Annotated in this window: 49 protein-coding genes, 1 tRNA gene and 1 riboswitch (1 of these 51 running past the window's edge); of the genes, 33 read left to right on the forward strand and 17 right to left on the reverse strand. The window is 50.1% G+C overall.

What is annotated here, in order from left to right; genetic code table 11:
* Positions 1-134: 134 nt before the first annotated feature.
* The 3 genes from ACP7IZ_RS12170 to ACP7IZ_RS12180 all read right to left on the reverse strand — a co-directional run bounded on the left by ACP7IZ_RS12170 (position 135) and on the right by ACP7IZ_RS12180 (position 1652).
* Complete coding sequence (locus ACP7IZ_RS12170; RefSeq protein ID WP_426849436.1) at positions 135-1073, reverse strand: polyprenyl synthetase family protein; 939 nt, start codon at positions 1071-1073, stop codon at positions 135-137.
* Position 1074: 1 nt separating this feature from the next.
* A complete protein-coding gene (locus tag ACP7IZ_RS12175) occupies positions 1075-1329 on the reverse strand; it encodes an exodeoxyribonuclease VII small subunit (RefSeq protein WP_003630879.1) in 255 nt (84 codons plus the stop codon).
* Between the two features lie 71 nt (positions 1330-1400).
* Positions 1401-1652, reverse strand: coding sequence for a sulfurtransferase TusA family protein (locus ACP7IZ_RS12180; RefSeq protein ID WP_003625422.1), 252 nt, complete (start codon positions 1650-1652; stop codon positions 1401-1403).
* 115 nt (positions 1653-1767) lie between these two features.
* Between ACP7IZ_RS12180 and ACP7IZ_RS12185 the strand changes: the two genes are divergently transcribed.
* Positions 1768-2661 carry an ROK family protein gene (locus ACP7IZ_RS12185; RefSeq protein WP_426849438.1) on the forward strand — a complete coding sequence of 298 codons (894 nt, stop codon included), beginning with the start codon at positions 1768-1770 and terminating at the stop codon, positions 2659-2661.
* Between the two features lie 23 nt (positions 2662-2684).
* Here the strand turns inward: ACP7IZ_RS12185 and ACP7IZ_RS12190 are convergent, their stop codons facing one another.
* Both ACP7IZ_RS12190 and ACP7IZ_RS12195 read right to left on the reverse strand, forming a co-directional pair.
* A complete protein-coding gene (locus ACP7IZ_RS12190) occupies positions 2685-3476 on the reverse strand; it encodes an RlmE family RNA methyltransferase (protein ID WP_426849440.1) in 792 nt (263 codons plus the stop codon).
* Positions 3473-4597 (reverse strand): Ppx/GppA phosphatase family protein, encoded by a 1125-nt coding sequence (locus ACP7IZ_RS12195; RefSeq protein WP_426849442.1) that lies wholly within the window; start codon positions 4595-4597, stop codon positions 3473-3475. The genes ACP7IZ_RS12190 and ACP7IZ_RS12195 overlap by 4 nt, the downstream gene beginning before the upstream one ends.
* Positions 4598-4790: 193 nt before the next feature.
* Between ACP7IZ_RS12195 and ACP7IZ_RS12200 the strand changes: the two genes are divergently transcribed.
* From ACP7IZ_RS12200 to ACP7IZ_RS12225, 6 genes are all read left to right on the forward strand, one after another.
* A tRNA-Gln gene (locus ACP7IZ_RS12200) sits at positions 4791-4864 on the forward strand.
* A 371-nt stretch (positions 4865-5235) separates the two neighbouring features.
* On the forward strand, positions 5236-8289 hold the full coding sequence (fdnG, locus tag ACP7IZ_RS12205) for a formate dehydrogenase-N subunit alpha (protein ID WP_426849443.1): 3054 nt from the start codon (positions 5236-5238) through the stop codon (positions 8287-8289).
* A 9-nt stretch (positions 8290-8298) separates the two neighbouring features.
* Entirely contained in the window at positions 8299-9234 is a 936-nt protein-coding gene (fdxH, locus tag ACP7IZ_RS12210; RefSeq protein ID WP_426849445.1) for a formate dehydrogenase subunit beta, read from the forward strand.
* A complete protein-coding gene (locus ACP7IZ_RS12215) occupies positions 9234-9887 on the forward strand; it encodes a formate dehydrogenase subunit gamma (protein ID WP_426849447.1) in 654 nt (217 codons plus the stop codon). Before fdxH ends, ACP7IZ_RS12215 begins: the two co-directional genes overlap by 1 nt.
* A complete protein-coding gene (gene fdhE / locus ACP7IZ_RS12220; RefSeq protein WP_426849448.1) occupies positions 9887-10810 on the forward strand; it encodes a formate dehydrogenase accessory protein FdhE in 924 nt (307 codons plus the stop codon). Before ACP7IZ_RS12215 ends, fdhE begins: the two co-directional genes overlap by 1 nt.
* Positions 10811-10817: 7 nt before the next feature.
* Entirely contained in the window at positions 10818-12077 is a 1260-nt protein-coding gene (locus ACP7IZ_RS12225; protein WP_426849449.1) for a molybdopterin molybdotransferase MoeA, read from the forward strand.
* On the opposite strand, the gene mobB is transcribed toward ACP7IZ_RS12225, so the two are convergent.
* The gene (mobB, locus tag ACP7IZ_RS12230) at positions 12074-12604 is read right to left on the reverse strand and encodes a molybdopterin-guanine dinucleotide biosynthesis protein B (RefSeq protein WP_426849451.1); all 531 of its coding nucleotides are present in this window, start codon (positions 12602-12604) and stop codon (positions 12074-12076) included. The genes ACP7IZ_RS12225 and mobB overlap by 4 nt on opposite strands.
* Before the next feature lie 107 nt (positions 12605-12711).
* On the opposite strand from mobB, the gene mobA reads away from it, so the two are divergent.
* Positions 12712-13341, forward strand: a complete 630-nt coding sequence (mobA, locus tag ACP7IZ_RS12235) for a molybdenum cofactor guanylyltransferase (RefSeq protein WP_426849453.1) — start codon at positions 12712-12714, stop codon at positions 13339-13341.
* A complete protein-coding gene (gene fdhD, locus ACP7IZ_RS12240) occupies positions 13341-14183 on the forward strand; it encodes a formate dehydrogenase accessory sulfurtransferase FdhD (protein WP_426849455.1) in 843 nt (280 codons plus the stop codon). The genes mobA and fdhD overlap by 1 nt, the downstream gene beginning before the upstream one ends.
* A 21-nt stretch (positions 14184-14204) precedes the next feature.
* Here fdhD and ACP7IZ_RS12245 read toward each other — a convergent pair whose 3' ends face one another.
* Entirely contained in the window at positions 14205-14816 is a 612-nt protein-coding gene (locus ACP7IZ_RS12245) for a glutathione S-transferase family protein (protein ID WP_426849457.1), read from the reverse strand.
* A gap of 178 nt (positions 14817-14994) precedes the next feature.
* A riboswitch (yybP-ykoY riboswitch) is annotated at positions 14995-15174 on the forward strand.
* A 6-nt stretch (positions 15175-15180) separates the two neighbouring features.
* On the opposite strand from ACP7IZ_RS12245, the gene ACP7IZ_RS12250 reads away from it, so the two are divergent.
* On the forward strand, positions 15181-15771 hold the full coding sequence (locus tag ACP7IZ_RS12250; protein ID WP_426849458.1) for a manganese efflux pump MntP family protein: 591 nt from the start codon (positions 15181-15183) through the stop codon (positions 15769-15771).
* Between the two features lie 9 nt (positions 15772-15780).
* Here the strand turns inward: ACP7IZ_RS12250 and ACP7IZ_RS12255 are convergent, their stop codons facing one another.
* Positions 15781-16455 carry a TetR/AcrR family transcriptional regulator gene (locus tag ACP7IZ_RS12255; protein WP_426849459.1) on the reverse strand — a complete coding sequence of 225 codons (675 nt, stop codon included), beginning with the start codon at positions 16453-16455 and terminating at the stop codon, positions 15781-15783.
* 682 nt (positions 16456-17137) lie between these two features.
* Between ACP7IZ_RS12255 and ACP7IZ_RS12260 the strand changes: the two genes are divergently transcribed.
* From ACP7IZ_RS12260 to ACP7IZ_RS12290, 7 genes are all read left to right on the forward strand, one after another.
* On the forward strand, positions 17138-18835 hold the full coding sequence (locus ACP7IZ_RS12260; RefSeq protein WP_426849460.1) for an NAD(P)-binding protein: 1698 nt from the start codon (positions 17138-17140) through the stop codon (positions 18833-18835).
* Between the two features lies 1 nt (position 18836).
* Positions 18837-22424, forward strand: a complete 3588-nt coding sequence (gene nifJ / locus ACP7IZ_RS12265) for a pyruvate:ferredoxin (flavodoxin) oxidoreductase (protein ID WP_426849462.1) — start codon at positions 18837-18839, stop codon at positions 22422-22424.
* A gap of 17 nt (positions 22425-22441) precedes the next feature.
* Positions 22442-23452 carry a dihydroorotate dehydrogenase-like protein gene (locus ACP7IZ_RS12270; RefSeq protein WP_426849464.1) on the forward strand — a complete coding sequence of 337 codons (1011 nt, stop codon included), beginning with the start codon at positions 22442-22444 and terminating at the stop codon, positions 23450-23452.
* Between the two features lie 8 nt (positions 23453-23460).
* Complete coding sequence (locus tag ACP7IZ_RS12275; protein ID WP_426849466.1) at positions 23461-24477, forward strand: bifunctional enoyl-CoA hydratase/phosphate acetyltransferase; 1017 nt, start codon at positions 23461-23463, stop codon at positions 24475-24477.
* 29 nt (positions 24478-24506) lie between these two features.
* Positions 24507-25709, forward strand: coding sequence for an acetate/propionate family kinase (locus tag ACP7IZ_RS12280; RefSeq protein WP_426849468.1), 1203 nt, complete (start codon positions 24507-24509; stop codon positions 25707-25709).
* A gap of 100 nt (positions 25710-25809) precedes the next feature.
* The gene (locus ACP7IZ_RS12285; RefSeq protein ID WP_426849470.1) at positions 25810-27684 is read left to right on the forward strand and encodes an AsmA family protein; all 1875 of its coding nucleotides are present in this window, start codon (positions 25810-25812) and stop codon (positions 27682-27684) included.
* Positions 27684-28766, forward strand: a complete 1083-nt coding sequence (locus ACP7IZ_RS12290; RefSeq protein ID WP_426849471.1) for an AI-2E family transporter — start codon at positions 27684-27686, stop codon at positions 28764-28766. Before ACP7IZ_RS12285 ends, ACP7IZ_RS12290 begins: the two co-directional genes overlap by 1 nt.
* Before the next feature lie 65 nt (positions 28767-28831).
* Here the strand turns inward: ACP7IZ_RS12290 and ACP7IZ_RS12295 are convergent, their stop codons facing one another.
* Both ACP7IZ_RS12295 and ACP7IZ_RS12300 read right to left on the reverse strand, forming a co-directional pair.
* Positions 28832-29209 (reverse strand): hypothetical protein, encoded by a 378-nt coding sequence (locus ACP7IZ_RS12295; RefSeq protein ID WP_170315338.1) that lies wholly within the window; start codon positions 29207-29209, stop codon positions 28832-28834.
* Between the two features lie 404 nt (positions 29210-29613).
* Positions 29614-29925, reverse strand: a complete 312-nt coding sequence (locus ACP7IZ_RS12300) for a hypothetical protein (protein ID WP_426849473.1) — start codon at positions 29923-29925, stop codon at positions 29614-29616.
* Between the two features lie 179 nt (positions 29926-30104).
* Between ACP7IZ_RS12300 and ACP7IZ_RS12305 the strand changes: the two genes are divergently transcribed.
* A complete protein-coding gene (locus ACP7IZ_RS12305) occupies positions 30105-31556 on the forward strand; it encodes a PepSY-associated TM helix domain-containing protein (protein ID WP_426849475.1) in 1452 nt (483 codons plus the stop codon).
* A 75-nt stretch (positions 31557-31631) separates the two neighbouring features.
* Here the strand turns inward: ACP7IZ_RS12305 and ACP7IZ_RS12310 are convergent, their stop codons facing one another.
* Positions 31632-32903, reverse strand: coding sequence for a cation:proton antiporter (locus ACP7IZ_RS12310; protein WP_426849476.1), 1272 nt, complete (start codon positions 32901-32903; stop codon positions 31632-31634).
* Between the two features lie 523 nt (positions 32904-33426).
* Between ACP7IZ_RS12310 and ACP7IZ_RS12315 the strand changes: the two genes are divergently transcribed.
* The 4 genes from ACP7IZ_RS12315 to ACP7IZ_RS12330 all read left to right on the forward strand — a co-directional run bounded on the left by ACP7IZ_RS12315 (position 33427) and on the right by ACP7IZ_RS12330 (position 39793).
* Positions 33427-34923, forward strand: coding sequence for an outer membrane beta-barrel protein (locus ACP7IZ_RS12315; protein WP_426849478.1), 1497 nt, complete (start codon positions 33427-33429; stop codon positions 34921-34923).
* A 339-nt stretch (positions 34924-35262) separates the two neighbouring features.
* Positions 35263-37719 carry a membrane-bound PQQ-dependent dehydrogenase, glucose/quinate/shikimate family gene (locus ACP7IZ_RS12320; protein ID WP_426849479.1) on the forward strand — a complete coding sequence of 819 codons (2457 nt, stop codon included), beginning with the start codon at positions 35263-35265 and terminating at the stop codon, positions 37717-37719.
* 87 nt (positions 37720-37806) lie between these two features.
* Positions 37807-38700 carry a transporter gene (locus tag ACP7IZ_RS12325; RefSeq protein ID WP_003630995.1) on the forward strand — a complete coding sequence of 298 codons (894 nt, stop codon included), beginning with the start codon at positions 37807-37809 and terminating at the stop codon, positions 38698-38700.
* 157 nt (positions 38701-38857) lie between these two features.
* Entirely contained in the window at positions 38858-39793 is a 936-nt protein-coding gene (locus ACP7IZ_RS12330) for a helix-turn-helix domain-containing protein (RefSeq protein ID WP_426849481.1), read from the forward strand.
* Between the two features lie 6 nt (positions 39794-39799).
* Here ACP7IZ_RS12330 and ACP7IZ_RS12335 read toward each other — a convergent pair whose 3' ends face one another.
* Complete coding sequence (locus ACP7IZ_RS12335) at positions 39800-41734, reverse strand: hypothetical protein (RefSeq protein WP_426849483.1); 1935 nt, start codon at positions 41732-41734, stop codon at positions 39800-39802.
* A 328-nt stretch (positions 41735-42062) separates the two neighbouring features.
* On the opposite strand from ACP7IZ_RS12335, the gene fumC reads away from it, so the two are divergent.
* Positions 42063-43511, forward strand: a complete 1449-nt coding sequence (fumC, locus tag ACP7IZ_RS12340) for a class II fumarate hydratase (protein WP_426849485.1) — start codon at positions 42063-42065, stop codon at positions 43509-43511.
* Between the two features lie 51 nt (positions 43512-43562).
* Here the strand turns inward: fumC and ACP7IZ_RS12345 are convergent, their stop codons facing one another.
* Positions 43563-44102 (reverse strand): Dabb family protein, encoded by a 540-nt coding sequence (locus tag ACP7IZ_RS12345; RefSeq protein ID WP_426849487.1) that lies wholly within the window; start codon positions 44100-44102, stop codon positions 43563-43565.
* A gap of 168 nt (positions 44103-44270) precedes the next feature.
* Between ACP7IZ_RS12345 and cobG the strand changes: the two genes are divergently transcribed.
* From cobG to cobJ, 4 genes are read left to right on the forward strand one after another with little or no spacing between them, the layout of a single operon-like run.
* Positions 44271-45503 (forward strand): precorrin-3B synthase, encoded by a 1233-nt coding sequence (gene cobG, locus ACP7IZ_RS12350; RefSeq protein ID WP_426849489.1) that lies wholly within the window; start codon positions 44271-44273, stop codon positions 45501-45503.
* Entirely contained in the window at positions 45490-46119 is a 630-nt protein-coding gene (locus ACP7IZ_RS12355; RefSeq protein WP_426849491.1) for a precorrin-8X methylmutase, read from the forward strand. The genes cobG and ACP7IZ_RS12355 overlap by 14 nt, the downstream gene beginning before the upstream one ends.
* Complete coding sequence (locus tag ACP7IZ_RS12360) at positions 46120-46845, forward strand: precorrin-2 C(20)-methyltransferase (protein WP_426849492.1); 726 nt, start codon at positions 46120-46122, stop codon at positions 46843-46845. It begins immediately after the preceding gene.
* Positions 46842-47600, forward strand: coding sequence for a precorrin-3B C(17)-methyltransferase (gene cobJ, locus ACP7IZ_RS12365; RefSeq protein ID WP_426849494.1), 759 nt, complete (start codon positions 46842-46844; stop codon positions 47598-47600). Before ACP7IZ_RS12360 ends, cobJ begins: the two co-directional genes overlap by 4 nt.
* Here cobJ and ACP7IZ_RS12370 read toward each other — a convergent pair.
* The gene (locus ACP7IZ_RS12370; RefSeq protein ID WP_426849496.1) at positions 47570-48373 is read right to left on the reverse strand and encodes a cobalt-precorrin-6A reductase; all 804 of its coding nucleotides are present in this window, start codon (positions 48371-48373) and stop codon (positions 47570-47572) included. The genes cobJ and ACP7IZ_RS12370 overlap by 31 nt on opposite strands.
* An 89-nt stretch (positions 48374-48462) precedes the next feature.
* Between ACP7IZ_RS12370 and cbiE the strand changes: the two genes are divergently transcribed.
* From cbiE to cobM, 3 genes are read left to right on the forward strand one after another with little or no spacing between them, the layout of a single operon-like run.
* Positions 48463-49707, forward strand: coding sequence for a precorrin-6y C5,15-methyltransferase (decarboxylating) subunit CbiE (gene cbiE / locus ACP7IZ_RS12375; protein WP_426849498.1), 1245 nt, complete (start codon positions 48463-48465; stop codon positions 49705-49707).
* Complete coding sequence (locus tag ACP7IZ_RS12380; RefSeq protein ID WP_426849500.1) at positions 49704-50078, forward strand: cobalamin biosynthesis protein; 375 nt, start codon at positions 49704-49706, stop codon at positions 50076-50078. Before cbiE ends, ACP7IZ_RS12380 begins: the two co-directional genes overlap by 4 nt.
* Positions 50079-50837 carry a precorrin-4 C(11)-methyltransferase gene (cobM, locus tag ACP7IZ_RS12385; protein WP_426849501.1) on the forward strand — a complete coding sequence of 253 codons (759 nt, stop codon included), beginning with the start codon at positions 50079-50081 and terminating at the stop codon, positions 50835-50837. It abuts the gene before it with no gap.
* 4 nt (positions 50838-50841) lie between these two features.
* Here the strand turns inward: cobM and ACP7IZ_RS12390 are convergent, their stop codons facing one another.
* The 3 genes from ACP7IZ_RS12390 to grxB form a co-directional block, all read right to left on the reverse strand.
* Positions 50842-51915 (reverse strand): cobalt-precorrin-5B (C(1))-methyltransferase, encoded by a 1074-nt coding sequence (locus ACP7IZ_RS12390; RefSeq protein WP_426849503.1) that lies wholly within the window; start codon positions 51913-51915, stop codon positions 50842-50844.
* Positions 51916-52017: 102 nt separating this feature from the next.
* A complete protein-coding gene (locus ACP7IZ_RS12395; RefSeq protein ID WP_035350741.1) occupies positions 52018-53373 on the reverse strand; it encodes an MFS transporter in 1356 nt (451 codons plus the stop codon).
* 692 nt (positions 53374-54065) lie between these two features.
* Positions 54066-54710 carry a glutaredoxin 2 gene (grxB, locus tag ACP7IZ_RS12400; RefSeq protein WP_426849505.1) on the reverse strand — a complete coding sequence of 215 codons (645 nt, stop codon included), beginning with the start codon at positions 54708-54710 and terminating at the stop codon, positions 54066-54068.
* A 125-nt stretch (positions 54711-54835) separates the two neighbouring features.
* Here grxB and tmpT point away from each other — a divergent pair, with 125 nt between their 5' ends.
* The 3 genes from tmpT to ACP7IZ_RS12415 form a co-directional block, all read left to right on the forward strand.
* Complete coding sequence (gene tmpT / locus ACP7IZ_RS12405; RefSeq protein ID WP_426849506.1) at positions 54836-55477, forward strand: thiopurine S-methyltransferase; 642 nt, start codon at positions 54836-54838, stop codon at positions 55475-55477.
* Between the two features lie 172 nt (positions 55478-55649).
* Entirely contained in the window at positions 55650-56906 is a 1257-nt protein-coding gene (locus ACP7IZ_RS12410) for a dicarboxylate/amino acid:cation symporter (protein ID WP_426849508.1), read from the forward strand.
* Between the two features lie 110 nt (positions 56907-57016).
* A protein-coding gene (locus ACP7IZ_RS12415; RefSeq protein WP_426849510.1) for an excinuclease ABC subunit A crosses the window boundary here: on the forward strand, positions 57017-57671 show its 5' end (the start). The gene runs 1859 nt beyond the window's last position; the window shows 655 of its 2514 coding nt (coding positions 1-655); the start codon lies at positions 57017-57019; the stop codon falls past the right edge of the window.

Here is a 57671-nt window from a genome sequence, read left to right on the forward strand (position 1 = left end):
GCAGTTCATCCGCAACCTGCTTAAGCTGCTCAACCGAGAGATTGCGCAGGTCCGCCGGATACTCAACCCGGTCCAGCGCAGGAAAACGCCCTAACGTCGGAATCGGTGAAGTGTGGGGCTGATTGGTCATGAGTTCAGTTTTTCCGTTCGATCACATAATAGGCCAGATCACGCAGACGATCTGCCTGTGCGCCAAAGGGTTCCAGATCGGCAATGGCTTCTTCTGTTACGCGCAGCGCTTCTGCTTTAGCACCTTCAATACCGAGCAGGGCCACGAAGGTGGACTTGCCAGAGGCTTCATCCTTACCTGCGGTCTTGCCCAATTCTTCTGCCGTGGCTGTTGCGTCCAGAACGTCATCTGCAATCTGGAAGGCTGCGCCAATATTTGCGCCATAGGAGCGCAGGCGGCGGCGCAGATCAGGAGATGCCTGCCCCAAAATAGCGCCAGATTCTGCAGAATAACGGATTAGGCAGCCGGTTTTAAGTGCGTGGAGATGGCGGACTTCTGCAAGAGGGAGTGCGCGGCCTTCACCTTCCATATCGATCATCTGGCCGCCCACCATGCCAGCAGCGCCAGACGCTTCGGCAAAAGCGGAAATCAGATCAATACGCACGTTTGCATCCGCATGGGTCTGGCTGGCGGCCAGAATTTCGAATGCTTTGGTCTGAAGGGCATCTCCAGCCAGAATGGCTGTGGCTTCATCAAACTTGCGGTGTGTCGAAGGCTGGCCCCGCCGCATATCATCATCATCCATGGCTGGAAGATCATCATGTACGAGGGAGTAAGCGTGCAGCATTTCAACAGAGGCAGCGACGCGTGCGGACTGGCTTTCTGGAACGCCAAAAAGGCTGGCCGTTACAATGGCAAGATAACCACGTAACCGCTTGCCTCCCCCAAGTGTCGCGTAGCGCATGGCTTCGATCAGCCGCGCATCGCCTCCTGTCGTAGGGGGAAGCAAAGTATCAATCGTGTGTTCAATGACACGGGCGCGCGCACCCATATCCTGCTTAAGCAGGGCGCCATTATCTGATGCACGATTGATAGAAGGGTGTGTCGGGTTTGTCATCGACATCTCAGTCCATAGGTTTCATGTTCAGCGTTCCATCAGAACGCTGCACGATCGCCTGCACGCGGGCTTCAGCCTCGCTAAGCTTGGCCTCACAATGTTGCCGTAGGGCAGCCCCGCGTTCATAGGCCGTTATTGCATCTTCCAGCTTTAGCTGCCCACCTTCCAAGCCGCGCACAATTTTTTCCAGCTCGGAAAGCGCATCTTCGAAAGACAGTGATTTGATGTTGTCCGACATGGCGCGGGGGTTCCTATCCGTCATGAGGGGCAGGCAATAGCCCGATATGCAGGGGTCTGCCAAGTCTTGGGTGGTGTGTGGCAGGCAGGATTTTTTTAGTTTGGCTTGTTTGCAGGCGCGCTGGCGCGGCATTTTACGGTAAAACAGAATACGCTGTTTTCATCCGTAAAAGCGATAAGGGCATGGCCGGTCTCACGGCAGAATACCTGAAAATCGGTTATGGAAGCGCGGTCTGTTGCTAATATTCGAAGCCGCTCTCCTGGTTGCATGGTTCGGAGAACACGGTTGGCCTTGAGCACGGGAAGTGGACAATTAAGCCCGCGTGCGTCAAGAACAGTTTCATTCATCTTGGCTGGTTCCTGCCGTAAGGGGTTGGTGGCATGTTGTTTGCAAAGTGTGCCACTTTCTTTTGCAACAGGAAACATTCTGTTAAAAGTTTAATAAAAACAGCAGGTTAAAAGTATGTCGGACTACCGTCTGGGAATCGATATTGGGGGCACCAAGATCGAAATCGTCGCTCTTGATGCCGAAGGGCAGGTGGTTTTGCGGCATCGTGTTAGCAACCCTGGCACGTATCAGGGCTTGCTAAATGACGTGAAAAAATTGGTTGATGATGCGCATAGCCGCACAAATCCGTATGCCACTGTTGGGGTTGGCATTCCCGGTGCTGTAGATGCGCATACCCGCCTTGTAAAAAATGCGAATGCGACATGGCTGAACGGTCAACCTTTTGCAGATGATTTGCAGGATGTTTTAGGGTTTCCCGTTCGTGTTGAAAATGATGCCAACTGCTTTGCTTTATCGGAAGCAACAGATGGAGCCGCAGCCGGACGCCATGTGGTGTTTGGTGTGATTCTTGGTTCCGGCATGGGCGGCGGTATTATTGTTGATGGCAAGCCCTTAAAAGGCTTGCATGATATTGCCGGAGAATGGGGGCACACACCTTTGCCGTGGGTGAGGGAAGATGAGTTCCCCATGCCAAAATGTTTTTGTGGCAATTCGGGTTGTCTGGAGCGTTTTCTATGCGGGCCAGCTTTGGCCGAAGCTTGGAAAGGGCCGGGGAACCGCAGCGTGCAGGGTATTGAGGATGCGGCCGCCGCTGGTGATGTTGCAGCCCAACGCGCCTTGGATTTGTATGTAGATAGGCTGGGCCGCGCCTGCGCTCTTATCGTGAATATTATTGATCCGGATGCAATTGTTCTGGGCGGCGGGGTTTCAAACCTGAACTGCCTGTATGAACGTGTGCCGGATGTTATGAAGCGCTATGTGATTACGCCTGAGTGCAAGACAGAGTTGTTGAAAAACAAGCACGGTGACAGCTCAGGCGTAAGAGGTGCTGCTTGGCTTTGGGGTTAAAAAGGCCGCAGACCGTGTAGAAACTATGCGGTCTGCGTATTGATGCGGTCTGGACGAAACCCGGTTGCAACCACGTAAAGTTCGCTGGAATCTTTACGGCTTGCAGGCGGTTTGGCGTGCCGAACCTGCGTAAAGGCCTGTTTCATGGTGTTGAGCATGGCTTTTTCGGAGCCTCCCTGAAACACCTTAGCAACAAATCCACCGCCTTCTGCCAGAATATCAAAAGCAAAGTGTAAGGCTTCTTCTGCTAACCCAATAATCCGCACATGGTCTGTTGGGGCGTGGCCCGTTGTATTGGGGGCCATGTCAGAGACAACCAGATCAGCTTTGCCGCCCAGCATGGAAATAAGGCGTGCATCCATTTCTGGGTCTGTAAAATCGCCTTCAATAATTTCTGCACCGGTTACGGGTTCCACGGGCAGAAGATCTACCCCTACAACTTGCGCCGCGCCGCGTTTAACCAGAACCTGAGTCCATCCACCGGGGGCTGCGCCAAGGTCTACAATGCGCATGCCAGGGCGAATAAGGTGGAAGCGATCATCAAGTTCAATCAGCTTGAACGCCGCGCGCGAACGCCAGCCCTGTTTATGTGCGGCTTGCACGTAAGGATCATTCAATTGCCGAGAGAGCCAGCGTTGCTGGGCTGTCGTGCGGCCTCGTGCTGTGCGTAATGAAACCGATTGCGCACGCATTTTTTGCGGAGCATCAGAATCGTTTTGCACTAAACGGCTGCCGGGTGTTGCGCTGCTCTTGCGGGCACGGCCAGGCACGCGCAACGTTGAGCTGCCAGTGGGGAGGTTTTTCTTTTCAGTCATAAGCCTGTTGCCTGCATGGAGTGGCGAAGGTGAGGGGGAATAGATAAAGACGCACGATTGCGGCGAGAAGCCATACCCGATTTGCCGCGGATCATACGCAAAACCATGCCATCGCGCAGCCCTCTGTCTGCAACAATAATATCTTCTACTGGCCAGACATCATGAATGGCCTCAAAGATGGCACAGCCGGGCAAAACAAAAGGTGCACGATCCGGGCCAATGCATGGGTGGCGGGCAATGCCATCAGCACCCATTTTTTGCAAAGTACGCACAGCCAATCTGGCGCTGGATGCCGGGAGAAGGGAGCCATCTACAGCTGCACGTGCATAGCGCGGCAAATTTAAGATAAGGCTGGCAAGTGTTGTGACTGTACCGCTGGTACCTATCAGGCGTGTTTGTTTGCGTCTGATTTCCGGTTTGATTCGATAGACGTTCTCAAATTCACGCAGATGGTGGCGCGTATGCTCCACCATTTTACGGTAAGCCCGATCATCCGTGCTGTATGCGTGGCCAAACTGCTCGGAAAGTGTGATGACGCCAACCGGCAAGCTGAGATAGCCGATGAGTTCTTCTGTCTGACGCGTGGAATCTGTGCGCACCCATGCAATTTCGGTTGAACCGCCGCCAATATCAAACAGTAAAGCCCGATTGCGGGGTGGCCCAAAGCGTGGGTTGTGTAGCAGATTGGCGCAGCTTTCTACCGCAAGGCAGGCTTCTTCCCGCCCGGAAATGATCTTGATATCAAATCCCGTTTGCTGGTGAACCTGCTGAAGAAAGGTTTGTCCGTTTTCTGCGCGTCGGCATGCTTCTGTCGCCACAGCGCGAATTTCTCGAACAGGCCATCTGCTTAAACGTTCTGCGCATGTTTGCAGTGCTTCCATAGTGCGTTCCATGGCAGCTTTATGCAGTTTTCCGGTGTGATGCAGGCCTTCTCCAAGCCGCACCATACGGCTATAACTATCTACAACCCTAAATCCACCTGCTGTTTGGGTTGCAACCATTAAGCGGCAGTTATTTGTTCCCAGATCGAGCGCGGCAAAAAGATCTTCCTCTCCACTATAGGGTGGAGAGGCCGACACAAATCTGCCAGACCGGCCGGTCCAGGAGGGGGGACGATCCATCTGTCCGGTCCTTAAACAAGAGGTTAAACCATATTGTTTCTTATTTTGGGCTCTCACGCGCAGGGAGCAAGACAAATATGTGACAAAATGAAAATTCTTTTGGAAAAAGGGGTTGCGCGCTCTGAAGTGGAATGCTAGATGAGCCTCACCGAACGGGAACGCTCTTTAAGAGCTTCTGTAAGGCCCAGTTTGCTGGGGGATAGTTTAGCGGTAGAACTACCGGCTCTGACCCGGTCAGCCCTGGTTCGAATCCAGGTCCCCCAGCCAATCTCTCCTGAAAAAATAAGTATTTATATCAAGTAATAGTTCTCAATACCAATATCCGTTGGTGTTGCGATCCTACTTGTTTTCTAAGTAATGTTTGAGAACAGACAGAAATTTCATCCAGAAAAACAAAATAACTCTCTTGTTTTTCTGTGCATGATGCTGTGTTTGGATATGCAGTATTCATTGGTTTTTGTGCAGTTTTAAATTAAATATTTAATAAACATAAGATGTATAATTAAGCTGTTAGATATCTATATAATTATAAATATAGTTAAAAGATAAAATAATGTGATCCGGATCAAAGACGCTTCAGTGAGGGAAATGTAGATAACCTTCATTCGGTTTTTTAATAAAACATCAGGGTGGTTTACATGGCCTTGGGGCGCAGAGAGTTTTTGCGGAATACTGGCGCATGTGTGGCGGGTGCCAGTGCTGTTGCGCTTGGTTTTGTGTCGCCAGTTAAAGCTTTGGCGCAAGAAACGCGCCAGTACAAGCTGCTGCGTGCCAAGGAAACCCGCAACAACTGCACTTATTGTTCGGTTGGGTGCGGGTTGCTTATGTATTCATTGGGGGATGGCGCTAAAAATGCCAAGCCCAGCATCTTTCATATTGAAGGTGATCCAGACCATCCCGTCAGCCGTGGTTCTTTGTGCCCAAAAGGTGCGGGGTTGGTGGATTTCATTCACAGTGAAACACGCCTGCAATATCCTTCTTACCGTGCCCCCGGAAGCCGAGAGTGGAAGCGCATAAGCTGGCAAGAAGCGACTGACCGCATTGCCCGCCTTTTAAAGGATGATCGGGATAAGAATTTTATTCAGCGGAATGAAAAAGGTGAATTGGTTAACCGCTGGCTGAGCACAGGTATGCTGGCATCTTCTGCCGCCAGTAATGAAACCGGACTGCTGGATTTTAAGTTTGCGCGGGCGTTGGGTATTCTGGGGCTGGATTGTCAGGCACGGCTTTGTCATGCGCCTACGGTTTCTGCATTGGGTGCCAGCTTTGGCCGTGGCGCAATGACCAACAATTGGGTGGATATCAAAAACGCCAATGTTGTTCTGATTATGGGCGGCAACCCAGCAGAGGCGCATCCTGTTGGTTTTAAATGGGTTATGGAAGCCAAAACCCGTAATGGTGCCCAGGTTATGGTGGTTGATCCACGGTTTAACCGAAGTGCAGCCGTTGCAGATTTTTATGCGCCAATTCGTGCGGGTTCTGATGCCGCTTTTATGTTGGGTGTTATCAATTATCTGCTGACGCACGATAAAATTCAGCATGAATATGTAAAAGCCTACACAAACGCCGCGTTGATAGTGCGTGAAGACTTTCAGTTTCATGAAGGTCTGTTCACGGGGTATGATGCTGCTACGCGCAGCTACAATACAACTTCGTGGGATTACGAGCGCGATGAACAAGGGTTTGTCAAGCAGGACCCAACATTCCAGAATCCACGTTGTGTTCTAAATCTTTTACGCAACTATACTAGCCGCTATACGCCAGAGCTTGTTTCCCAGATTACGGGCACGCCGGAAAAAGATTTTCTGCATGTATGTGAAACACTGGCATCTACGAGTGTGCCAGATCGTACGTCTACGTTCCTGTTCGCTCTGGGTTGGACCCATCACACCAACGGATCTCAGATCATTCGTGCGGCATCTATGGTGCAAATGCTGTTGGGTAACGTGGGGATGCCCGGTGGCGGCCTGAATGCTCTGCGTGGGCATTCCAACATTCAGGGTTATACGGACCTTGGGCTGCTTTCAACGCGTCTGCCTGGGTATATGAATCTGCCTAAAGACAACCAGCAAACATTGGATGCCTACCTGCTGGCGGTTACTCCAAAAGCGGATGAGCCCAAGGAGGTTAATTATTGGCATAATGCGCCCAAGTTTTTTGTAAGCCTGATGAAAACCCTATGGGGGGATCACGCTACAGCTTCCAATAACTGGGGGTATGATTGGCTGCCAAAGTGGGACCGCAGTTACGATATGCTGGCCTATTTTGAACGTATGCAGCAAGGCAAGGTCAACGGTTACATTGCGCAGGGCTTTAACCCGCTTGCTGCCATGCCGGATAAAAACCGTATGCGTGATGGCTTAGCTAAATTGCGTTTCCTTGTAACAATTGATCCGCTGGATACAGAAACATCCAATTTCTGGCAGAACGAGGGTGTTTACAATGATGTAAGGCCTGAAGATATCCAGACAGAAGTTTTCCGCCTGCCTTCTTCCTGTTTTGCAGAAGAAAATGGTTCGGTGGTGAATTCTGCACGTTGGCTGCAGTGGCATTACGCAGGCACGCTCCCACCGGGAGAGGCGTGGAATGATGGACGCATTCTGGGCACCATCTTTACCAAGTTGCGCGCTTTGTACGCGAAGGAAGGGGGGATATGCCCAGAACCCGTTCTAAATATGCAGTGGAACTACAAAGACCCGGAAGATCCTACGCCAGAGGAAGTGGCGCAGGAAGCTAATGGTTATGCGTTGGCAGATATTCAGGATGCCACAGGCAAGGTGGTTGTCAGAAAAGGGGAACTGCTGCCTGATTTTTCTGTGCTGAAAGATGATGGCACAACAGCCAGCTATTGCTGGGTATTTGCTGGTTCATGGACAGAGGCTGGCAACCAGATGGCGCGGCGCGATAATACGGATACAGGCCTGGGCAATACACCGGGTTGGGCATGGGCTTGGCCTGCAAACAGGCGCTTGCTTTACAACCGTGCATCGTTGGACCCACAGGGCCGCCCGTGGGACCCGCGCCGCAAGATTATTGAATGGAATGGCCAGCGTTGGGGCGGGGCAGATGTGCCTGATTATCCGCTTACATCTCCGCCGGGTAGCGGTGTTGGGCCATTTATTATGCAAAGTGAAGGTGTAAGCCGTCTGTTTGCGGGGGCATCGTTGGTAGATGGGCCTTTCCCCGAACATTATGAGCCAACAGAAAGCCCGGTACTGGCGCCAGCGTTGGGGAGCAAAGTGCGGCACAACCCAGTGGCCCGACAATTTGCAGATGAAATACCGCGTATGGGCAACCCTTCAGAGTTTCCGTATGTGGCCACAACTTATTCCATTACAGAGCTGTTTCGGCATTGGACAAAGCATTCACATCTAAACGCCATTATGCAGCCAGAGCAGTTTGTGGAAATAGGGGAACGTCTTGCTGGCAAACTTGGCATTGCTGCGGGTGATACGGTGCGCGTGTCTTCTCGCCGTGGGTATATCGAGGCCAAGGCAGTAGTCACCAAGCGGCTTAAACGCCTGAATGTGATGGGGCAGGAAGTCGATCAGGTTGGGGTGCCCTGCCATTGGGGCTTTAAGGGCGCCACACGTAAAGGCTTTTTAGCCAATACGCTGACACCAGCCATGGGCGATGCAAACTCTCAAACCCCAGAGTTCAAGGCCTTCCTTGTTAATGTTGAAAAAGTCTGAGGTGCGCTGATGAGCATGCAGTCACAGGACATCATTCGCCGTTCCGCCACCAATGGGCTTACACCATCACCTCAGGCGCGACGGCATGAGCAGGAAGTTGCCAAACTAATTGACGTTTCTCTCTGCACGGGGTGCAAGGGGTGCCAGGTTGCCTGTTCGGAATGGAATGATCTGAGGGACGAGGTTGGTCACAACGTAGGGGTGTATGACAACCCCGCCGACCTAACAGCAGAAACATGGACCGTCATTCGCTTTGATGAAGTGGAGGATGAGGGGGGCAAGCTGGAATGGTTGCTGCGCAAGGAAGGATGTATGCACTGTGAGGACCCGGGCTGCCTGAAGGCCTGCCCAAGCCCGGGTGCTATTTTGCAGTTTGCCAACGGCATTGTGGATTTTCAGTCTGAACAATGCATTGGTTGTGGGTATTGTATTGCGGGGTGCCCGTTTGATATTCCGCGTATCAATACAAAAGATAACAAGGCTTATAAATGCACTTTATGCGCAGATAGGGTTGCTGTAGGGCAGGAACCTGCTTGCGTAAAAACCTGCCCGACCGGCGCTATATCTTTTGGTTCCAAGGCAGACATGAAAGATCTGGCCGCAACGCGTGTGGAAGATCTTAAAAGTCGTGGGCATGAAGGTGCAGGATTGTATGATCCGCCGGGCGTAGGCGGTACACACGTTATGTACGTGCTGACCCATGCCGATAATCCAACCCTTTATCACAGGCTGCCAGCCGAACCTCATATCAGCCCGGTTGTGCGTGGCTGGAAGGAATGGCTGAAACCGGTTGGTGCGCTTGGCTTTGTTGCCACGTTGGCAGGTGCTTTTGCGCATTACATGGCCGTTGGCCCCAATACCACGGATGAAACATTGCCGAAGGTTTCTGAACAGGAACGGGTGGCGGCAGATGAAAAGCCGGACCAGAACGGGAGTGATGCGTAATGGATACCAAAAATCTTATTCTGCGCACAAAGTTTATGGATCGGCTTTGCCATTGGACAATGGTTGCCTGTTTTTTTCTGGTCGCGCTTTCTGGAATCTCGTGGTTTTTTCCTAGCCTGAACTGGCTTGGGTATGTGCTTGGGCCACCACAGATGGCGCGGTTGCTACACCCGTTTCTTGGTATAACAGTATTTGTATTGCTGATGTGTATGTGCGTGCGCTTTGTGCACCACAACCTGTTTGTGCGCACAGATATCACGTGGTTTCGCCATATTGTTGATGTGCTGATGAACAAGCATGGTGAGAAATTACAGATCGGCAAATACAATGCAGGCCAGAAGATATTGTTCTGGGGCATTATGTCACTTATCAGCCTGCTTCTGGTAAGTGGGTTAATAATCTGGCGCGCCTATTTTGCTATGTATTTTCCCATCCCTGTAGTGCGGCTGGCTTTGCTGGCGCATTCTGTTGCAGGGCTTGGGCTTATTCTGTTGGTGTTGGGGCATATCTATATGGGCATATGGGTGCGGGGTTCTATTGGCGGTATGATTACAGGCTACGTATCGCGTGCGTGGGCACGGCAGCATCATGATAGGTGGTATGAAGATGAAGTATTGCCCGCTGAAACATCTTCTGCAAAGCGGCCACATTGATGCGTGCTGAAACCGATATTGTTCCGCTGGATAAACGCACGCCGGGCGTGCAGGCTATTGAGCCACTGATTTTTCCGGTGCTGGAAGCCGTATATACCCGCAGGGAAAAACGGCTACGTCTGCTGGCAGAGCAACTGGGTGAGGCAGAGGGAGGATATTTTAAATTTCTTTCTCATCTTGTTGTGGCACAGCAGCAGATTTTGAAACATATGCCGCTGAGTGTGGCAGATGTTTCTGTTATTCGTGCTTTGCCAAAACAGGGATATGATCAAGATCAGCTTGAAAAGTTGTTGCTGGCAATACCATACTGGCAACAGGCGTTTTTATTTTTGGTACAGCAAGTAAAGTCTGTTGTTCCAGAAGAAACACGCATAATGTTGGAAAGCTACAGGCAGGATATACCGGCTTTAAAAAAGTCCGCCGTCCACCTGTTGCGCGGGAATTATACGCAGGTTGATGCCGGGTTGGCCGTTATACTATGGGCCGCTTTATCTGTTTCTTGGGCGCAGGCTGTTGGGCAGGACCAGAGATATATTCAGCAGACACAACCTGTTGGAGAGGCCAGATTATGCCCTTGTTGTGGTGCCCAGCCGGTAGCCAGCCTTGTATTGGGCGGAGACCGTGAGGGGTTACGTTACCTTCAGTGCAGTTTGTGTGAGACACGTTGGCACAGAGTGCGTGGCATCTGCGTGGAATGTGGTGCATCTGCTCATGTTGAACACTGGACATTTGAAGATTTAAAAGCCCCGGTTCAAATCGAAAGCTGTGGAGATTGCAAAACATATCTGAAGGTTTTTCGGTTGGATTATAAGCCGGATCTGGATGCCGTTGCAGATGATCTGGATAGCTTTGCTTTGGATACAGCCGTAGAACAGCAGGGGTTTTCGCGCGCAGGTTTGAATCCGTTCTCATTTCCGGGATAATGGCTGTATGGTTGGTTCTTTATTAGCCTCAGCTACTCCAGAACAAAAATGCACAGCACCAGATATGGTGGGGTATGATGAGGCACAAGCACTTCTTGCCGCTTGCATGCAAAACATACCATTACTTCCAATAGAGTTTGTATCTATTGCGCAGGCAGATGGGCGTATTCTTGCAGAGGATGTAAGGGCCGTGATGCCTCGCCCAGAAGCTGATATTTCAGCAATGGATGGGTATGCCTTCCGTTGTGCTGATATGGAAAAAGCGGGGAACACAGGCCTGCCTCTTGCTGGGCAAATAGCGGCGGGGGATACTCCACCCCCCTTGGGTCAAGATGTTGCGTGCAGCATTCTTACGGGGGCACGCCTTCCTGTAGGGGCTGATTGTGTTGTGGCGCAGGAACGCGCATCCATAACGGATGGACGTGTACATCTGCGGGAACAGAACGCCCGAAGTGGTTTGAACATTCGGCGGAAGGGGGAGGAGTTCTGTAAAGGTGATATGCTGCTCGAACACGGCCAAAAACTGGATTGGCGGCATTTACCTATATTGGCGCACCAAGGTAAGGAACAGGTAGCTGTATATAAACGCCCCAAAATGTGTGTTGTGGCCAACGGAGCAGAATTTGGCGCAACAGCAACAGATTACCGAACGGAGCTGAATACACAGTTATTAGCAGCAATGCTGCAAAGTAAAGGTGCATTGGTGACGCGTTATGTATGTGGCTCAGACAGTGCGAAAGATTTACATAAACTCCTTTATCAGTGCGTGCAGGAAGCTGATATTCTTATCACCACAGGCGGTATTTCTGTTGGGCAGACTGATCATGTTTTGTCTGTCCTTAAACAGATGGGGGCTAAATGTCTTTTTCGACGTGTTAAAATACGTCCCGGCAAGCCCATGACAGTCATGCAGTTCGGCCAGAAAATGGTATTCTGTCTGCCCGGCAATCCAGGGGCGGCAGCTATATGTGCGCAACTGTTTGTTGTGCCATTTTTGCGTTGTCTGGCGGGTGAAAAACAGGAGGAAAATGCAAGTATAGCAACAGAAGGCCAAAGCCGTTTTTCTTATGCTGCGGCAACAGATACAACCTGTTTTCTGCCAGTGCATTTTACAGAAAATAAAGGAGAAAACCTTATTAGCCTTGTGCCGTCTGTTGGGGCCTCTGATATTCTTTGTCTCACACGGGCTACCGGTTTTGTGAAAGTCTCGGCTGGTGAAACTCTACAGGTGGGGGATATGTGTCAGATGATACGTTTTACAGATTAGTTTGGTAATTTAAACGCATAAGCGTGCGCACGAATATATGCTGTAATAGCCATCGTATCATTCAGATCTAGAACAGTAAGATTGTTTGGAATATTTGGTATGTTGGAATTGTCAGATGCCACAGCAATAACTCCCGGCGTTTGCGGGAATAAAGGGGTTTTCCCTATGGCGGGTCTCCATACTTCCATGCATGTAGGTATCGTTGCATGAAAGCCTTCTATCAGTACCAGATCTACCGGTTCCATACGCTGGAGCAAATCAGCTATAGTGGGGAGGGTATTGCATTCATGCTGAAGCACCCATCGTTCAGGGGTAGCTAGCATTACTTCCGTAGCGCCATTTTGCCTGTGTACAAACGTATCTTTACCGGGTTTGTCCATATCTACACCATGATGCGTGTGCTTGATTGTTGAGACGCGCAAACCAAGATGACAAAAAGCAGGAAGCAACCGTGATATTAAATGCGTTTTACCGGCCCCACTGCGGCCGATAATGCCAAAAATAAGCTGCGTACGTTGAGAAGCCATGTTTGCAAAACCAGTAAGACATATAAAAATCCTTTAGATTTTAGAATGTGTAAAAAGTAAAAACTAGAATCAACAAGAAAGATATTTTCCAAAAGGGTGGAATGGGCATGAAAATAGCCGGACTGGTGTTGGCAGGCGGACAGGCGCGCCGAATGCATGGGCAGGATAAGGCATTTTTGGATACAGGGAATGGCTTTTCTCTAGATCGTGTTTTTGCACGGTTGCTGCAGGAATGCAGCGCCGTAGCTATTAGCGCTAATGGTGATTTTGCACGCTTTAGTGCCTGGCAATGCCCTGTTTTGCCAGACAGCATACATAATGTAGGGCCATTAGCTGGGGTGTTAAGCGGGTTGGAATGGGCAGAAAAGTGCGGTTACGATACGCTCATAACAATACCGGTGGATACGCCGTTTATTCCTGTAGGGCTTGTGGCTGCACTTGTGCCAGCCCCTTCGTATGCCTGTTGTGGAGAGCAATCTCATCCATTGGTGGCTGCATGGCCTGTTTCTGCCAAGCCAGTGTTGGCAGCACAGTTATCTTTTCTAACGGCGGAGAATAAAAAGCATCAAACACGTGTGCGTACACTTGCCCATGTTTTGAAGGCACGCGCTGTAGATTTTCCTCTGATAGAGGGAATGGATCCTTTTATGAATATCAACACGCCTGAAGATCTTATGCATGCGCAAAAATCTTACGCTTCTGTGCGTAACGTTGATACCGCAGGAGGGCATGGGTAATGGCAGAAGATATATCCTTTCCTGTAGCGCTTCCGTATGAAGCAGAGCGAATAAGCTGGCCGCAAGGGCATGAAAGCGCAGTTGTGACACGAGAGCACAACACGCTTATGGTTGCAGAGGAAACACCTCTCGCGTTGATATATAATGGTATTGATTATGCGGTAATGATGATAACACCGCATGATGTATATGATTTTATTGTAGGGTTTTCTTTTACAGAAGATGTTATTTCTTCCGATGCAGATTTACGACAAATAAAAATAACAGCACAGTCTGATAGCTTGCGGGCTGATGTGCGCGTAAATGCAGAATCCTTGCGCAGGGTGTTGGCACGCACGCGCCGCCCGATAGCAGGGCGGACAGGATGCGGGATTTGTGGTGCCGATATGGAAAGCATAACAAACCGTAAAAGATGTGGTGTAATAGGGCAGGAGCCGGATGCAAACGCAATCCATAAAGCATTGGAAAACTTACGAAACCATCAGGTTTTGAATAAAGGCGTTGGTATGCTGCATGCTGCCGCGTGGTGTTTGCCTAATGGGCATATTGTGCATATGCGAGAGGACGTTGGCCGCCATAATGCCTTGGATAAGCTGATAGGGTATGGGCTCAGGCATCAACTAGATTTCACGCAGGGATTTTGTTTTTTAACGAGCCGCTGTTCTTATGAGATGGCAGCAAAAGCTGTTGCTGCTGGCATGTCCGCCGTGGTGTCTCTTTCTGCACCTACCGCGCTTGCTGTGCGTACCGCGCGTGCCGCAGGATTGGTGTTGATTTCTCCAGCACGTGCAACCGGCATGTATATGGTTTCTCCTGCCCCACAGGATCAAGAAAGTATCTAGCGGGGCAGGAGAGTTGCAGGCTTACACTAAACCTTCTGCTTTAAGGGCAGCCTGTGTGGCTGGGCGGTTGAACACTTTATCTCGTAATGCGCGTGCTTTGGGGTAAGCGGCAAGATCAATATCCAAAGGGGCGGCCCAGCTTAAAATCACGGCCATAAGGGCATCTGGCTGGCTAAACCCAGCAGGAAGTAAATAGTCTGTGCCATTGCTTTCCAACAATTGTTCAAGTTGTTCCAACCGCCGGGTTACTGTTTTTTGGCAAAGTGCGCGTGTGGTATCAGGCAGATCAGGGGTGAAAAGCATACCAAAAGCACTATGCACATCTTCACAAAAACCCAGAGCTTCCAGCAGACGTGAGCGATCTAATGAGCCTTCTGCTGGCCGGAAGGCGGCAATATCAGAAAGGTTGCCAATATAGGGTAGAATAGCCACGTTTTGAGTAAGCACTACGCCGGGTGAAATTTCGATGGCAGGAACAGCACCACGTGGGTTGATCTTAAGATAATCTCGGCCATCTTCCAATGTCTTGGTTTTCAGGTTTACTTTTTCCAGACCGAAGGGCAGGCGTGTTTCATTTAAAATAATATGCGATGCTAAAGAGCAGGCACCCGGAGTGTAATATAATTTTATCATAGTGTTTTTGTCCTTTTTATCGAGTTTATGTCACGCGGAATTTGGCTTCAGCATATTAACGGCTGTTTTTGCTCAGCGTTCACCTTCTTATTTCGAATTATCATGAACGCCTCATATGTTGCGTGAAAGCCTTCGGTTTTTCAGGCTCTTGCGGAACACCAGCGATATTGATACAGAGGCTCCGTTCATTGGGGAGTAGCCACCCTCTGTTGTAGAGGGGTCTTCGTCAACACACTTGGCCAGCAGGCCATGGCGGAGACAGCGTTTTAGAAAAAACGCCCAGCAAGACCAACGGCATCATTGCCTCAACTGTGGCCGGGGGCGGTGCGTGCTGTTTTGCGTTTTGCGGCCCTTGGACAAGCTCATGACTGGTATTTTCACACTTGGCGTTTTGGGGCTTTCCCTTTCTGTGGATGCTTTTGCTGCTGCGGTTGGCAAGGGGGCCAGTGCTAAACACGCACGTTGGAATGATGCCCTGCGTATTGGTGCCGTGTTCGGGTTTTTTGAGGCCATTACCCCTGTTGTAGGTTGGGTGCTGGGGTTAGCTTTAAGCACGTGGATTGCCGCAGTAGACCATTGGATAGCTTTTGCACTGCTCTGCGGTATTGGTGGCAACATGATCCGCTTGGCAATGAAAGATACATCAGAAGAAGCGACTGAAGTTGAACAGCCCAAAGCTGTAAGCCGTGGCGTGTTGGGGTTGGTTGGAACGGCTTTGGCAACCAGCATAGATGCAACAGCGGTAGGGGTGAGCTTGGGCGTTATGCAGGTGAATATTTTATCGGCCTGCTTGGTTATTGGTGCCGTTACCACGGTTATGGCAACGGCAGGGGTTATGCTAGGGCGGCATGCCAGCGTGTGGATTGGCCGCTATGCAGAAATCTGTGGTGGGATAGCGCTTATGCTTATTGGCTGCTCTATCCTATACACACATCTTACCTCTGCTGCTGGGTAAGATAAAAAATTAGCCGACAGCAGCCGCAGCGGCACGGATACCTGCCGCTGCCATACCCGCTGTAAGCCGGGAGGTTTGATCAATATCAACCAAAGGGTTGCGCGCAATATACAGCAACCCTTCCAGAGCTGTTGTTAAAACAGCGGCTGCAATAAAATCCATGCGTTCGGGAGATGTGTTTTTCATGGGGACCAGCCTGAGCAGGTTCTGCTTCAGGTCATCCAGCATTTCCCGTGTTTCACTCATATTAAAGAGCTTGGCTCTGATATGGTGCTGATTCAGCTCCAGAAAATGCGGAGCACCATGAATGCTGAGAAGTTCCCGAAAAGCTGCACACTGACTTTTCTGGAGCATTGCATCCAGATCATCTTCCTCGCTTCGTGCCTGGCGTGCTGCGCCTCTTACGCGCTGCGCAACTTTTACGAGGATAATATCAAAAATGGCTTCTTTGGTTTTGTAATAATTATAGAAACTGCCGGGAGAGACATTGCTAAGAGCAACAATATCTCTAACCGTCGCTGCATCTAAGCCAATGCCAGAAAAAACTTTCCATGCCGCGCTTTCAAAGGCGTCTTGCTTGAATGCGCGTGTCATTTCGCGTTTTTGAGAAGCGCGATAGGACTTTTTGGGTCTGGTTGTTGTTGGTTTAGCCTTGGTAACGGGCTTTTGCGGGTGTTCCGTCAATTTTTTACAAACTCCAGTGTCCTTCTCGCTCTTTGTTTACAGTAAAATTCCTCCGTCTGAAAGCGGCAATAAAATAAGATTAAAAAAAGAGATATTTTTTAATACATCGTATGGGGGAGTGTAATATTTCCATCAATCAAAAAACCAACATGAAAAGAAATAAAAAAACAAAAAACATTACAAATTAAGCATTAAATTGATATATTATTTTCATTAATTATTTTAATTCTTACAATTGGTTTGTATTTAAATAACTGTTTCCAGTCATGATCCATTTTATGGTGTTCATCAAAAAAGAGGCGGTCGTTAGGGTTTGGTGCCTGCATCGTTGCAGCCTTCTTGTCCGGAATTGAGTGTTGAAAATGCGTTTTGTGGAAAACCATAAAAAATGAATAATATGTCAAATTATCATTTTTAAAATACAGCACTATTTTGGTTCTTATTTTCTTTATGAATAGGAACTATTTCCGAAAAATAATTTTTAATGAAAATTATTTGCAAGAAAAATAATTTAAATAAGAAGATGTTTTCATCAATTTAAAGTTGACGGATTATTCGATTTTTGTCTTCCTGCACAAAGCGCATTACGGTTCACGCATGTGTTTCAGAAATCTGTTCCGTAAATGTGCGTTGCATGCGCATGGCCACTTTAAAATGGCCACGGGGTCGGGAGAGAACCTACATGACTATAAAGCTGCACGACATGACACAGGTCATGCAGGATACAACACGTAGAGGTGTTGGGAGTTCTCGATGGCAAAGACCTGTTTACAAACACTTTTTGCCGCCTTGTAACCACGCCTGTCCTGCGGGGGAGGATATTCAAGGTTGGTTGGCGCATGCACAGGCTGGAGATTACGAAAAAGCATGGCACGCACTTACAGAAAATAACCCGATGCCAGCAGTACACGGCAGAGCCTGCTACCATCCGTGCGAAGGTGGCTGTAACCGGGGAAATTTGGATGATGCGGTTTCCATTCATGCTGTAGAGCGCTTTTTAGGTGATTTAGCAGTGCAGCATGGTTGGCGTTTTCAGTCTGCTCCATCCACGGGCAAAAAGGTGCTGATTATAGGCAGTGGGCCAGCAGGGCTTTCCTGCGCTTATCATCTTGCCAGATTGGGGCATCAGGTTGAAATACGTGAAGCCGCAGCAGAGCCGGGTGGGATGATGATGCACGGCATCCCGGCCTACAGATTGCCGAGGCAACCTCTGAAAGATGAAATTGCCAGAATAACGTCTATGCCGGGTGTTACGCTGCGATGTGGTGTGCGGGTTGATGATATTTCTCAAGCGCGTCAGCAAGGCGGGTTTGATGCCGTGTTTGTGGCCGTAGGGGCCCAGTTAGCCAACCATCTGAATATTCCCGCAACGGATGGTAAAAAACTGGTGGATGCCGTGAGCTTGCTGGATGATGTGAGCAAAGGTGAAAAGCCCCAGTTGGGCCGCAGCGTTGCTATTGTTGGCGGAGGTAACGTGGCAATGGATGCCGCCCGTACAGCAGAACGTTTGGGCGCCAAAGATGCGGTTCTAATTTTCCGTTATGACCCCAAGCACATGGAAGCCCTGCCGAGCGAAGCAGATGCAGCCTTTGCAGAAGGGGTTAAAATTGAATGGTTAAGCGTTGCAGACCATTTTGGTGCAGATGGGGTCACGGTTGAAAAAGTGACCATGAACCCAGATGGCAGCATCACCCCAACGGGGCAGACAACACATTTGCCAGCGGATGCAGTGGTTATGGCCGTTGGAGAGCATAGTGATCTGGCTTTGCTTAAAACAGCCCCAGCTATCACCATAAGTAAAAATGATACGGTTGCTGTAGATGCCTCAACGCTCATGACTGGGCAGGATGGCATTTTTGCCGGCGGAGATTGCATAGGTGGCGCACGCACCATGACAACCGCAACAGGCCACGGCAAGCTTGCAGCACGTGCCATAGATGCTTATTTGGCCGGGCGTCATTATGTGCACCCTGCGGCACACCCGCTTGTCTCATTCGATATGCTGCACCTGCCAGATTACGCGCAGGCAGACCGAAGCAAGCAGCCCGAGCGCCCCTTAACGGAACGGGCCGGGTTTGACGAAATATTCGCCGGGTTGGATGAAAAAACAGCACGTTATGAAGCCGGTAGATGCCTTTCCTGTGGCAATTGTTTTGAATGCGACAATTGTTATGCCTCTTGCCCCGAACAAGCCATTACGCGGCTAGGAGTGGGGAAGGGATATGCGGTTGCCATGGACCTGTGTACCGGCTGCGCAGTTTGTGCAGAACAGTGCCCCTGCCATGCCATTGAGATGGACCCTGAACCAGTAGAGGCCACGCCAACAAAGGGAAGTTTAGGTGAGCTAATTATGCCTACACGCTTCAAGGTGCGTGCATAAAATGGAGAATGTCATGGCCGAACAACTCCAGACAATGGATGGCAATACATCTGTTGCGCATATTGCTTATCGTGTGAACGAAGTTTGCGCGATTTACCCCATTACGCCGTCTTCCCCTATGGCAGAACTAGCAGATACGTGGTCTGACCAAGGCGTGCAGAATATCTGGGGAGAAGTGCCCGTTGTGCAGGAAATGCAGGCAGAAGGCGGCGCTGCCGGGTGTGTGCATGGTGCTTTGCAAACCGGGGCACTCACCACAACCTTTACGGCCTCTCAGGGCCTTATGCTCATGCTGCCCAACATGTTCAAAATTGCAGGTGAGCTCACATCAACTGTGTTCTATGTGGCAGCGCGTGCATTAGCTGCGGGTGCTTCTTCTATTTTTGGTGATCATCAGGATATCATGGCAGCCCGTACAACAGGGTTTGCTATGCTGGGTGCGGGGTCTGTGCAGGAATCTCACGATCTGGCGCTGGTTGCACAGGCAGCCACTTTGGCTGCACGTATTCCTTTTATCCATTTTGCAGATGGCTTCCGCACTTCGCACGAATACAACAGCCTTTCTGTGGTGTCGGATAATGTTATCCGCCAGATGATAGATGATCGGCTGGTGCATGCGCATCGGCAAAGGGCGCTTAACCCGGAACATCCGTTTATCCGCGGGACGTGGCAAAACCCAGATACCTATTTCCAAACCAGAGAAGCGGTTAATCCATTTTACGAACGTGTGCCTGCCATTGTGCAGGAAGCCATGGATAAGTTTGCATCGCTAACAGGCCGCCAATACGATCTGTTTTATTACACAGGTGCGCCAGATGCAGAACGTGTGGTTATTTCCATGGGGTCTGGTTCGGAAGTGGTGCGGGAAACTGCAAAATGGCTGAACGCGCATGGCGAAAAAGTGGGGGCGTTGCAGGTGCGCCTGTTCCGGCCATTTTCTGCGGAGCATTTTTTAAAAGCCTTGCCAGCAAGTGTAAAATTCATTGCTGTGCTGGATCGGACAAAAGAGCCCGGCGCCCCTATGGAGCCTTTGCATGCAGATATTGTGAGCGTGCTGGCAGAAGGGGTAGGGAATGGCCAGTTCTCGCATATGCCGCGCGTAATTGGTGGGCGCTATGGGCTTTCCTCGCGTGATTTCAGCCCGGGCATGGCGCGAGCCGTTTTTGATGAATTGAAGAAGCCCACACCCAAAAACCATTTTACGGTGGGGATTATTGATGACGTTTCCCATACTCATCTGGAATATGATGAAACTTTTGACATAGAACCAGAAAGCACAGTGCGCTGCCTGTTTTATGGCCTTGGTGCGGATGGCACAGTTGGGGCTAATAAGAACAGTGTTAAAATTCTAAGCGAAAAACCGGGCTGGTATGCTCAGGCTTATTTTGATTATGATTCCCACAAGTCTGGGGCAGAAACAGCATCTCATCTGCGCTTTGGCAAATCTCCCATTCAGGCACCTTACCTTATCCGGCATGCTGACTTTGTAGCCTGCCATAAGTTCGATTTTCTGTTTCGGCGCGATATTTTGGGCGCGGCTAATAATGGAGCTACTTTTCTGCTGAACAGCCCCTACGCGGCAGATAAGGTTTGGGAGCAGCTGCCGCGTAAAGTGCAGGATCAGATCGTTCATAAAAAGCTGCGGTTTTTTGTGATTGATGCCTCAGACGTTGCGCTTAAGCTTGGCTTGGGGCCACGCGTTAATACTATTTTGCAAACATGCTTCTTCCATCTCTCCAACGTTTTGCCATCTGATGAAGCCATTACAGAAATTAAAAAGTCTATTCAGAAAACATATGGCGCAAAGGGTGATAGCATTGTGCAGCTTAACTTCCGTGCAGTAGATGCCGCTGTAGCGGCGCTGCATGAAGTTGCTGTGCCAGCCAAGGCCGATGGCACATTGCCCATGCCGCCGGTTGTGCCTCCATCAGCGCCATTGTTTGTGCAGCAGGTGACCGCAGAAATTATGGCGGGCAGGGGCGAGAGTATTCCTGTAAGTCATATTCCGGCAGATGGCACTTTCCCCGGTGGGACAACGCAGTACGAAAAGCGAAATATTGCCGTAGAAGTGCCAATCTGGAACCCGGATACATGTATCCAGTGCGGCCAGTGTAGTATTGTATGCCCTCATAGTGTCATTCGTGCCAAAACTTACGAAGACAAGGATCTGACAGGCGCTCCAGCAAGATTCAAATCAGCTCCGGTGAATGCCCGTGGTTACCCAGATGCCCGCTTTACACTCCAGTTTTATGTGGAGGACTGCACAGGCTGTGGTGTGTGTGTTGAAAACTGCCCGGAAATCAGCCCAGATGGTAAAACGCGTGCCATCAACATGGGAGAAAAATTGCCTATTCTGGAACAGGAACGTGGGAATATTGCGTTTTTTGAACATCTTCCAGAAGTAAACCGGGCAGCCATTAACGAAGCCAACGTACGCGGCGTGCAGTTTTTGGAACCTCTATTCGAATTCAGTGGAGCATGCGCAGGATGTGGTGAAACACCTTACCTGAAACTGATCTCCCAACTGTTTGGAGATAGGTTGCAGATTGCCAATGCCACAGGTTGTTCATCCATTTATGCGGGCAATACACCCGCACATGCATGGAAAGCCAATGCACAGGGGCGCGGGGTTGCGTGGTCGAACTCGTTGTTTGAAGACAATGCAGAATTTGGCCTTGGCTTTCGTCTGGCCGCAGATAAGCAGGAATCTTTGGCTCGGCAGTTGTTGCAAAAACAGGCTCAGGTAGTGGGGCAGGATCTGGCAACGGCTATCCTGAATGCGCCCCAGATAACAGAAAGTGAATTTGCGCTGCAGCGTGAGCGTGTAGGCGCGCTGCGTAGCAAGTTAGAGGGTGTAAACACACCTGATGCCGCCATGTTACTTTCTGTGGCAGATTTTCTGATCCGACGTTCTATCTGGATTGTTGGAGGCGATGGCTGGGCGTACGATATTGATTACGGCGGCCTAGACCATGTGTTGGCTCAAGGGCGTAATGTAAACGTGATTGTGCTGGATACGGAGGTGTACTCCAACACGGGCGGGCAATCCTCCAAGGCAACGCCTTTGGGGGCTGCAGCTAAATTTGCTGCTGCCGGCAAACGTGTGCCGCGGAAGGATCTGGCCTTGCAGACCATTGCTTACGGCAATGTGTATGTGGCCCAGATTGCACTAGGGGCTAATCCAGAGCAGGCTATTATCGCAATGCGAGAAGCAGAAGCGTATGAAGGGCCATCTCTTATTCTGGCGTATTCGCAGTGTATTGCTCATGGCATAGATATGCGCACGGGTATGAAGCAACAGGCTCGTGCCGTGGCATCAGGGTATTGGCCGTTGTTCCGGTTTGACCCCACCATGCGCAAAAGTGGGCTTAATCCGTTCCGGCTTGATTCAACCCGCCCACGTATTCCATTGGAAGATTATGCGTATCGGGAACTGCGCTACAAAACGCTTACTCGTACGCACCCACAAAGTGCCGCGCATTTGTTGCATCAGGCGCAGGCGGCAGCCAGCGAGCGTTACCGGATTTACGAAGATATGGCCGCCCGTGATGGCAGCCGCTTCCTTCCGCATTGGGAAGATGTGAACTGAGGCGATACGGGAGCATTATGGTCATGGATATTCGTACACACTATCTTGGGCTGGAATTGGCTCATCCCGTTGTGGCTTCTGCATCTCCGTTAACGGCAGATTTGGAAGGTATTTTGCGAGTGGCAGATGCCGGGGCTTCTGCCATTGTTATGGCCTCTGTGTTTGAGGAGGACATTCGGGCGCAGGAACTGGCAGAAGCTGCTCTGTGGGAAACGGGAGAAAACTCTCACCCAGAAGCGGCAGGGTATTTTCCTGTCATGCCTCATGCTTCTCCGCTGGATGGAAGGCTGGCTGTGTTGCGCAGTGCGTCAGAAAGGGCGGGCGTGCCTATTATTGCCAGCCTGAATGGTTGCACACCAGCGGGCTGGCTGCGTTTTGCCAAGGATATGGAGCAGGCGGGGGCTGCTGCAATAGAGCTGAACTTCTGGCATGTTCCAACCAATCCGGATGAAACAGGCGCGCAGGTGGAAGAACGTTGCATACAGATATTACGGGATGTACGAGCGCAGGTTAAGGTTCCGGTCAGCGTTAAGCTTTCTCCCTTTTTCAGCTCACTAGGCAATATGGTGAAGCGACTATCGGAAAACGGAGCGGAAGGTATTGTTCTGTTCAACAGTTTTTATGAGCCGGGGTTGCGTTCCTTAACAGATAGCGCAGAGGTGGATTTTATTCCCAGTTCTGCTTACGAATTACGGCTTCCGCTGATGTGGGCCGCGCTGCTTTCAGAACATTGTCAGGCTGATTTGGCCATTTCTGGTGGCGTGCATTCCGGCACGGATGTTGCCAAATGCCTGCTGGCTGGGGCTGATGTAGCACTGGTGACATCCGTGCTGTTGCAGCAGGGGCCAAGCTATATCTCAACCCTTCTGGAAGAACTGCGTGAATGGATGTCTGTGCAGAAACTGGGGGCTGTAAAGGAATTTAAAGGGCGCATGGCAGCCAGAGGCACAGCAACCCAAGCTGAAGATTTTTTGCGCACGCAGTATAGGCACATTTTATCTGCTCATTTCACCGATATTGCCGGATAATTGTGAAGATGAATGATATGCACAAGATCCTTCCCAGCAAGACGCAAACTTCACAATATACGCATGATACTGCGGAAATGCCGGGCAGTTCAGCGCCAACCAGCCATCAGGCATTTGAGCAATTGGTCTCACGCGCTGTTCAATTGCCGGGGCAGGTGCCTGTCGGTATTGTCTGGCCGTGTGAACAACATGCCCTTGAAGGCGCTATGGATGCGGCACAACGGAATATTATAGAGCCTGTCTTGATAGGTGATAAAAGCGCAATCGTATCTGTGGCACAGGCAAGTGGTATTGCATTGGATAAGGCTGTTTTTATTGATGCCACAACACCAGCAGAAGCTGCCCAGAAAGCAACGGCTTTGGTAAGGGAAGGGCGCGTAAAAGCGTTAATGAAAGGCAGCCTGCATACAGATGTTTTTATGCATGCAATTGTTGAGGCCGAGAGTGGTTTACGCACCAACAGGCGTATTAGCCATGTTTTTGTATTGGCTGTACCCGGGTATAAAGATTTACTGTTTGTAACAGATGCAGCCATCAATATTTTCCCGGATCTGGATGTAAAGCGCGATATTGTTCAAAATGCGATAGACCTACACAACGGGTTGGGTTTGGGTGCCCCACGCGTTGCTATTCTTTCTGCGGTGGAAACGGTTAATTCCAAAATACCCGGAACAGTTGATGCCGCATGTTTATGCAAGATGGCAGAGCGCGGGCAAATACAAGGGGGTGTTCTGGACGGCCCCTTAGCGATGGATAACGCCGTAAGTATTGAGGCCGCAAAAATAAAAAACATTGTTTCACCCGTAGCAGGACGTGCGCAAATTCTGGTGGCCCCGGATCTGGAATCCGGTAATATGCTGGCAAAAAACATGATTTTTATGTCTGGCGCAGATTCCGCAGGCATTGTTCTGGGGGCAGCCGTTCCCGTATTACTCACCAGTCGAGCAAACAGTGTACAGGCGCGTCTGGCTTCCATAGCCATTGGGGCGCTTTATGCTCATCATCTTGCCGGTGGGCAGGGCTGAACGTCGCCTTATAACAAGGAAAAGTATCCGTGCAGGATGTAGTTGTTGTTTTTAATAGTGGTTCTTCAAGCCTGAAGCTGACGATTTACGCTTTTTCAGGCACGCGAGATCCGCAGGTTCTACTGCATGGAGAAATTGAGGAGTTTCCTGATTATTCTCAGTTTACAGCCAAAGATGCGGAGGGGAAGCTTCTTGCTCAGGAAAAATGGCAGGAAACGGGATTGCATATTTTCAGCCATCTTTTCCATTGGTTTGAGCAATATTCCGGCCAAGGGCAGGTAAGGGCTGTAGGGCATCGGATTGTGCATGGCGGGGCAGAATTTCTGCAACCCGTTAAAATTACGCTGGATACGCTTAAGCAATTAGATAAACTTACACCGTTTGATCCGCTGCATCAGGCGGCCACGTTGGCTCCTGCAAAAGCTATTTTTGAAAAGCGTCCTGATATTTTGCAGGTGGCCTGTTTTGATACCACCTTTCATCAAACTATTCCGGAAATGGCGCGCCTGTTACCGCTTCCGCGCCGTTATGCAGATCATGGTATTCGCCGTTACGGGTTTCATGGCATTTCATACAGCTATATTGCGGGCCAATTGGCAGAGGTTGATCCTGAACTGGCGCAGGGGCGTACTATTATTGCGCATCTGGGAAGTGGCGCCAGCTTGTGTGCATTGCGGGCAGGCAAAAGTTTGGAAACAACCATGGGGTTTTCTGCTCTGGATGGGTTGATGATGGGCACGCGCTGCGGGGCGATAGATCCGGGCGCATTGCTTTACATGGTTCAATCTGAAAAAGCGGATTGGAAAACTCTGGTCAGCACGCTTTATCATCAATCGGGGCTTTTGGGAGTTTCGGGCATATCGTCCGATATGCGTATTTTGCGTGCAACATTGGCGCAAAGTCAGGATGCCGTGCAGCGTAAGAATATTTCAGAAGCGCTCGGGCTGTTTGTGTATAGGATTGTGCAGGAAATTGGGGCATTAACTGCCATTATGGGTGGTTTGGACGGCATAGTTTTTACCGCAGGTATTGGTGAGCATGATCAGAATTTGCGTACCGATGTGTGCGAGGCGCTGGCATGGATGGGTGTGCAGATTGATGAAACCGCCAATGCCGCCCATGCGCAGGTTATCAGCGGAGCAGGTAGTAAAATAAAAGTTCGCGTCATACCTACAAATGAAGAACTACAAATCTACCGCAGTGTTCTTCCTTTTCTTGATTCAGGAAAATAGATTTAAATATATTTCTGATTTAGAGAAATAAATTTCCGTAGAATTTTTTATAATATTTCTGCATTCTACTTCCTGATAAAGGATTGGGAAAGGTACTTGTATGCCCCGTTGGGTATGGTTGGCCGGAAGTGTTCTGGCCGTTTCTGCTGTGGCTACTGGCGTGCTGCTTGCTGGCCTTCCACACTATAATCTGGCGCATATCGCTTCAGATAAAATAAGTGCGTCACTTGGCCGAAAAACCCAAATAGAGGCATTGCATGTGCGCTTTGGCCGGTGGGTTACGGTGGATCTGGATAATCTGCATCTGGCCAATATCCCCCAAGGTAGCCGTGCGGATATGATAAGCTTGAAGCATCTGCACGCTCAAATCCTGCTTAGTTCCTTATTTAATGGGCAAATGCAGGCGCGAGATGTGAAAATTGATGGATTTTCGGGCTTGTTCGAGCGTACGCTTACGCGTGAACCCAACTGGAGGTTTGGTAAAAAGGCATCTTCTGCGCCATCCAAGCCAAAGGAACCCAGTGGCAAAATATGGTTTCCCGGCCTGCGTGATGCAGCCATTACGGATAGTGAGGTTATTTACCGTTCAGCGCATGGGCATAGCTATGTAACAGGCCTGAAGGCAGTTGCCCTGCACTCAACAAGTGACAGCGCACCATTGGTGATGAACGTTAACGGGGCGTATAATGGCACGCCCGTAACATTGCAGGCCAATATGCAGCCGATAGATGTTTTGCGCCAAGCGGGTAAGCCTTACGGAACAGATATTCACGCGGCATCAGGGGACTTATCTCTGCATCTCAACGGCACCATGACAGATCTATTTGATTTTGATGGTATTGATGCAAAGCTGGATTTGCAGACAGCAACATCCCGGCCGATCATGGCTTTTGCTGGCGAAGCTGATAGCAAGATTACGCAACCTGTTACGCTATCGGGGCACTTTACGCATAAAGGGGATGTGTGGCATCTGGACCATACAACTGGTTCGCTCAAAGAAAGTCCGATTAGCACTGCGGATGTAACATTTACAGAAGGCGCGAAAGGGCAGCCTGATAAGGTTGCTGGTTCCATGGCGTTTTCCCGCCTAAACCTGAATGCTCTTTTGGGAAGCCCGTCCGAAAAACCCAAAACATCTACGAGCGGTATTGATGTGCCGCTGCTGGTGCCTTTACATCCTGATCCGCTTATTAATGTTACACTCGCGGCAGATACGGTGCTGTATAATACGCTTGTTTTCAATCAAGCCCAAATCAGCATAAGCCAAATGCCAGGCCGGGTGGATGTGAGCTCCATGAAAATGAATTGGCTTGGAGCCAGTATTCAGGCTTCCGGGCACTTGTTGGCTGGTCAGAAAGGCACGCGCGTACAGGCTACAGTAAATGTAGATAATGGGGACATTGATCAGTTTCGTAAGCAGGCAGGGTTTTCACCTTTTCCGGTGGGCGGAAAGCTGAATATTCGCGTGCTTACGCATGCAGATAATATCCAGACTTTAAATGAAGCCTCGCGCCAGGCCAATGTCACGGCTGCAGTGGGCATGAACACAGGAACAATCTCTCGCGAAGTGATGGATATTGCGACAACAGATGTTGGGGCTCTCTTTCGCCAAAGCAAAGGCAAGGCGAGTGTATCATGCCTGTTGGGGGCGCTAAAAATGCAACAAGGTAAAGGTGTTGTGCAGCCATTACGTATAAAATCGGATGCAGGTAGTATTGTGGGAAAAGCTGAGTTTGATTTGAACAAAAAAGCATTTGAACTGGTTTTTGCCAGCAATGGTGCCAAAGGCATGTTGGCTATGGAAATTCCCGTTATGGTGAGCGGCTCTTTTAGCAGCCCACATGTGGGGCTGGCCAAATGGTCTGGCCGCGGACGAGAACTTTTGAAAGAAGCAGATATGGCATCCTTTTTACCCCCTGAACTAAAAAGCTTTACGGCTGGTTCGGCCTGTAGCCATGGGATGAGCGTAAAATAATGATACCAGAGACATCTGTTTCCGAACAAAAGCCTGAACTTGCTACAGGAACGCGGCCTGTGCTGGTGGCTTTGTTTGCCTGCACCCTTGTGCTGGGGGCAGTGTGGATTTTAGAACCTTTTATTCCCGCTCTTATTTGGGCGGGCACCATTGCTGTAACCATGTGGCCATTATTGCTGCGGTTGCAAGGCTGGTTACATGGTAGCCGTAAAATGGCTATTTCCTGCACGCTTCTGGTTGCTCTGGCCTTGTTTGTTCTGCCATTCTGGATGGCAGTTTCTACAGTGGTGAAGCATGCTGATGCGTTCAGTAATATCATTCCCTACATTAAATCTCTAAAATTACCCGATCTGCCAGAAAAACTGCTCCATCTGCCTATGGTGGGAGAGTATTTGGGCAAATGGTGGCAACATCTGCAAAACATGAAGCCAATGGATATTGTGCAGCAGGCTGTGCCGCAACCAGACCAGATTATGCATTATCTTATGTCTTATGCGGGCAGTATTGGTATGCTTGCAGTGCAGTTTTTGCTTACTCTTATTATACTTACGGTATTTTTGGCAAAAGCTGAATATCTGATTACAACATCAGAAAGGTTGGTGGGAACGTTATCTGGCAAGCGTGGGCAGAATATGCTGGAACTGGCCGTGCGTACTATCAGAGGGGTTGCGTTGGGCGTTACCCTTACCGCCATTGTTGAAAGTTTGGTAGGGGGCGGTGGTATGTACCTTACAGGCGTGCCATGGGCCAGCATTCTTACGGCTGTTACCTTTATGGCTTGTCTGTTGCAAGCAGGGCCGGGGGTTACTCTTTTCCCGGCGGTGATCTGGGTTTACTTTGATAAGGGAATGGTGCCAGCAATTGTTCTGCTTGCCATAACTTTTTTAACCATCTTTCTGGATAACATGTTGCGGCCTTATCTGATCCGTAAACAGGCAGATGTTCCATTAGTTCTTATCATGATGGGCGTTATTGGCGGATTAGCAGCCTTGGGTTTGGCCGGTATTTTTGTTGGACCGATGATCCTTTCCATTACCTATACATTGATCAAGCAATGGATGGAAAGTAATCAGGAAGCCTGATTCAAAATCGAATAACAACCCCAATATCTTAATAAGTACACAAGATATTGGGGTTTATTTAAGAGTTATTTATTTGGCTTTGTAGTGAATACACAAGCGGCCAGAATAATCATAACAATCTGCAAGATACCGCTCTGCACCGCATCCTTTTTATCCTGATGTTGAACAGCTTTACGGCTACGCACACCGGCAATTCCGTGGCTGGCAATAAGGCTAAGGCCTAACCAAGGGCGGTATGTTTTGCCCCATCCATCCTTACGCAGGAGACAAAAACCTAGAATACCAACCAGACCGGCAGACCCCATGGTAGCGAGATGGACGGATTTTTCTTGGCCATCCAGTTCCTTATCCTTGCTACATGCTGCCATGGCTGTCCATGCAGCACTCAGGCCTATGGCGCTAACTTTAAGGGCGGGGAATATACATTTTTTAATAAGGCTCATGTAAATGCATCCTTTTAGCATAATTTTGATCCATTAAAATTTGGGGCTTTGATGCGGCATTTACAAGATTATCAAAGATACCCTGCCATGGCCTGGGAACAGGGCAGGCAGGAAGGTTGCTCCATGAAAGGGGAGGAAATGGATAACTGCAAAAAATTATGTTGATAATGATTCTTAATAATGTATTTGTGCAACGAGTTCTCCTTTAACTTGTCTGAAAGATAGCGTGGCTTTTTTGCATGAGGTTCATGGCTTTATATAAATGCATGCGAGGGGCAAGCATAACCACATCTTTCCTGCCCGAGCGGAATATTGAGGGGCAGCATGTTACCTGAATACATGATGTGGATTGCAACAGGAGCCACTGTTTTTGGGTGCTGTATGCTTTATGCCACTTGCCGTAATCAATATGTATTTACGGTTCCTTTGCGCCCCAAAGGTTTATTCAGAATGACGGGATGGGCGGGGCTGGTGCTTTCTTTTTGCTGTCTTTGGCAGATCAAAAGTGTAGCGACTGCATTATTCATGCAAATACTGTTGATGATGCTTGTATGGCTTTTGTTTCCATTTGCTGTTGCTTTGCTGAGGCAACGGTAGGCGTTATGCGTAAATATACTTACACAAGCCAAAACTGGTTTGCCAAAGTTACTGCGGCTGTCGTGCCGGGTAATATTCTTACATTTGGCCTTGTTGGTGTAATTGGCGTTCTCTCTCATGCAGATAGTGATCCAAGAACGGCATCTGCTCAGTTTTTAACATGGCTCACGGTTTTGCTGTGGTGCATTATTTTACCAACCTGCTTTTTGTTTTCTAACGGCAGGCGGGCTTGGAATTACCTATCCATATCTGCCTTATGTGTCTGGGGCCTGTTTTTTGTTTTAAGGGTCCTACAGGCATGAAAATACGCGCAGATATTGTACAAATGTATCGGGATATTCATAGTTGGGTGGGTATTCTGGCAGGGTTGTTTCTTTTTGTGGCGTTTTATGCTGGAGGCATCAGCGTTTTTGAAGGGCCTCTTCAAAACTGGCTCACAAAGCCAGCGGCTTTGCCTGCACCAGTAACTGTGCAGCAGGTGCCGGATCTGATGCAAAAAGCATTTGCAGCTTACCCTGAGGCACAGCAGGAATATACGGTTGTGCTGTCGCCCACCGCTTCTTTGCCTGCCAGACTGATGTGGCCCGTAGAGGCCGGGCAAAGGCATGCCGGACCAGTGGATATGATAGCGGCCTCACTAGATGCACAGGGGCATCTGGTTACGGTAAGACACAAGCCATCTGAAGTGGCGCATTTTATAGATGAGCTCCATGAAAATGTGGGACTACCCGTTTTTATGCCCTACAGCAGATGGTTCATGGGCAGTATTGCGCTGTTATATGCCGTTGCGCTGGTATCTGGTGTGATTGTGTTTTTGCCAATGCTGGCAAAAAATCTATTTGCCTTACGGCTGATCAAGGGGGCGTGGAAGAAATGGCTGGATATTCATAATCTTCTAGGCCTCTTTAGCCTGCCTTTTCATGTGGTTATTGCTCTTTCATCCGTGCTTTTTGCTTATCATGGTGTCATCCATAATGTGCAAACCATGATGTTTTCTGCTCCGGCGGCTATTCATGATCATCATTTGCACGCACGGAATATGAATCACGAGGCGGTTGCGCAGACTTCTATCATGCCTCTTGCTCCGGCAGAGATTGTGCAAGCTTTGCAAAAGCAGGCTCCGGGATTTGTGCCAGATGTTTTGGATTATGCCTCAACAGATAAAGCGCAACAGACTTTACGCGTAATCGGGCATGATGAGCACTATATGATGCGTGGCCCGGCTGGTGGCCTTGCCGAGCTTGACCCAGCTTCTGGAAAAATACTTTCTACAGAATATATGCCGGGGCTCCAATCTGCATCCTTTAGTATTTTAACTACCTTTTTTGCCCTGCACTTTGGGAGTTTTGGTGGGAATACAATTAAGTTTGGATACTTGATACTGGGTTTTGTGGGGGCATTTCTTTTCTATTCTGGCAATAGATTGTGGCTGATATCACGGTATCGAAAGGAGCAGAAAAACGGAGCAACAGAGCCTGGAAGGGGCACAAAATTTCTTACGTGTTTAACATATGGCAGTATTTTTGGATGTATTTCCGGCATTTCTGTTCTTATCAGCACAGCACTTTTAACGCCTTATTTCGGAAGTTATTTAAGTGTCAGCCTTCTTTATTATGCTATTTTTTGTATCTGCCTTGGGGGAGCTTTTATAATACCAGATACAGTGCGCATACGTGTATTGGGGGCGTGCGCTGTTATAACAACCCTTGTCATTCCCTTAATTTATGTTTGTAAATGTTTTGTCTTTTAGGTTTGTAAAGCTGCTGATGTATATACACCAGCAGCGCGCTTTGCGTTTTTGGGCTCTACCGCAGGAGGCGTTGGTTTAACGCGGCGCCAGCAGGCGGAAAAGTGGCCCGGTTAAAACGGTGGAAACAACTGCCAGCACCATTAAAGATGCAAAAGCAAAATCAGACAACATACCCTGTTCATGCAGAATAGTGGCGGCAACAATTTCCATCAGCCCTTTGCATTGTAGCAGCGCTCCAATACCCAAGGCTTGTCTGGGTTTAAGCCCCGGAGCAGGCGGAAACACATAAACTGCGCCAATCTTGCTCAGGATGGAAATACCAACCAGAGCAAAAGACGCAATAATGGAAGGCCATGTCAGGGCGTCTCCATTTATTCGTAGCCCGCTATGGCCAAAGAACATTGGCGCCAGCCAGATAAGAGCAAATGTTCCAACCTGTTCTATGGGCAGGCGTCTTACCCAACTGGGCGGCATGATTGCACCGGCAAAATATGCGCCTATCAGTTCGTGCAATCCAAGCTGCATGCTGGCCCATGATCCGGCGGCCAGATAAACAGGAACAGTCACCCAGATAACCCATGCGGGAGGATGACGGAAATGGCGAGAAGCCCAGTTGCCAGCAGCAGCCAGCCCAACCAGTAGCGCAATGGCCAGAAGCTCCAGCCCTGTCCAGCCATGAAGAGCTGCGGTGCCTCTGTGAGCAAACTGTAAAACAGCAAGGCCAACCCATAAGGCAGCATCATCCACCACAGCAAGCTTAAGTGCTAATTGCCCCAACGGACGTTGAGACGCATCAAGTTCTCTCACAACGCCAATCAGAACCGGGAGAGCGCTTACGGAAATGCACAAGCCGATAGAAGCTGCGGCAATAAGAGGTGAGGCCAGAGGAGCTTGCCATCCATGCAAAGGCAGAAAACAGGTGTAGGCCAAGATGGCCCCAAGCAAGAAGGGAATACCTAAAGCAACGCCTGCACCGGCTAACAGACGACCGAGGGAGGGGGAGGCAATGGCATGGACCGATGTATCACCCTCTGGGTGCTGCCACATTTCCAAGCCAGCAGTAAACGCCAAAACCAATACGGCAACCCACCCAATGGTATCACCATAAGAAGAAGGAATGCCCAGTTCTTTTATGGGGGCGTGCCATACAGCCAGCAGAATGCCAATAAGGATAGGTAATACAACAATAGGCAGTGCTTTGTGCAGAAGGCGCCACAGCACCCAAGGAAGGAAAACAAAAATTGTGGCATCTGTGAAAAGCGATGTCATTGCTGTGTCGTTCCGTCCTTTGTTGTTGAAAACTAATCCTTTGTAATCGAAAACCGCGATGGTATGCAAATTGCGCATATCAGTGCGTATTGATATGTTTTGTATGCGCAGGTTTGTGATACATTGCAACAGCATATGCATAAGGAATATATCAAAAGTATATTATAAATATAGACATTTATAATATATGAAAAACACATAAGTATTTCAGTTTATTTGGTTTTTGAAAAAATTTTGTGAAGACTTAATGAGTTTGCAAATATCTTATCTCATAATAGGTGCAAAAGTTTCTAACCAACGCACTGGGTAGAACTCAGGTTGCCTGCGTATTGAACGCGCAAATCCAATATTTTAGGCCCTAAAGGGGCAGAGAAGGCATTCAGCAGAGTAAATTGTGCTGAAATCCATGTTTATTTTGTGGTTAGAGGATTGCCATTTTGCGCACGGCATATTATTTCTAATTCGAAACGTACGTGTTGGTCTTACAACTGCGGTGAAGGCATCATGCTGCTGAATACTTTATTTGTGTTCGGCTGGTGGCAAGTGTGGATCAATACGTTTCGTGTTCGTCACTATTTCTGATGCGCAAGAGAAGTGATACATGCGACAGACCAAAACCGATCGAAGTGCCTTCAAATTTGTATTGCTATCATGCTGCGCTGCATTTTTGTGTGAAACAGGCACATCAGTAGCTCATGCACAAACATCTGCGCCTGCACAGGTTCAGGTGGGAGACATCGCCAAAACCCTTCAGCCCGAAGAGGCGGAAAAGGGTGCAGGTACCCCAACAGATGGAGAAGAGCCGCCTGCCACTTCTCTTTCTGAAGAGGAAGAGGCCATGAAGCCCAAGGCAGGCAACCTGTTCCATGTTAAACCCGGGCACACACCTACCTACTGGGAAGGTCTGGAAGGGCATGTCTCCATTGAAGCAGGGATTTCAGGAAACCCCTGGACCCGTTCTGGCCGCAACTTTGCGCAGTATTATTCAGATCGAGCCAATACGGTCACGCTGAATCAGATCATTGGCTCTCTGTCTCATCCTGTCACGTCTGTAGGCAGCGGATACGGCATCGGCTTTGTGCTGGAGGCCATGTATGGTTCCGATGCACGGTTTGACCCCACAATCGGGATGGGGTCTGGGTCTTTGCATGGTCTGTATCAATGGGCCCCCACACAGGCGCATCTGGATGTACATCTGCCGTGGATCTTCAAGCGCGGCATTGATGTGCAGATCGGCCAGATGTACGGCATTATGGGGGCAGAAGGCACGCCCGCTCTTGCACGGCCATTCTACACATATAACTACGCCTCAGATTATATCGTACCGTTTCAGACGGTAGGTATTCTGGCCACCATGCATCTGACACGCCATATGGACTGGATTTTGGGGGTGGATGCAGGGAATTCCACAACCTTTGGTGCCTCTGGCAACAACAACAAGCCCAAGGGCTATTTTGGTCTGGCGTGGAACAAGCTGATGGATGGCAAGCTGGATGTGCATGCCATCGGGCATTTTGGGCCGCAGGGTAACAATGGCCGCACCATTGTTTCACCCACAGGGTGGGTGAGTGCAGGCATTGGCAAGCAGGCCAACAGCCTTATGCAGTATAATGCGGATGTGATGGCCACGTATCATATCAATGACAAGATGACTGTTTCTGTGGATGGCACCTATCTGCACGATGATTCTTTGCGTGATGATGCTTATGGGGTGACAACCTATTTTTCTTACGACATTCACCCTTGGCTGACATTTAATGCACGCGGCGAAATCTTTCGGGACAATACAGGTGGGGTGATTACGGAATATTCCAGCTTTAACTCTCTCACGCAGGCTCTGAGCAACCAGCCCTTCCCATATTACAACGCCTTGCCCACAACTTATGGGGAGCTGACGGTGGGCGTCTCCTACAGGCCCGAGTTCGTGAACAAAAGGCTGGCGCTGGGCGGCTTTACGATCCGGCCTGAAATTCGGCTGGACAAATCCCTCAACGGCACGCATCCATTCAACCAGGCTGGCACTGTGCAAAACCCAACCGTTAATAACGGCACAAACAACATGCTTTGGTTCAGTTGCGATGCAACATGGTCGTTCTAAGGTGTTTTTAAAAATATAGAGGTGATAAGAATACGGGAGATATAAAAACAAAATCTCCCGTTTTTTTAGCTTTCTATTTTATACAGCAAAAGAATGATGCATCTGCCTGAATATGTCCGGCACTGCTATTTTAGCTTCAATAGAACAGTCAGCCTTACCAACTGTCTCACCCATGAGACAATTGGTAACATTTTTTACAAACTCGCGTGAAAAACAGGACAAAAGTGTGACGGCATTGTGTCCTTTTGTGTTGTGCAGGGCCATTGGCCGCTGCGTGAGCATGGTATCTCAGGATCATGCCGCCGTAACGGCTCGTGAAACTGTAGAAAGAGCACGAGTATGCGAGAGAGTCAGGCGAGGTTATTCTCGCTCATAACCTCTATTCTGCTTGCCATTGTGGGGCTTTTCCTCTTCTTTGGCGGCGCGGAACTTCTGTTCCTTGGTGGTTCCTGGTTTTATATTATTGCTGGCGGTGTCATGCTGGGGGCCGCTATTAGCGGCTTTCGCAAGCCTGCTCTGGCTATGCGCCTGTATGCTGCTTTGCTGCTTGTGGCCACTATTTGGTCTTTATGCGAAGTCGGGCTGAATATCTGGGGCCTGGAAGTTCGTCTCTTTACGCTTATCGGGCTAGGTGTTTGGCTTCTGCTGCCAGGGGTTTGGCGCTCGGGCAATAGCTGGCTGGGTGATAAGCGCGAAGTTCTGGGTTCTTTGGTGGTTTCCTGCCTTGTTGTTGTGGCAAGTTGCTTCAGTTCTTATTCCATTGATGGCACCGTACCGGCAGACCGCATGACAGCAAGCGGCCAGTCTGATGAAACATCAGCAGGTGTGCCAGATGGAGATTGGACGGCTTATGGCCGCACTGTTGGCGGAGACCGTTACACTCCATTGGGGCAGATTACGGCTTCCAATATCTCGCACCTTAAACGTGCATGGGTTACCCGCACGGGGGATGTGCAGCAGCAGGGTGAAGGTACTGTAGCTGGGCCAGACCAAGGGCATGAGTTCAATCTGGAACTTACGCCCATTAAGGTTGGTGATACACTTTACATGTGCACACCCCATAGCTGGGTGATGGCGCTGGATGCAGCCACAGGTAAAGTGAAATGGAAGTTTGATCCGCACCCCGCAACGGCAGATTTGGACAAGAACGTCTACCTGGCTTGCCGCGGTGTTTCTTACTACCATATTCCTGATGAAATTCAGACAAGCTGCCGTAACCGCATTTACTCACCAGTTGCCGATGTGCGCATGGTGGCGGTAAACGCAGAAACCGGCAAACCCTGTGAAGATTTTGGTGATCACGGCTTTATCTCCCTGCGCCAGTATCTGGGCCATGTGCCGCATGGGTTCCATTTTGTAACCTCTCCGCCAATGGTAGCCAAAAACCGCGTGATTACTGGCGGGTGGATTTTTGATAACCAAGCCAATTTCGAGCCCTCCGGCGCTATCCGTGCGTTTGACGCTACAACAGGTGAAATTGCCTGGGCGTGGGATGCAGGGCATCAGCCAGAAACATGGAAACCCGGCCCGAATGATGAGCTAACGCGTGATACACCCAATGCTTGGGGTGTTTACACGGCAGACCTCAACCTTGGGCTTGTTTACATTCCTACGGGTAACTCTCCGCCAGATAACTGGGGCGGAACCCGTCGTCCGTTTGACGATGCAACATCCTCTGCCACAATTGCGCTGGATATTGTAACGGGTGAACGCCGCTGGACCTATCAGACCGTGCATCACGATCTGTGGGATATGGATCTGCCTTCTGGTCCATCTATGGTGGAACTTCCCGGCGCGAATGGTGAGCAAGTTCCTGCACTGGTGCAGAGCACCAAGCGTGGTGAGTTTTTTGTTCTGGACCGTCGCACCGGCACACCTGTTCCGGGTTATCCGGTTGAAGAAAAGCCGGTTCCCACAGCAGGCCATGCGCCGGATGACCGTGTATCTCCCACACAGCCTTATCCTGTTGGCATGCCTTCTCTTACACCGGCCAATCTTAAAGAGTCTGATATGTGGGGGGCAACGCTGCTGGACCAGATGATCTGCCGTATCCAGTATCGTCAGTCTGCTTACGAAGGGCAGTTCACACCACCGCATGTGGGTAAAACAACCATTGTTTATCCTGCATTTTACGGTGTTGTAGACTGGCAGGGTATTACCATTGACCCGCAGCGTAAGATTATGCTGGCCAATGCAAGCTATCTGCCTTTCCGTATCAAGCTGGAAAAACGTACGGGAATGGAGCAGGCCGGTACGCTGCCAAAATGGACTGGCAGTGGGGAAGAACCTGCGCCTAAAGGTGATGCCCTTTCTGTTTCTCCAGATTACGGAACACCCTATATTGCGCTTACCAACCCTTGGCTGAACCCACTACAGATCCCTTGTAAGGGGCCGGTTTGGGGCACGCTGACAGCAATCGATCTGGTTACCAAGAAGATTGTCTGGCAGCATCCTGTTGGCACAACGCGTGATACCGGGCCTTTCCGTACCCATAACAACCTGCCTTTGCCTACCGGTATGTATAATATTGGCGGCAATATTGTTACCAAAGGTGGCGTTGTGTTTATGGGTGCCACAGCAGATGATTATCTGCGGGCATTTGATCTGGCGAGCGGTAAGGTGATCTGGCGTGATCGCCTGCCAGCAGGCGGCCAGGCTACCCCCATGAGCTACGAAGCTGGTGGCAAGCAGTATGTGCTGATTGCAGCCGGTGGCCACGGTGGCCTTGGTACCAGAAGCGGTGATTACATTATCGCTTACACGCTTGATGGTGAGAAAGCTTCTCCCGCTCAGTAACGCGTTAACACATTGGGGTTCCAGTTTATCTGGAACCCCGCATCACGCGTTTCTTTGATTGTTATTGTTGCTTATCGGAATATTCAGATGCGTTTGATAGAAGGCGGGGAGCGTCTGCTTTCCCTCGTGCGTTTCGTCATGCCTACAGTGATTGTGTGTCACGTAGTTCCTGCGCGAGCTGCGGATATCACGTTGGGCATTATTGGCCCCCATGAATATGACCTACCTGTGGATTTCAAGCCATTTAACGTGCTGGTGCAGTATGGTGATGGAAACGCCGCAGGCCATAGTTACGGAAGTGGTGGGCAGCGTACGCCAACAGGCGGCAGCCATACATGGTCGGGTATGACAAAATATGTGCACTTTCGTAGTTTTGAGGCCATTCCTCATGTTGGGTTTGCTTTTGAGTTGATCCAAACCGAAAGCTACAAACTGGCAGATGGCACAAATTACGGTGGGCTAGGGCCTACTATTGTTGGGCCAGCAGCATGGTTTAAGCCCAACAAGCACAGTACTTTTGGCATACAGACCTTTATGCAAACGCCATATGGCACAAGAGATGCAACATCTACAAATTATTGGTCAAATATATCCAGTTTAATATTTGATTATGAATGGAAACACTTCAGTTTTGATGGTGATGCCGGCACGGTTGTTGGCTCTACAAAACATCAAAAAGACCAGCATAGCTATTCACCCGGTGTGGTGTTTTACACCAACTTGCGATTTAGCTGGAAAGCGACCAAGAAGTTCGAACCATTTCTTGCATTTGACTGGCAGAATGTAACAGGAACGCGCGATAACACGTTACGCCAGTATCTGGATAATTCTAACAGCCGTGAAATCGCTCTGGGCCCGGGGCTTATGTATAATATTAACCAGCACTTTTCGCTAACGGCCCGCTACTCGCATTCTCTTGAAGGGCGAAATACACCAGAAACTAATGCCTATTACATAAAGTTTGTTTACCTTTGGCAGTAGGTTTTATTTTTGAATAACAAAAAATTTACTTGGAGAAGATAGGTAAAAAATAAAATACATAAATTACCTATGAGAGTTATATTTTTTATGTATAAGAGAAAAACAACGTTAGAAAAGCCTTTAATATGTCCTTGTCGGATATGGTAGAGCCCTCGCGATGAATACACGGCCTTTTTCTCAACATACTGTTTCCAAAGCAGAAAGCCCGGAAGAAACAGTACAGAAATCTTGGATACGTTGCGAGACATCCTACCAGCTTGATCCTTCCCAAAAATGGAAGGCAGACGTTCTGTGTGGTGCAGAATTTCGGCATGTTAGCAGCCGGTCCGCATTGCTTTTGCGCCAAGCTTCGGAAGAAATGCAGCACCTTTTTACTTTGGTGCAAGGTTTGGGGCTTATGGTATTGTTGGCCGATCCAAACGCCATGATTCTGGCACGCTGCGCAGATGAAACACACCTTTCCGTTTGTCGCCGCCTTAATCTGCGTGAAGGCGCTATCTGGAGCGAAGAGATAGCAGGCACCAATGGTATTGGAACATGCGTAGAGGATAGATGCCCCGTTTTTCTGGGGCGAGGCGCGCATTGGCGCTTTTGTTTTTCTTTGCTGATTAGTTATGCTGTACCGATATTCGATGCACAGGGGCGTGTTGCAGGAGCCCTAAACCTTGCCTCCATGAATGGCAAAACAGCCCAGCCCATTGACAAACTGCTAATGGAAACACTTGCCCAATCTGGCCGGCGTATTGAAGAACAGCTTTTCCGTAACAGTTACGCAGGGCAAAAAATACTTACCTTGGGTTCTGTAAGGGGGTGCTCAGCACCTTTGGTTTCTATTAACGACCAAGGGGAGATTACAGGCGCCACGCATGCTGCGCGTGAATGGATGGGCTGGACAGATCAAACCATTGCCCAACACCCCAACCTGTTAACCGAACTGGAAGAGGGATCGGAAATAAGTTTCCAAAAGGCGGAAGAAAACGTTATCCGCTCCGCTTTGGCGGTTTCTCAGGGAAATGTTACGCAGGCTGCACGTGGTTTGGGAATTAGCCGTGCAACACTTTACCGCAAGATGAAGGGCTTTGGGATTAACTAAAAGCCTTTACTGGAACGGGAAGTACCGGAAAGTTACGTAAACTGTATTGCCTGATGTTGCCGGGTCTACGCTATCGCCATGTCCGTCATTGCCCTTAAAGGCGAACTTGCGCACAAAGGTATATTGCAAGCCTGCCATCATGCTTCCGTAACGGCCTTGCAAAAAGTGCCACCAGCCGCCAGCGGTAAAGGAGGCAAGGGTGTGTGTTTGTGCACTACATACCCCAAATTCCACATCGCACCCAGCCAGATCCAGATCGTTTACGCCGTAACCATATTGCTTGCCATCTGCGCCAATATAACGTTTGCGACCAGAAGCTTCCACGCCCCCATAAGTGTAAAGCAGCACGGAAGAATTGGGGTGCCCCACTAAGCCGAGTGATCCCATAATTTCGGGAACAGGCGTAAGCTGCCCACGGCCGTTGAATGTTGTATCTGGTATTTGGGTTGGTCCATAACGGCCAATGCCATCACCGGCCAGAACATCACCGGTAAGGTGTAGGCGGTTCGTGCCCAAGGGGGCTGTCATACCAGCACCTACGCCGCCACCAAAATGGGTGTGTTTTTTGGTTGTTGTTGTCCCCGGTTCCACAGCAAGAGAGCGGAACCAGCGCGCAAGGCCGAACACTTCATAATGACCGAAGGACGTATCTGCCGCTGCCTTCAGAATCATATCCGGAACAGGGTTGTAAGAGTAATTTGTGGCTGCGTTTAGCAGCATTCCCCCGGTATTGGCATAGTAAACACGCGCGCCTTCTGCTTGCCCCCGCGCAGCAGGAATGGTGCTGCCAGAACTGATAGTGGAAGAGAAACCAACGGTAGCCTGAGGGTCTTCAATAGAAAGGCCAAGCCAGTATTTCTGATTCCAGTCCTTGCCAATTCGGATTTGAGGCACGCGTGTAAAAACAATACCGGGCAACTGGTTGTTATCTGTAACTGCGGGCAATTCTTCTTGGCGGGGAATAATGCCTTTGGCGTAGTTGGTAGCCAAGCTCCATGCTTGCCCCATAAGAATATGTAAGCCCCAATCCTTTTGGGTGAACGTAAAGTAACCTTGCCGCAGACGCGGCGTGTAGCCATTAATCTGCACGCTATTGGTTGTGCTGCCAGAACCCGCAAAATCACTTTCAACATAAGCCTGCAAGCGGGAAGACTTGCTGGGGTTAGCTTCCATTAAAATTGACAGGCGGCTGAGCTGGGCAGAAAGCCGTTCTTCAGACAACCCATGGTTGGGGCTGTTGGCATAAGGAAAGTTGCCCCAGCCCGTTGCGGGGCCGCTGGTCATGTTCGAACTACGCCAGATATTGGACATATCTATAAAGCCACCCAGCTTTACAGATATGCCACCAATACTGAAAATGGGCGGTAATCTATCAACTTCTGTTTGCGTAATGGCAGTAGGGCTGGAAGATGAAAGATCGATTGAGGAATGGCTTTTTTCTTCTGTGTCTGCGGCAGGGGGTAAGTCAGAGCCAGAGGCTCCGGGCAACCATTTAAAGCCCAAACCGCTTTTTGCAGTTCCGCCTTGCGTATTGGTGGCAGTTTTAACTGGTGCTTCATCTGGTGAGAAGCGGATGGAAGGATCTTCCCGATCTGCTTGATTTGCGTAAGCAGTGGCAAGCTTATTGCCAGTATGTGCGCCTGTAGGTGTGTTGGCGCTATGGGCAACATTACGGGTGGGGGCGGAGGTGCCTGTATGCCGCTTAGCCTGACGGGATTCAATTGCTTCCACCTGCGCAGCCAACCGGCGCATTTCCGCCTTAATGGCGGCCAGTTCCTGCGCATCATCTGCCAGAGCGGGGGCAGAAAGCAGTATGGTGCAGGTAAATACGCTCCCTGTCAGTAACAGTTTTCTCATATTTTCCACGGTATGTGCATGTTGAATGCTGTACCATTTCACGATGAAATTATTTGCATGATAATTTTTTATGGAATCATGCATTGAGCCAAGTTCATGAGGGCGCAACATGTCACGCCCTTTTGAATGATGTAAACAAAGCGTGTAGAATAAACGTTTGGCTATAGCAAGTCTATGAAGTGGCCATATTCATAGCAGAAATGCATCTTGGTTTTTCTAGCCCTTACTTAGTAAAGGAGTTAGTGAAACGATAGATATAAGTAAATTTCAAAAATCTTATAAATATCTGATTGAAAATCATCATCGTCTAAATGTGATGGTCGTGGCCTCATTTTTAGATGCGGAAGAGGTCTATGCTGCTCAAACCAGAAAGCTGGCTGAACGTCACGAGCCAGCAGGGAGGTAATGTATCATGAGCAACAATCCGCAAATTCGTTTTTGTCCTGTAGGTATTCAGGCCACAGGTGTCCGGCAGGAACGGGATTCAATGGGAACCATAGATGTTCCGGCAGACAAATACTGGGGAGCACAAACCCAGCGCAGTCTGGTGCATTTTTCCATTGGCACAGAGCGTATGCCTCTACCGCTGTACCATGCTTACGGCATTGTTAAAAAAGCGGCTGCGTTGGTGAACGCGGCAGAAGGACGTATGCCGCAATGGAAGGCAGATCTGATAGCCACGGTTGCAGATGAAGTTACAGCAGGTAAGCTGGATGCACATTTTCCGCTGTTTGTTTGGCAGACAGGGTCTGGCACCCAAACAAATATGAATGTGAATGAGGTTATTGCAAACCGTGCCATTCAGCTTGTAGGTGGCAAAATTGGCTCTAAAACACCCATCCATCCCAATGATGATGTGAACATGGGCCAATCCAGCAACGATTCATTTCCAACGGCCATGCATGTTGTCACATTGCTGGAAATTGAAAACCGACTTTTGCCCAGCGTGGAAAAGCTTATAGAAGCTTTACGGCAAAAGGCCGAACAATGGATGGACGTTGTTAAAATTGGCCGCACCCATTTACAAGATGCTGTGCCTTTAACGGTAGGGCAGGAATGGTCTGGCTGGGTGCAAATGCTAGAAGATGCGCTTTGTGGCCTGCGTAAAGATCGTGAAGCTTTGTTCGAGCTTGCTGCTGGCGGCACTGCTGTTGGCACGGGGCTGAATGCACCAGCAGGTTTCAGCAAAGCCATAGCTGCGCGCATAGCAGAGCTAACAAAGCAGCCATTTGTTACGGCGCCTAACAAATTTGCTGCGTTAAGTGGGTTGGATGCCATGGCCAGAACATCTGCCGGTTTGCGCGGCTTGGCGGTGCCATTGCTGAAAATTGCCAACGACATGCGCTGGCTGGCCTCCGGCCCACGTTGCGGGTTAGGCGAACTGCATCTGCCCGAAAATGAACCTGGCTCTTCTATCATGCCCGGCAAAGTGAATCCTACTCAATGTGAAGCAATGGTGATGATTGCAACGCAGGTGTTGGGGAATGATAACACCATTGCTTTTGCGGCTAGTCAGGGCCAGTTGGATCTGAATGTTATGCGGCCGGTAATACTGGCCAACTGTCTTGCCAGTATCCGTATTTTGGCCGATGGCTGCCATAACTTCCGCATTTTTTCTGTTGAAGGTACGCAACTAAACGAAAAGCGGCTTAAGCAGAATGTGGGTGGGTCCGTTATGCTCGTTACGGCTTTGGCCCCTGTCATTGGCTATGACAAGGCTGCGGAAATTGCACACATTGCCATGGAGCATGATCTTTCCCTCAAGGATGCGGCCCTTAAATCTGGTTACGTAGATGCGGCTACCTTCGAGAAGGTGGTAAACCCACTTGATATGGTGGGAGAAGGCGTTGCCGGGGCCTGAATACTAAATATTTCAAGCCTTAACGGAATGGGGAGAGTTTTTCTCTCCCCTTCATTTTACGGTAAAATCAAAAACCACCACATTGGCCAGAAATGGTGCAGCAAATTTTTTAAAGGCATCATGCGCGGGGTCAAAACATCCGCTCGTGTGTACAATCGGGCGACCTACATAGTAATTACGATCACCTTCTGAACGGAAGGTAACAAGATACCCATAATCCAGCCCGTGGTCTGCATTTTCACCACTATTTTGCGGCCCAGATTCTAAGTTGGCAACAACCAGTTTGCCATCCGGTCGGCGTGAGTGTGTCGCCAGTTCCAGAAAACGACGTGTGACTTCCTGCCTTTCAGCAGCAGTTGCCGTGGTGCGGAACTGAAACATCACCATGTGCCGCACAGTGCCGGGGCGAAAGTCTGGCGCAGTAAAGCGCTGTTCACCTATCTGTTTCACCAACGCATGTGTGGCCTGTGCGGCTGTATCCAGCGTGAGGGTTTCATTTGCACAGGCGCGGGTAGAGTAAATGCCTGATCCGGCAAAAAACAAACCTGCTATCAAGCCCAGGCGGATGGAAAGAGGAGATGTTATGGTCATCTGTATTTCATAACACAGATTGCTGCTGGCTCACGTAATGCGACAGGCTACCTCTCTCAAATATGGAAGCGCGTTTGGCTTTTTGACAAGCAGGGCTTGTGTTGCGTAACAGGGCGACCGTGAAGAGAGATTTTGTATCCGCCGTAGCCAGAAAAGGAGGCAGATAGCGTGACACAGCGTTTTACGCCGCCAGAGGTTAAAGGGTGGTGTCCGGGTCTGTTTGCCCCCATGCAAGCCAAGGATGGATGGTTGGTGCGTGTAAGGCCACCGTTGGGCCGGATAACCGCGGCGCAGGCTGTTTTTCTGGCACAGATTGCAGAGCGTGAAGGCAATGGGCTGATCTGCCTTACCAACCGCGCCAGCCTGCAATTACGTGGGTTCTCTCATAACAACGCCCTGCGTTTTCCCGAACTGGCCGTTCTGGCAGGTTTAGGTATGGCCAATCCTGAGCATGAAAAGCGTTTGGCGTTATTGGTATCCCCTTTGGCGGGGTGTGATCGATCCTGTGCCCCAGATACGTTGGAATGTGCCACAGCTTTGCGCGTGGCCTTGTGTCATGCCGATAACCTTTCTGTATTGCCCGATAAGTTTGGCTTTGCCGTAGATGGCGGAGGGCTGTTTACTTTTGGGGTGTTGAAGGCAGATATCACGTTGCAAGCCAATGGGGCGGGGCTGTGGTCTGTTGTATGTGGCAATCAGAAAAGCAAGGCTGCACCCGTTCAGGCCACAGTTGAATTGGCTATAAAACTGGCTCAGGCTTTTACCGCTATCCCGGAGGGTAAACGGCCAGCACGGCACCCAGAAACGGGTAAAATGCTCTTTCAGGCCGTTAATCAGCCTTATTATCCAGCAGAAGGTACGAGTGCAGCCGCGCCGGATCCGGCTTTATTAGCGGGCCAAATAGGCTCTGCCTTATATGCCCTTAATGCGCCATTAGGCATTTTAACATCCACTATGCTGCGTAGCTGTGCGCATCATGCACGAAACGGAGATGGCATCCTGCGGCTTACGCCGTGGCACAGTCTTATTCTGCACGGTATGCCTTACGCGCCGCATGTGGCGGATATGGTGGATACAAGCACCAATCCTATTTTACGAGTTTCTGCCTGCATGGGAAATGCAGGGTGTGCGCAAGCAGAAGGTGCAACACAAGCACTGGCAAAAACACTGGCGCATAGTTTGGGGGCAGGGGAAAGCCTGCATGTATCTGGGTGTAGTAAAGGATGTGCGCACCCAGCAAAAGCAAGCTGGACGGTTGTTGCCGCCCAAAATGGCTATGGGCTTATCCGCAATGGCACGGCATCGGGACCTGTCATGCGCTTTTTTCCAGATGACACAGCAGTCGAAGACTATTTTATAGGCACCAAGCCACAGGAAAGGATAATGAATGGCCGCGTATGAGTATATCAAGGATGGAGCAGCTATTTACGAACGCTCCTTCGCGACCATTCGGGCAGAAGCCGATCTGTCTGCTTTTACGCCGGAAGAAGCGCAGGTTGTCGTACGTATTATTCATGCCTGCGGCATGGTGGAAATGGCGCAATCTGTTAGCATGACGGCTGATTTTGTTACGGCTGCCCGCACGGCCCTGAAAAAGGGCTGCGATGTTTTGTGCGATTCCGAAATGGTGGCACATGGGGTTACACGGGCGCGCCTGCCTGCTGATAATGCCGTAACCTGCACGCTGCGCGATAGCCGCACCCCGGAATTGGCGCGCCAGATTGGCAACACCCGCTCTGCCGCAGCGCTGGATTTGTGGGGTGAAAAGCTGGCTGGGGCAGTGGTTGCCATTGGCAATGCACCGACAGCACTCTTCCACTTGCTGGAAATGTTGGATGCAGGCGCACCGTACCCTGCGGCCATTATCGGGCTGCCTGTAGGTTTTGTGGGTGCCATGGAATCTAAGGAAGCTCTTTCCCTCCGTAAGGATGTGCCTTGGCTTGTCGTGCGCGGTCGGCCGGGGGGCAGCGCCATGGCTGCTGCTGCTGTAAATGCTCTGGCTTGTGAGCGTGAATAAATGACACGCGGCAAATTGCAGGTTGTTGGCGTAGGCCCGGGTGATCCGGAACTTATGACAGTAAGGGCTGTTCGGCTGGTGCAGGCGGCAAAGGTCGTGGCGTATTTCTGCCGTCATGATAGGCCGGGCCATGCGCGTACTATTGCACGCGCACATATTGCGCCCGATGCCGAGGAGTTGCGGCTAGAATATCCATTCACAACAGAAATTTCCGTTGCCAACCCGGCGTATCATGGTGGCATGGGCCAATTTTATGATGACTGCGCGCGCAATCTGGCTCAGCGGCTGGAAAAGGGGCAGGACGTCGTTCTGTTATGTGAGGGCGACCCCTTTCTGTATGGTTCGGCCATGTATCTTTTTGATCGGCTGAAAGCTGGTTTTGAAACCGAAATTGTACCCGGCATTATGGCTATGAATGGCTGCTGGACACAGGCACACCTGCCCATAACGCACGGGGATGATGTGCTGTGCGTTCTTCCTGCCACGTTGCCAGAAGAAAAGCTGACCAACTGGCTGGAACAGGCAGATGCCGCAGTTATCATGAAAACAGGCCGTAATATGCCACAGGTCAAGCGGGCGCTGGAAAAAGCGGGGCGTTTGGAAGATGCCGTATATGTTGAACGCGGCACGCAGGAAAATACCCGTATGTGTGCCTTGCAGGAGCAGGCAGATAACGTGCCTTATTTCTCGTTGGTTCTGCTGCCGGGTCGGAAAGGTGTGAGATGAAGGGTAGCGTTACCATTATAGGGTTGGGGCCAGGTAATAGCCTCCAGCGTACGCCACAGGCAGATCAGGCCTTAGCTCAAGCAACAGATCTGGTTGGTTATGGCCCGTATGTAAACCGGGTAGAAGCCCCTCCGCACGTTGTTCGTCATGCCTCAGACAACAGGGTAGAACTTGATCGCGCTCGCCATGCGTTGGAAATGGCAGAGCAAGGGCGGCATGTGGCAGTTGTTTCTGGTGGAGATGCAGGCGTATTTGGCATGGCCAGCGCTGTGTTTGAAGCATTGGAGCAAGGGCCAGATAAATGGCGTGCGCTGGATATTAGCGTTGTTCCCGGCCTAAGTGCTGTTCTGGCTGCGGCTGCGCGGCTGGGTGCCCCGTTGGGTGGGGATTTTTGTGTGATGTCCCTTTCAGATAACCTCAAACCCTGGGATGTCGTGCTGGAACGGTTGCGGCTGGCTGCACAGGCTGGATTTGTGATTGCGCTGTATAATCCTCGGTCTCATGCTCGCCCGTGGCAGTTGGGTGAGGCATTGGAGCATTTGCGCGGTGTTTTGCCAGCCACTATTCCCGTTGCTTTCGCGCGCGCCATTGGGCGGCCTGATGAAGCTGTGCGGCTTTCCACCCTACAGGATGCCAATGCGGAATGGGCCGATATGAGCACATTGGTGCTGATAGGCTGTAAAGCTAGCCGTTTGGTGGATCGGCCCAATGGTGAACCGTGGTTCTACACTTTGCGGCGGGTTGATGCAGCTTGATGCGCCTGTAACCATGCCATGGCTTGTTGAGCAGTTTCTACTGTAGGGATATGAGGGCAGGCCACTGGGCGGTCAATCATCAGGACGGGAATACGCAACAGGCGTGCAGCTTCCAGTTTGGGGTATGTAGCGCTGCCCCCGGAGTTTTTGGAAACCAGGAGTGTGATGCCGTAATCCTGCATTAGCTTGGCTTCACGGCTCACATCAAAAGGCCCGCGATCCAGCAGAACTGTTGCATTTGGAGGTAAGGAGGCAGGATCTGGCGCATCAATGGAGCGAATGAGGTAATGATGTTGGGGCGCAATTTTAAACGGCGCTAATTCCTTACGGCCTGTTGTTAAAAAAATGCGCTGTGGTGCTGTTCCCCATTTTGGAGAATTAGCTAACAGGCTGGCGGCTTCTTTCAGATCAGCTGCATGGAACCATTTATCGCCTGGCATTTCCTGCCAACCAGGACGTTCAAGACGTAGTAGAGGTGTTTGGGTAGTGCCGCAGGCTGTGGCGGCGTGTTGGCTCATAGTGGCCGCAAAAGGGTGGGTGGCATCTATGAGTGCGCTGATGCCATGTGTTTTAAGCCATGTGCTTAACCCATCAGCGCCCCCAAAACCACCAATCCGCACGGATAGCGTAGGTAAATGCGGCTGTTTGGTTACTCCGGCAAGGGAAAGCGTGGTACTGATGGAGGGGGTCTGCTCCAGATCACGGCACAAGGCAGAAGCTTCTGTGGTGCCGCCGAGAACAAGAACGCGAAAATTATTGGAAGATGAAGGCATACGGGCAAGCTTTACAGCATAAAAAATAAAACTGTTGTAAAAGCCCAGCCCATTAGCGTGCAAGTATGTGCCAAAAAAGGAATGGATAAATGACCGAGCAACCCCAACATGCGCCACAAACCCCGTGGCTCACCCTGATCGGGATTGGGGAAGATGGTGTGGAGGGTCTTTCTCCTGTTGCGCGTTCCATTCTTACACAAGCGGTTTTTGTGGTCGGAGGGGCTCGCCATTTGGAACTGGTGGCTTCCTTAGTGCAGGGGAAAACACTTGCTTGGCCCACACCCTTTGAACGCGGAATAGATGCCATTCTTGCCCGAAAGGGCGCGCCAACTGTAGTATTGGCCTCTGGTAATCCATTCTTTTTTGGCGTGGGTAATACACTCGCGCGTTCTATTCCACCGCAGGAAATGCTGTGCTTGCCTGCTCCATCTTCTGTGGCTTTGGCATGTAGTCGGCTTGGGTGGGCAGAGCAGGACTGCCGGGTGATTTCTCTATGTGGCCGCCCCATAGAGCAGCTTTATCCAGCTTTGCAGCCATCTGGCCGTGTGATTGTACTGTCTGCTGATGAAAATACGCCGCGTGCTTTGGCCAACTGGCTTAGCAGTAAAGGGTTAGGGGCAACGCGCTGCCATGTGCTGGAGCGGCTGGGTGGCCCACATGAAGCCATGCACAGTTTTTACGCCAGCAAAGGTGCCCCGGATAAGCTTCAACGGCTTAATCTGATCGGGTTGGAGATAGATGCCCAAAGCGCTCCGCACACATTGCCTCTTACCAACGGGTTGCCCGATACGTGCTTCGAACATGATGGCCAGCTTACAAAGCGGGAAATTCGCGCTGTTACACTATCATCCCTAGCGCCTCGGGCAGGGGAGTTGTTGTGGGATATTGGGGGCGGGGCTGGTTCCATCAGTATTGAATGGATGTTGGCATCTCCCTCTTGCCGCGCTGTGTGTGTTGAAGCGCAGCCAGAGCGGGTTGCACGCATTGCACGCAATGCTGTGGCTCTTGGTGTGCCGGGGCTAGATATAAGGCAAGTCCGTGCGCCAGAAGGCATGGAAGATTTGCCAAAGCCTGATGCTATTTTTATTGGTGGAGGTGCAAGCCGCGCTGGTGTGTTGGAAACTGCATGGCAGGCTCTTAAACCCAGTGGTCGTATTGTCGTGAATGCCGTGGTGGCTGAAACAGAAGCGCGCTTGCTACGCGCTATGCAGGAGTGGGGCGGAACGCTTACGCGTATCTCTGTGTCTCGGTTAGAGAAGATAGGCTCTCTGCACGGTTTCCGCCCTGCCATGCCGGTAACGCAATGGATTGCGCAAAAGCCCAGCGTTGCATGATATTTCTAGGTATGGGTTGGAACAGCAGGGCGACCTTAGCGCAGGCTCAGGCGTGTATTGAACTCGCCTTGGCGCAGCAGTTTGGTAAAGAGTTGTCAGCTCTTGCTGTGCCTGCATTTCGGCATACAGAAAATCTGCCGTTACAGGTAGCAAAATGGCTGGATATTCGAATTGTCTGGATAGAGCTTGCCGCCATGCGGCAGATGAATGCGCAATGCCAGACAGTATCAGCCCGTAGCATGCAGCATACTGGCGTAGCCTCTGTATCTGAAGCCTGTGCATTGGTTGCGGCTGGCCCACAGGGCAAACTTATTGTACCGCGTTGCAGCATGAGTGGTGTGACATGCGCCGTGGCAGAAGGAGATATTTGAATGACCGTGCATTTTATAGGGGCAGGCCCCGGAGCAGCTGATCTGCTTACCATACGCGGAAGGGATATTTTGGCATCCTGTCCAGTATGCTTGTATGCAGGATCTATTGTGCCGCCGGAAATGCTGCAATTCTGCCCGCCTGATGCGCGTAAGGTTGATACAGCCCCCATGACATTGGACGAGATTGAAGCCGAATACGTAAAAGCCCATCAGCAAGGGCAGGATGTGGCACGCCTGCATTCAGGTGATCTGTCTGTTTATAGCGCTGTGGCAGAGCAAATCCGCCGTTTGGACAAGCACGGTATTCCGTGGAGCATGACACCGGGCGTACCAGCCTTTGCGGCAGCGGCTTCCATATTAGGGCAGGAATTAACCATACCAGGCGTTGCCCAAAGTGTGGTGCTCACGCGTGTAAACGGGCGTGCTTCCGCCATGCCAGAAAAAGAAACGCTGGCAGCGTTTGGCGCTACAGGGGCTACATTGGCTATTCATCTGGCAGTGTATGCGCTGGATAGAATTGTAGAAGAGCTAACACCATTTTATGGGGCGGATTGTCCGGTAGCCATTGTGGCCCGAGCAACATGGCCAGATCAGCTTGTGCTACGAGGAACACTCGCTAACATTGCAACCAAATTAAAAGAAAACCCCATAGAACGCACCGCACTTGTGATAGTGGGCCGGGTATTGGGGGATAAAGATTTTAGGGAAAGCGCTTTGTATAACCCTGATTATCGGCGGCGTTTTCGCGGGCAGGACTAAGCTTTCAGGCTTGCCCAACCAGATTGCCTGCACGGTCAAACACCAGCACATCGGCTTGTATGGGGGCGGGGTGTAGAACGTCCTTAACGGTTTGTAAGGCAGAGCGGGCAATGAGGTTGCCTAGCGGAAAACCCTGCTGACTTGCGTGCAAAAAGGCCTCTGCTACTGTGGGGCTGCGCGCAATAGTGTCTGCTATATCGGGTTTTCCGTTATGCGCGAGAACAAGCGCAGCCAACTGGCGCATGTCTGCTGGGCCTCGTTTAGAATGCAGGTCCATAAAGCCTTGGCCAAGCTTGGTCATTTTGGCGATGCCGCCAGATATCGTAAGGTGTGGCACAGGGTGTTTGCGGAGGTATTTTAACAGGCCACCAGCAAAATCCCCCATTTCAATAAGCGCACTGTCTGGCAGATTATAGAATTTCTGCACGCCTTTTTCAGAAACATTTCCGGTGCTTCCTGCCAAATGCGTCAAGCCTTCAGCGCGCGCAACATCCACTCCCCGATGGATGCTTTCAATCCATGCCGAGCATGAAAAAGGCACTACAATGCCGGTTGTGCCCAGAATGGACAAACCGCCCAAAATGCCTAGCCGACTATTTAACGTACGTTCAGCTAGTTTTTCTCCATTTTCCACACTGATACTCACCTCTGCATCTGGGCAGATACCTGCATTTGCTTCGGTTAAAGCTGCACGGATCATGGCCCGAGGTGTTGGATTTATGGCTGGCTCCCCCACCGCTAGCGGTAAGCCGGGGCGGGTGACAGTGCCTACACCGGGGCCAGCTTGAAATACGGTGCCGCAACCAGCAGGCAAAGCTTTGACGGTTGCACGGATAAGCGCCCCATGCGTGATATCGGGGTCATCTCCCGCATCTTTAATAACTTCAGCAAAAGGTGCATCTAGCGTGCCACCGGTACGGGCAATGGCGAAACCAACATGTTGGCCGGAGGGTAGGGTGATATTTACGCAGGCCGGAGCCGAATGGCCGTTTAGGATCAGCCATGCTGCCTTTGCAGCGGCTGTTGCACAGCTGCCTGTTGTCCAGCCTCGCCGGAGGGGATGAGTGTTGGGTGCCATGCGGCATGATGTAATTCATCTGCGTGTTGCAGAACATAAAAAAAGCCCCATCCACTTCTGGATGGGGCCTTTTGCCAGCTTTGCATATAAAGCAGAGCGGATTCAGGATTGTTTGCTGAGAGAAAGTTCTTCAGCAATATCACCACGGGCTGCCGCAGCACGCTTCTGTTTCTCCCGTTCGGAGATTTTTTTCAGGTAACGGCGTGCTTCGGGTGAAATGGTCAGGCACATGGTCATCAGGGCAGAGGCAACATACAGACCAGAGAAGATCCAGATAATACCTTCAACGCCGTGCCAGGATTCAAACCACGTTACAATGGCCGGGCCAACCCATGTGCTGGCGCCAGCGCCCAGCCCAAGAGCTGAAAGAGCCGCAGCTTTTTCCTTCGGGCAAATCTGGGGCACCAAACCAGACAGAGGCACAAAAGCAGCTAAGGATGCGCCATACAAAGCGCCTACAATAGCAGCAATCATAAAGTTACCGGGGAACATCTGCGGCACATAATAGAAGGCAGGCACCATAATGGCTGCCCCAATGCCGCCACCAAAAGCCACAACTTCGCGATGGCCAAATTTGTCTGCTGAAATGCCGGAAAACAGGTTTACCAAAATATTGGACAGGAACACGATGGACAGCAGCTGCAACCACTGAGAAAGCGTAAAGCCAATAACCTTGGTAAAGAAGGTCGGCATAATCACCAGAAACGCATATTCGGATGATGTGTTGATTGTGCGTACCACCATGGCCACAAACGTTTTGGGTTCGCGCCATAGAATACTGATAGAACTGAAGAAGATTTCCTTGGCTGGGGTGCCGGGGGCTGCCAGACGCTGAGAGCCTGTGGGTTCACGCGTAAGCAGCAGAGCCAGCAAGCCACCAAAAACAACCATCCCCAGAGAAGACCAGAAAGTGGCCATTTCTCCGATAACGGGGATAGCAAAGCTGGCGAACAGAGAGCCCAAGGTAGGCAGACCACCAGAAAAGGCAAACCAGAACCAGCCTGCAGCAGAACCCAGCTGACGCGGCGGTGTGGCAGCAGCAATCCAGACCAGAAAGCCGTAGGTGAACAGCGGATACCCTAAACCACGCAGGGAATAGGCCAGCAGCATAATGGGGTAGCTGTTAACGGCAACACCACAGGCCAGAAAGATAACTTCAAAAACGGCCCAGATCGCCAAGCCAATCCACATGACCCGTTTGGGGCCCCATAGATCAGACAGTGGGCCAGATAGCCATGCGGAGATAGAAACTGTAACGCCGTAAATAGTGAACAAAAGTGCGGTATTACCGGCTGATGTACCATGCCCTTCCAGATAAGGGGCAAGGTAACCGGCTTCTACACCATCACCGATCATGAAGAACAGAAGCCCCACAAAGCCCCAGAACAGGGGTGCGGGAATTCCAAGACGATCTGCAAAAGATGCAGGCGGAGGCGACAGAGAGTCTGTCTGTTTCAAGGGGAGATACTCCTCTTTACACAGGCAACCGTCATTTTGACGGGATATTCCACCGAAGTGCGGAATATGCTGGCTGACTGCAATTCTCCGGGTGATGCCAAATGGCCGTTCACTCCGGAATCTTGTGGAAAAATACGGTTCGGAGGGAAGTCCGCGCCTGAATGGTGAGAGCCAATAGGGGCTTCTAACCATAAAAGCCTCAGGACATGTGTCTGAGGGAAAAAGAGCGCAGCGGGTCTGCGGCACTATGCGATAGCTGGATGTATCTGCTTGCCAGATGGGAGAAAAGGAAAAATCTGAGAGTAAACAGATTATGGTTTTATATTATTGCAATAATATAAAACAGGCGCCCATCTAAAGACCACAAGAAAACGAAACCATTTGATGTTAGGGAAGAATTACAATTCTAAAGGAAAGGCCTCTCCTTATGCCAGTTGTCATAACATTGCCTTGATAATGTTTTCTGATGAAATTTTCAACGGAAAAGTTTTACAATATATTATTTGGTCGTAATTATAAAATGTGAAAATAAATATACAATTTTATAATAATTTAAAAATTACTTTTTAAAAAATATAATTTATAAAACAATTACTCATGTATTATTTTTCATGTTTATTTATATACAAACTTTTCCTGTGTTTGTGATTATGAATTCTCAGAAAATGCAACACAGGAAAAGTTTTTTATAATCAGACGGCTATAGCATCCAGCAAGGCAATGCCCGAACGCTTGGAAAGCGCCTGCCTATAGTTCTCCACCGCAGCGGGATAGGTAAGCCCTTTGATAATGGAAAAACTGTGCAGATGCGCAAACAGATGAATATCATCATATGAAAGCGCCCCCTGAAGGGCAGATGGTTCAGGCAGGAGAGGGGCCAAATCTTCTAACAATGCATTTAACGGGAGAAGGGCTTCTGGGCCTTCATTAAAAATCGTGCAGAATGGGCCAGTTGAAGCCTCTTTTTTGCGAATAAAGTATGCGCGTCCAGATGTGGTGGAAAACTCCGCGAAAGGAGCCGCTGCAGCGCGAGGCAGAAACTGCCTATACAGCACCGAACTGGAGCGGCTGATCCAATCAGAAACTTCTGGCCGGGAAGGAACTGTAAGGAGAGGTGTTCCTTCCCGGTCTATCTGCGCAATAATATCCAGACTTTCCCCCAGATAGTGTCCGTTTTCTTCCAGAATGGGCAGCATTTTCTGGCCGATCATGCCAATGGGTGTTGCTTCATCATCATTTTGAAGAACAACAATCTCGACAGGAATGTTTTTGAGGCCAAAAATCATTCTGGCTTTAATGCAGAATGGGCAATGATCATAAACATAAAGTTTACGCATAAGAGACAACTTTCTGATACAGAGTGTAGGACTGAATATCCTGCAAAAACAGGGTGTTCGCTTTTCTGTTTACGCACTAAGCATAAAACCTATCATAAATGATTTTATAGCAGAAAGAGGCCAAAATGGATGCACAATTCTGGAATATGAAATGGCAGAAAAACCAAATTGGCTTTCATCTTTCCGCAGTTAATCCGCTTTTGGTCAAATATTTCCCTGCCTTGGAGCTTAAAGAGGGTGCGCGTGTTTTTGTGCCATTATGCGGCAAAACACTGGATATTCATTGGCTGCTGCAACGTGGGATGAAGGTGGTTGGAGTAGAGCTTAGCCAGATTGCGGTAGAACAGCTTTTTTCTGAACTCGGTATAACGCCACAAATCTCTAAAGTGGCCCCCAATCTGCTGTGCTTTAAGGCTGAAAACCTAAGCATATTTGTGGGTGATATTTTCGCGCTCTCTCGTGCATTACTCGGTTGCGTGCAGGCAATTTACGATCGGGCCGCTCTGGTAGCCTTGCCGCCCGCCATGCGTATAACTTATGCAGAGCATCTGATAGATATTTCGGGCAAGGCAGAGCAACTTCTTGTTACTTTAGACTATGATCAGTCTTGCATAGCGGGGCCGCCGTTCAGTGTACCCCAGCAAGATATTCAGCGGTATTATGGGGCGCATTATGCCATCACGTGTTTGGATAATACTTCGGTAGCAGGAGGTTTAAAAGGCGGTGTGCCTGCTGCCGAGAGCGTATGGTTTTTGAAACCTGAATAGTCTGTATCAGGAATTTACCAAAAATTGGACAGGTAATCATTTGTATTGTTAAGTAAAAGATACGGTTAAGAAATAATTTTGCTTGTTTTACAGCTTTGACCTCTTGCGTCTTCTTCCCTATATGAGCCTTCTTTTTGACAAGTTTCATGCTCCAGAGGGAGAAGAATGACAGATGGCAGCGGTTGCTTCACCCACTAATACCAAACGGCGCACCTACGCTATCCTGATTGCCCTTGTGCTTGGCATTCTGTGCGGGCTTGCGGTGCATGATCTGTTTCCGGCCTATATTTCGGCTGCGCATCAGGTTGCAACCTTGTTAACGGGGCTTTTCCTGCGGCTTATACGCATGATTATTGCGCCGTTGGTGTTTGCAACATTGGTAAGCGGTATCGGCAAGCTGGGGGACGATACCTTGGTGGTGCGCGTGGGTGGGCGTGTTTTGCTGTGGTTTATCACCATGTCCTTTATTTCGCTGCTTATTGGCTTGTTTGCAGCCAATATTTTGCAGCCGGGGCATGGGTTTTCTGCGCCTCTGCCGTCTGATATTTCATCTTTAAAGCACCCTTTTCAGCCTGTTGAATTTTTACTGCATGTGGTGCCAACCAGTGTCATGGATGCCATGGCGCGCAATGATATTCTTCAGATCGTGGTATTCTCGGTTCTGTTTGGTGTGGCCTTGCCCGCAGCGGGCAAGGCAGGTGAAACCATGCTGAAATGGACCGAAGAGCTGGCGCATATCATGCTGCGTATGACAGACATGGTGATGGTACTGGCGCCACTGGCCGTATTTGGCTCCATTATGGGCACTGTAGCGCAAAGTGGCGCTGGCATGTTGCTGCATTTTGGACGGTTTTTAGCAGAATTTTATGGCACGATTTTTGTGCAGTGGGGCGTTCTCACCTTTATTGCTTTTCTGGTTCTGGGGCGCAGCATTAAAAGGCTGGTGAGCGAGCTTGTGCAGCCTGTGCTGTTAGGTTTTGCCACGGCCAGCAGTGAATCTGTTTATCCGCTGCTGCTTGAAAAGCTGGAAAATTTTGGCGTACCCACCCGGATCAGTGGTTTTGTGCTGCCGCTGGGGTACAGCTTTAATATGGATGGCTCCATTCTGTTTCAGTCTTTCGGGGCCATTTTTATTGCGCAGGCTTATGGCATCCATATGCCGTGGTCTCAGCAGTTTCTGATGCTGCTGGTGATGATGCTAAGCAGTAAGGGCATTGCGGGCGTGCCGCGTGCCTCGCTTGTTACGCTTGTGGCTGTGCTGCCTCAGTTTGGTCTGCCGGAAGCAGGTATCGCGCTCATTCTGGGTATTGATCATTTTCTGGATATGATGCGCACAGCAACCAATGTGCTGGGCAATGGGTATGCCGCTGCAATCTCGGCTAAATGGGAAGGTGCGCTTTCTGATGGGCCAACAGAGGATACGCTTTAAGCTTTATAAGTGCCCGATTGCCCGCGTTAAACGCCAGAAAACGCTATATGCAGGGCACCTATTCTTTTTTCCATACCACAGGGCAGAAATAGGGGGCGTATAATGCCCCCATGAAAACACAGCCTTCTGCCAGCAGCCCAGCCGATATGATTTGCGTCCGCGGGGCACGTGAACACAATCTGAAAAACGTTTCTGTTTCTGTGCCGCGCGATAAGTTTGTTGTAATGACCGGCGTTTCAGGGTCAGGCAAATCCTCGCTGGCATTTGGCACAATTTATGCAGAAGCCCAGCGTCGGTATCTGGAATCTGTTTCTCCTTACGCACGTCGGCTGTTTAATCAAATGCCAGTGCCGGTTGTGGATGCCATAGAAGGCCTGCCCCCAGCCGTAGCATTGCAACAGCAGCGCGGGGGCAGTAGCAGCCGATCTTCTGTTGGTAGCCTGACCACACTCTCAAACCTGTTGCGCATGCTGTATTCGCGGGCTGGTACGTATCCTGCTGGCATGAGCCGTTTGGAGGCAGAAGATTTCTCGTCCAACACGCCAATGGGGGCATGCCCACGCTGCCATGGGCTAGGGCGTATTTACGATGTAACAGAAAAAACATTGGTTCCAGATGATACGCTCAGTATCAGGCAAAGGGCCGTTGCCGCATGGCCGACTGCATGGCAGGGCCAAAATTTGCGGGATATTCTGATCACGCGTGGTGTGAATGTAGATATTCCGTGGAAAGATATTCCCAAGGCCACGCGGGACTGGATCCTTT

The sequence above is a fragment of the Acetobacter sp. AAB5 genome (genome assembly GCF_050106715.1).
GTDB lineage: Bacteria > Pseudomonadota > Alphaproteobacteria > Acetobacterales > Acetobacteraceae > Acetobacter > Acetobacter oryzifermentans.

Excerpts from the sequence above, each read along its gene's own strand:
- ACP7IZ_RS12170 (WP_426849436.1), bottom strand. The coding sequence starts at position 1,073 with ATGTCGATGACAAACCCGACACACCCTTCTATCAATCGTGCATCAGAT.
- ACP7IZ_RS12175 (WP_003630879.1), bottom strand. The coding sequence starts at position 1,329 with ATGACGGATAGGAACCCCCGCGCCATGTCGGACAACATCAAATCACTG.
- ACP7IZ_RS12180 (WP_003625422.1), bottom strand. The coding sequence starts at position 1,652 with ATGAATGAAACTGTTCTTGACGCACGCGGGCTTAATTGTCCACTTCCC.
- ACP7IZ_RS12185 (WP_426849438.1), top strand. The coding sequence starts at position 1,768 with ATGTCGGACTACCGTCTGGGAATCGATATTGGGGGCACCAAGATCGAA.
- ACP7IZ_RS12190 (WP_426849440.1), bottom strand. The coding sequence starts at position 3,476 with ATGACTGAAAAGAAAAACCTCCCCACTGGCAGCTCAACGTTGCGCGTG.
- ACP7IZ_RS12195 (WP_426849442.1), bottom strand. The coding sequence starts at position 4,597 with ATGGATCGTCCCCCCTCCTGGACCGGCCGGTCTGGCAGATTTGTGTCG.
- fdnG (WP_426849443.1), top strand. The coding sequence starts at position 5,236 with ATGGCCTTGGGGCGCAGAGAGTTTTTGCGGAATACTGGCGCATGTGTG.
- fdxH (WP_426849445.1), top strand. The coding sequence starts at position 8,299 with ATGAGCATGCAGTCACAGGACATCATTCGCCGTTCCGCCACCAATGGG.
- ACP7IZ_RS12215 (WP_426849447.1), top strand. The coding sequence starts at position 9,234 with ATGGATACCAAAAATCTTATTCTGCGCACAAAGTTTATGGATCGGCTT.
- fdhE (WP_426849448.1), top strand. The coding sequence starts at position 9,887 with ATGCGTGCTGAAACCGATATTGTTCCGCTGGATAAACGCACGCCGGGC.
- ACP7IZ_RS12225 (WP_426849449.1), top strand. The coding sequence starts at position 10,818 with ATGGTTGGTTCTTTATTAGCCTCAGCTACTCCAGAACAAAAATGCACA.
- mobB (WP_426849451.1), bottom strand. The coding sequence starts at position 12,604 with ATGGCTTCTCAACGTACGCAGCTTATTTTTGGCATTATCGGCCGCAGT.
- mobA (WP_426849453.1), top strand. The coding sequence starts at position 12,712 with ATGAAAATAGCCGGACTGGTGTTGGCAGGCGGACAGGCGCGCCGAATG.
- fdhD (WP_426849455.1), top strand. The coding sequence starts at position 13,341 with ATGGCAGAAGATATATCCTTTCCTGTAGCGCTTCCGTATGAAGCAGAG.
- ACP7IZ_RS12245 (WP_426849457.1), bottom strand. The coding sequence starts at position 14,816 with ATGATAAAATTATATTACACTCCGGGTGCCTGCTCTTTAGCATCGCAT.
- ACP7IZ_RS12250 (WP_426849458.1), top strand. The coding sequence starts at position 15,181 with ATGACTGGTATTTTCACACTTGGCGTTTTGGGGCTTTCCCTTTCTGTG.
- ACP7IZ_RS12260 (WP_426849460.1), top strand. The coding sequence starts at position 17,138 with ATGACTATAAAGCTGCACGACATGACACAGGTCATGCAGGATACAACA.
- nifJ (WP_426849462.1), top strand. The coding sequence starts at position 18,837 with ATGGAGAATGTCATGGCCGAACAACTCCAGACAATGGATGGCAATACA.
- ACP7IZ_RS12270 (WP_426849464.1), top strand. The coding sequence starts at position 22,442 with ATGGTCATGGATATTCGTACACACTATCTTGGGCTGGAATTGGCTCAT.
- ACP7IZ_RS12275 (WP_426849466.1), top strand. The coding sequence starts at position 23,461 with ATGAATGATATGCACAAGATCCTTCCCAGCAAGACGCAAACTTCACAA.
- ACP7IZ_RS12285 (WP_426849470.1), top strand. The coding sequence starts at position 25,810 with ATGCCCCGTTGGGTATGGTTGGCCGGAAGTGTTCTGGCCGTTTCTGCT.
- ACP7IZ_RS12290 (WP_426849471.1), top strand. The coding sequence starts at position 27,684 with ATGATACCAGAGACATCTGTTTCCGAACAAAAGCCTGAACTTGCTACA.
- ACP7IZ_RS12295 (WP_170315338.1), bottom strand. The coding sequence starts at position 29,209 with ATGAGCCTTATTAAAAAATGTATATTCCCCGCCCTTAAAGTTAGCGCC.
- ACP7IZ_RS12300 (WP_426849473.1), bottom strand. The coding sequence starts at position 29,925 with ATGAGAGAGAACGCCAATTACACCAACAAGGCCAAATGTAAGAATATT.
- ACP7IZ_RS12305 (WP_426849475.1), top strand. The coding sequence starts at position 30,105 with ATGAAAATACGCGCAGATATTGTACAAATGTATCGGGATATTCATAGT.
- ACP7IZ_RS12310 (WP_426849476.1), bottom strand. The coding sequence starts at position 32,903 with ATGCGCAATTTGCATACCATCGCGGTTTTCGATTACAAAGGATTAGTT.
- ACP7IZ_RS12315 (WP_426849478.1), top strand. The coding sequence starts at position 33,427 with ATGCGACAGACCAAAACCGATCGAAGTGCCTTCAAATTTGTATTGCTA.
- ACP7IZ_RS12320 (WP_426849479.1), top strand. The coding sequence starts at position 35,263 with ATGCGAGAGAGTCAGGCGAGGTTATTCTCGCTCATAACCTCTATTCTG.
- ACP7IZ_RS12325 (WP_003630995.1), top strand. The coding sequence starts at position 37,807 with ATGCGTTTGATAGAAGGCGGGGAGCGTCTGCTTTCCCTCGTGCGTTTC.
- ACP7IZ_RS12330 (WP_426849481.1), top strand. The coding sequence starts at position 38,858 with ATGAATACACGGCCTTTTTCTCAACATACTGTTTCCAAAGCAGAAAGC.
- ACP7IZ_RS12335 (WP_426849483.1), bottom strand. The coding sequence starts at position 41,734 with ATGCATGATTCCATAAAAAATTATCATGCAAATAATTTCATCGTGAAA.
- fumC (WP_426849485.1), top strand. The coding sequence starts at position 42,063 with ATGAGCAACAATCCGCAAATTCGTTTTTGTCCTGTAGGTATTCAGGCC.
- ACP7IZ_RS12345 (WP_426849487.1), bottom strand. The coding sequence starts at position 44,102 with ATGACCATAACATCTCCTCTTTCCATCCGCCTGGGCTTGATAGCAGGT.
- ACP7IZ_RS12355 (WP_426849491.1), top strand. The coding sequence starts at position 45,490 with ATGGCCGCGTATGAGTATATCAAGGATGGAGCAGCTATTTACGAACGC.
- ACP7IZ_RS12360 (WP_426849492.1), top strand. The coding sequence starts at position 46,120 with ATGACACGCGGCAAATTGCAGGTTGTTGGCGTAGGCCCGGGTGATCCG.
- cobJ (WP_426849494.1), top strand. The coding sequence starts at position 46,842 with ATGAAGGGTAGCGTTACCATTATAGGGTTGGGGCCAGGTAATAGCCTC.
- ACP7IZ_RS12370 (WP_426849496.1), bottom strand. The coding sequence starts at position 48,373 with ATGCCTTCATCTTCCAATAATTTTCGCGTTCTTGTTCTCGGCGGCACC.
- cbiE (WP_426849498.1), top strand. The coding sequence starts at position 48,463 with ATGACCGAGCAACCCCAACATGCGCCACAAACCCCGTGGCTCACCCTG.
- ACP7IZ_RS12380 (WP_426849500.1), top strand. The coding sequence starts at position 49,704 with ATGATATTTCTAGGTATGGGTTGGAACAGCAGGGCGACCTTAGCGCAG.
- cobM (WP_426849501.1), top strand. The coding sequence starts at position 50,079 with ATGACCGTGCATTTTATAGGGGCAGGCCCCGGAGCAGCTGATCTGCTT.
- ACP7IZ_RS12390 (WP_426849503.1), bottom strand. The coding sequence starts at position 51,915 with ATGGCACCCAACACTCATCCCCTCCGGCGAGGCTGGACAACAGGCAGC.
- grxB (WP_426849505.1), bottom strand. The coding sequence starts at position 54,710 with ATGCGTAAACTTTATGTTTATGATCATTGCCCATTCTGCATTAAAGCC.
- tmpT (WP_426849506.1), top strand. The coding sequence starts at position 54,836 with ATGGATGCACAATTCTGGAATATGAAATGGCAGAAAAACCAAATTGGC.
- ACP7IZ_RS12410 (WP_426849508.1), top strand. The coding sequence starts at position 55,650 with ATGGCAGCGGTTGCTTCACCCACTAATACCAAACGGCGCACCTACGCT.